Source organism: Thioalkalivibrio sp. ALJ12 (assembly GCF_000378305.1).
Classification (GTDB): domain Bacteria; phylum Pseudomonadota; class Gammaproteobacteria; order Ectothiorhodospirales; family Ectothiorhodospiraceae; genus Thioalkalivibrio.
On record NZ_KB899538.1, the window covers coordinates 1,241,275 to 1,298,262 of the forward strand.

Consider the following 56,988-nt stretch of genomic DNA (forward strand, 5'->3'; position numbering starts at 1 on the left):
GCCAACGTCAATGCCGGGCTGCTGTACCTGCTGGCGCTGACCTCGCTCGGCGTATACGGGATCATCATCGCCGGCTGGGCCTCGAACTCGAAGTATGCGCTGCTGGGGTCGCTGCGTTCGGCCGCGCAGCTGGTCTCCTACGAAATCGCGATGGGTTTTGCCCTGGTCGGCGTGCTGATGGCTGCCGGCACGCTGAACGTGGGCGGCATCATCGAGGCGCAGTCGGGCAGCATGTACCACTGGTTCCTGCTGCCGCTGCTGCCGCTGTTCTTTGTGTATTTCATCTCCGGGATTGCCGAGACCAACCGCGCGCCGTTCGACGTGGCCGAGGGCGAATCCGAGATCGTCGCGGGTTTCCACGTCGAGTACTCGGGCATGGCGTTCGCCGTGTTCTTCCTGGCCGAATACGCGAACATGATCCTGATCTCGGCCCTGACCGCGATCCTGTTCCTCGGCGGCTGGCTGTCGCCCTTCCAGGGCATCCTGCCGCAAGCGGCCTTTGACCTGCCGGTCATCGGTGCGCTGCTGGATCATGGCATCCACTGGTTCTTGTTCAAGACGGCGGTGTTCCTGTTCGCCTTCTTGTGGTTCCGTGCCACTTTCCCGCGCTATCGCTATGACCAGATCATGCGTCTTGGCTGGAAGGTGCTGATCCCGGTGACCATCCTCTGGCTGTTTGTCGAGGGCGTGCTGGTCGCGTTCAACGTCGGCCCGTGGTTCGCCTGAGGAGTTCGTGATGAAAGCGTTCCGCCGATACCTGAAGAGTTTTCTGTTCTTTGAACTGCTGCTGGGGTTGCGCCTGACCGGGCGTTACCTGCTGAGCCGCAAGTTCACCGTGCAGTACCCGGACGAGAAGACCCCGATGTCGCCGCGTTTCCGCGGGCTGCATGCGCTGCGCCGCTACCCGAACGGCGAGGAGCGCTGCATTGCCTGCAAACTGTGCGAGGCGGTCTGCCCGGCGCTGGCGATTACGATCGACTCCGAGGAGCGCGCGGACGGCACGCGCCGCACGACGCGCTACGACATCGACCTGTTCAAGTGCATCTTCTGCGGCTTCTGCGAAGAGGCCTGTCCGGTGGATTCCATCGTCGAGACGCACATCTTCGAGTACCACTTCGAGAACCGGGGCGAGCAGATCATGACCAAGGACAAGCTCCTGGCCATTGGTGACCGCTTCGAGAAAGAGATCGCCGAGGCCCGTGCGATCGACGCCCCGTACCGGTAACGCAGGGACCGCCCCATGACCTTCGAGTTGATCCTTTTCTATCTCTTCGGCGCGATCCTGCTGGGCGGCGCACTGGCGATGATCAGTGTGCGCAACCCGGTGCACGCGGCCCTGTTCCTGGTGCTGTGCTTTGTCGCCGCGGCCGCGATCTGGCTGCTGGCGGAGGCGGAGTTCCTCGGCATCGTGCTGGTGCTCGTCTACGTTGGCGCGGTGATGGTGCTGTTCCTGTTCGTGGTGATGATGCTCGACATCAACCTGGCCAAGCTGCGCGAGGGCTTCACCGAATACCTGCCGGTGGGCATCGTGGTCGCGGTCGCGATGGCCACCGTGTTGGTGGCCGTGATTACCCGCTACATCACGATGGATGTGCCGGAGCGCGCAGGGCCGGAATACGCCAACACCGAGGCCCTGGGCGCGATCCTCTACACCGAATACGTCTATCCGTTCGAGATTGCGGCGGTGATCCTGCTGGTGGCGATCATCGCGGCGATCTCGCTGACCATGCGCAAGCGTCCGGACAACAAGTCGATCGATCCAGGCCAGCAGATGGCGGTCTCCCGCGAGGGTCGGGTCCGCATGGTCTCCATGGCCTCCGAGAAGAAGAAGTCCCCGCGTCGTGCTGCCCAGAGCAGCGATGCGGATGGACAGCAGGACGACTCGTCGAAATAGGCAATCCGAGTAACTAGGCATTCCGGCCAGAGGTCGGGACCCGGACACCGGGGGCGGATGCCGCCCCCGAAAGAACTCAGGGCTAGAACATGATTACGCTAGAGCACTACCTGGTGCTGGCCGCGCTGTTGTTTTCGATCAGTGTGGCCGGGATCTTCCTGAACCGGAAAAACGTGATCGTTCTGTTGATGTGCATCGAGCTGATGCTGCTCGCGGTGAACATCAACTTCATTGCCTTCTCGTTCTTCCTGCAGGACCTCGCGGGCCAGGTGTTCGTGTTCTTCATCCTGACCGTCGCCGCGGCCGAGGCGGCCATCGGCCTCGCCATCCTGGTGTTGCTGTTCCGGAATCGCGGAACCATCAACGTCCAGGACCTGGACGCAATGAAGGGATAACGGGCCATGGATACGATCTATCTACTTATCGTCCTGGCGCCGCTGTTCGGCGCGATCATCGCCGGCCTGTTCGGGCGTCAGATCGGCCGCACCGGGGCGCACAGCGTCACCATCCTCGGGGTGTCGATCTCGTTCATCCTGTCGGTGGTGGTCTTCTGGGCCCACGTGTTCGGTGACGCCGGGGTCTACAACGAAACCGTCTACACCTGGATGGTCTCCGACGGCATCCAGTTCGAGGTCGGGTTCCTGGTCGACAACCTGACCGCGATGATGATGCTGGTCGTCACCTTCGTCTCGCTGATGGTGCACATCTACACCATCGGCTACATGAAGGACGATCCGGGCTACCAGCGCTTCTTCGCCTACATCTCGCTGTTCACCTTCTCGATGCTGATGCTGGTGATGGCGAACAACTTCATGCAGCTGTTCTTTGGCTGGGAGGCCGTGGGCCTGGTCTCCTACCTGCTGATCGGCTTCTGGTACAAGCGGCCGACCGCGATCTACGCGAACATGAAGGCGTTCATCGTCAACCGGGTGGGGGACTTCGGGTTCCTGATCGGGATCGCCGCGCTGGTGTTCTACACCGGCAGCCTGAACTACGCCGATGTGTTCGCCGAAGGTCAGTCGATGAGCGAGGCGACCATCACCATCTGGCCGGGCTGGACCTTCGGCCTGCTGGATCTGGCGCTGATCTTCCTGTTCATCGGTGCGATGGGTAAATCCGCCCAGGTGCCGCTGCATGTCTGGCTGCCGGACTCGATGGAAGGCCCGACCCCGATCTCCGCGCTGATCCACGCGGCGACCATGGTGACCGCGGGTATTTTCATGGTGGCGCGCATGTCGCCGCTGTACGAGTTCTCCGTCCCGGCGCTGTCGTTCATCCTGATCATCGGGGCGATCACCGCGTTCTTCATGGGCCTGATCGGGCTCGTCCAGAACGACATCAAGCGGGTGGTGGCGTATTCGACGCTGTCGCAGCTGGGCTACATGACCGTGGCGCTGGGCGCCTCCGCCTACGCCGCCGGCCTGTTCCACCTGATGACGCATGCCTTCTTCAAGGCGCTGCTGTTCCTGGCCGCGGGCTCGGTGATCATCGCGATGCACCACCTGCAGGACATGCGCGCGATGGGTGGGCTGCGCCGGCACATGCCGATCACCTACGTGACCGCGCTGATCGGCTCGCTGGCGCTGATCGGGTTCCCGTTCTTCTCCGGGTTCTTCTCCAAGGACGCGATCATCGAGGCGGTCGGCTACTCGCAGATCCCGGGGGCGACGTTTGCCTACTGGCTGGTGCTGGCCGGGGTGTTCGTGACCGCGTTGTACACCTTCCGCATGTTCTTCATGGTGTTCCATGGCGAGGAGCGCTATGACCAGGCGCACAAGTACATGCCCGACCATGGCGATGACCACGACGACGAACACGGCGATGATCATCACCACGGCCCGCTGCAGCCGAAGGAATCGCCGTGGGTAGTCACTCTGCCGCTGGTCCTGCTGGCGATCCCGTCGGTGGTGGCCGGCTACTTCATCGGCCCGATGCTGTTCGGCGACTTCTTTGCCGACAGCCTGTTCGTGCTGCCGGAGCAGGACGTGCTGGCGACCAAGGGCGAGACCTACACCGGCGTGATCGGCTTTGTGCTGCATGGGCTGATGCTGCCCGCGTTCTGGCTCGCGATGGCGGGTCTGGGCACGGCCTGGTACCTGTACATGAAGCGGCCCGAACTGCCGGGCGTGATCGCCGAACGGCTGAAGCTGGGCGTGCGCATCCTCGAGGACAAGTACGGCTTCGACCGCTTCAATGACTGGTTCTTCGCCGGCGGCAGCGTCCGCCTGGGGCGTGCGCTGTGGCGCTACGGTGATGCTCTGATCATCGACGGGCTGCTGGTCAATGGTACCGCGCGCTCGGTCGGCTGGATTTCGGCGCGCATCCGCCACATGCAGTCCGGCTTCCTCTACCACTACGCGTTCGTGATGATCATCGGCCTGCTGGTCCTGATGTTCGCCTTCGTGATCTGAGCGGCTTCGACACCCATGCGCTCGAAGCCCATCGCTGTTTCAAGGAACGACCATGTTTGCTGACTGGCCTATCTTGAGTCTGTTGATCTGGCTGCCGATTCTCGGCGGCTTCCTGGTGCTTGCCGCCGGGCGCGACGCGCCCCATGTGGCGCGGCGGCTCGGGCTCGCGGTGGCCGTGGCGACCTTTGTGGCCAGTTTGCCGCTGTGGTTCACGTTCGAGCGTGGCACCGCGGAGATGCAGTTCCAGGAACTGGCCTCGTGGATCCCGGCGTTCAACGTGAACTACCACCTCGGGGTGGACGGCATCTCCATGCCGTTGATTCTGCTGACCACACTGATCACCGTGATCGTGATCGTTGCGGCCTGGGAGTCGGTGAAGGACCGGATCGCCTACTACATGTCGGCCATGCTGGTGATGGAAGGCCTGATGATCGGCATGTTCGCGGCGATGGATGCGGTGTTGTTCTACGTGTTCTTCGAGGCGATGCTGATCCCGATGTTCCTGGTGATCGGGATCTGGGGCGGGCCGCGGCGCGTCTATGCGACCATCAAGTTCTTCCTCTATACCTTCCTGGGCTCGGTGTTCATGCTGGTTGCGCTGATCTGGATGTACATCCAGTCCGGCAGCTTCCTGATCCAGGACTTCCATGCCCTGCAGATCGGCATGACCGCGCAGATACTGATCTTCCTCGCGTTCTTTATGGCGTTCGCGGTGAAGATCCCGATGTTCCCGGTGCATACCTGGCTGCCGGATGCGCATGTGGAAGCGCCCACCGGCGGCTCGGTGATCCTGGCGGCGATCATGCTGAAGATTGGGGGCTACGGCTTCCTGCGCTTCTCGTTGCCGATCACGCCGGATGCCTCGGCGGTGCTGGATACGCTGATGATCGTGCTGTCGCTGATCGCGATCGTCTACATCGGCCTGGTGGCGCTGATTCAGAGCGACATGAAGAAGCTGATCGCCTATTCGTCGATCGCGCACATGGGCTTTGTGACCCTGGGCTTCTTCCTCGCCTTCTACATCTACCGCAACACCGGTGACTGGGAAGGGGCCTCGCTGGGTATTGCCGGCGGCATGGTGCAGATGATCTCGCACGGCTTTATCTCCGCGGCGATGTTCCTCGCGGTGGGCGTTCTGTACGACCGTCTGCACAGCCGACAGATCTCGGACTACGGCGGTGTGGTGAACACCATGCCCTGGTTCGCCGCGTTCTTCGTGCTGTTCGCGATGGCCAATACCGGCCTGCCGGGTACGTCCGGGTTCGTGGGCGAGTTCATGGTCATCCTGGCCGCGTTCAAGGCGGACTTCTGGATTGCCTTCCTCGCTGCGACCACGCTGATCCTGGCCGCCGGCTATACCCTGTGGCTGGTCAAGCGCGTGATCTTTGGCGCGGTGGCCAACGACAACGTGGCCGGTCTCTCCGACATGAACCGCCGCGAGTTCTTCCTGATGGGCGTGCTGGCCTTCTTCACCCTGCTGCTGGGTGTGTGGCCGGCGCCGCTGCTGGATGTGATGAACGCGACCATCGACCACCTCGTGGCGCATATCGCGCACTCGAAGCTCTGAACGGACGCCTGACATGACTTTCGAGATCCCCAACTTCCTCCCCGCCGTGCCCGAGATGTTCGTGCTCGGGATGGCGTGCCTGATCCTGGTGATCGACGCGTTCCTGCCGGATTCGCGGCGCGACATCACCTACGGCCTGGTGCAGGCGACCCTGGTCGCGGCTGCCGGCCTGACCCTGTGGATGATGGGTCCGGAGACGGTGCTGACCTTCTCGGATACCTTCGTGAAGGACCCGATGGCGGACGTCCTGAAAGTCGCGGTCTACGTGACCAGCTTCCTGGTGTTCCTGTATGCGCGTCCGTACCTGATGGAGCGCGGGATCCACAAGGGTGAGTTCTACATCCTGGGCCTGTTCGCGGTGCTCGGGATGATGATCATGATCTCCGGGCACAACCTGCTGACGCTGTACCTGGGGCTGGAGCTACTGTCGCTGTCGTCCTATGCACTGGTCGCGTTCTGGCGCGACAACACCCGCGCGACCGAGGCGGCGATGAAGTACTTCGTGCTGGGCGCGCTGGCCTCCGGTCTGCTGCTCTACGGCATGTCGATGATCTACGGCATGACCGGCTCGCTGGATATCGCGGTCATTGCCGCTGAGCTGACGGCGGCGGACGAGAGCCTGAACATCCCGCTGGTCTTCGGTCTGGTGTTCCTGGTGGTCGCGATCGCGTTCAAGCTGGGGGCGGTGCCGTTCCACATGTGGGTGCCGGATGTCTACGACGGTGCCCCGACCGCGGTGACGCTGTTCATCGCCACGGCGCCGAAGATCGCCGCGTTCGCCTTCCTGATGCGCCTGCTGGTGGAGGGTATGGGCCCGATGCATGCCGACTGGCAGGGCATGTTCGTGATCCTGGCCGTGCTGTCGCTGGCGGTGGGCAACGTGATCGCGATCGCGCAGACCAGCATCAAGCGCATGCTGGCCTACTCGACCATCGCCCATGTCGGCTTCGTGTTCATGGGCATCCTGGCCGGGACTGACAGCGGCTACGCCTCGGCGATGTTCTATGTGATCGTCTATGCGATCACCGCGGCCGGTGGCTTCGGCATGATCGTGTTCCTGTCGCGCAAGGGCTATGAGGCGGACCAGATCGATGACTTCAAGGGCCTGGCCAAGCGCAACCCGTGGTTCGCGTTCATCATGCTGCTGCTGCTGTTTTCGATGGCCGGGGTGCCGCCGACAGTCGGCTTCTACGCCAAGCTGGCGGTGATCCAGGCCGCGGTGGGCGCGGATCTGGTCTGGCTGGCGATTGTCGCCGTGATCTTCTCGATCATTGGGGCCTTCTACTACCTGCGCGTGGTCAAGATGATGTTCTTCGACGACCCCCGCGAAGACGCGCAAGAGCCGGTGCAGCCCTCGGGGGCGCTGGCCACCGCGCTCAGCATTAACGGATTGGCGGTACTGCTTCTTGGAATTTTTCCGGGGCTGCTGTTGTCTGTCACCCACTACGCAATCATGGGCTAAGTCGTGACACAGTGGATTCCATTTGAAGTTCTGGTCTGGGGTTTTGTCGTCGTTGCCTTTATTTCGGCAAACCTGCCCTGGCTGACCGAACGCATCGGCCTGATGGTCCTGCCGGCCAGTGGTGTGAAGGGCCCCTGGACCCGTATCTTCGAATGGGTCGGGCTTTATCTGCTGGTGGGACTGATCGGCAAGGGCCTGGAGTTTCAGGCGACTGGAGGCATCCACACGCAGGGTTGGGAGTTCTACGTGATCACCCTGTCGTTGTTCGCGGTGTTCGCGCTGCCCGGATACATCTGGCGCTACGATCTCCGGCAGCATCTGCGGACTCGCGCGCACCGTTCGCGGTAAGGGGTACGGCCGGGTGCGAGGGGGCTTGGAATCAGGAAAAATCTCGCTCTTTTCCTTGCAGCCCCCAACCCGCTTTGTTATAGTTTCGCGTCTCGGATGCGGGGTGGAGCAGTCTGGCAGCTCGTCGGGCTCATAACCCGAAGGTCGCAGGTTCAAATCCTGCCCCCGCTACCATTTTTCAGAGAGGCCCCATATGGGGCCTTTTTGTTAGGCAGGTCCGTTGTGGCGGTCTTGCCGGGCTGCGCTCCCGCGCGCCAAGCAGTCAGTCTGACTGGCTGCGCTCATCGCTGAGGTGTTCGAGGGGCGTTTATCGCCCTTTTTTTGTTTCCGGGCCCTGGAAAGGGCCGGTTCGTGAATCGTTCCGAGTGGAGTCAGGTGGCGGAAAAGCCCGAACAATTGAAGGCGCTGCTGGCCCCGGTGGTCGAGGGGCAGGGGTTTGTGTTCTGGGGATTGGAGTACCACCCCGGTTCCAAGCCCGTGATGCTGCGCATCTACATCGACAGCCCCGAGGGGGTCACGGTGGATGACTGCGCGCTGGTGAGCGACCAGGCCGGTGCCGTGCTCGAGGTGGAACAGGCGCTGCGCGGCAACTACACCCTGGAGGTCTCCAGTCCGGGTATCGAGCGGCCGCTGTTCACGCCCGACCAGTACCGGGGATATATCGGACACCCGGTGAAGGTGCGGTTGAGTTGGCCGGAGCACGGGCGGCGGAATTACCGCGGCACGCTGATCGGCGTGGACGAGGAAATGATCGAAGTCGAGGTCGACGGCACGGGCTACGAACTGCCGTTGAACGCTATCCACAATGCGCGGGTCCTGGAACAGCTGTAGACCGGCGCGCGGTTTTTGTTGAATCGGCGGGTAACCGCCGAGGTGCGGAGAGACAAGAGATGAACAAGGAGATCCTGCTGGTCGCGGATGCCGTGGCGAACGAGAAGGGTGTCGACAAAGACATTATTTTCGATGCCCTGGAATCGGCATTGGCCATGGCGACCCGCAAGTATCACGGTGGCAAAATGGACGTGCGCGTGAGCATCGACCGTGAGGAAGGTGACTACGACGCGTTCCGTCGCTGGACCGTGGTCGATGACGAGGACCCCGAGTTCGAATCACCGGAGTACCAGATCCTCCTTTCGTATGCGCAGCAGAAGAACCCCGATGCGCAGGTCGGTGACGTGATCGAGGAGCCGGTGGAGGCCGTGGATTTCGGCCGTATCGCCGCGCAGACCGCGAAGCAGGTGATCGTGCAAAAGGTGCGCGAGGCCGAGCGCGCCAAGGTGGTCGAGGAGTACCAGGACCGCGTGGGTACGCTGGTAATGGGTATCGTCAAGCGCACCGACCGCAACGGCACTTACGTCGATCTCGGCAACAACGCCGAGGCCCTGATCCCGCGCGAACACATGATTCCGCGCGAGACCGTGCGCACCAATGACCGCCTGCGCGGCTATCTCAAGGAGATCCGTCCCGACGCGCGCGGGCCGCAGTTGATCCTGAGCCGGAGCGCGCCGGAGTTCCTGATCGAGCTGTTCAAGCTTGAGGTGCCGGAGGTTGGGCAGGAGATCATCGACATCATGGGCGCGGCGCGTGACCCGGGCCAGCGTGCGAAGATCGCCGTGCGCTCCAACGACCCGCGTCTGGATCCGGTCGGCGCCTGCGTCGGCATGCGCGGTTCGCGTGTGCAGTCGGTGTCCAACGAGTTGGCCGGCGAGCGCATCGACATCATCGTCTGGGACGAGAATCCGGCTCAGTTCGTGATCAACGCGATGTCCCCGGCCGAGGTCCTGTCGATCGTGGTGGACGAGGACAAGCAGTCGATGGACATTGCGGTCGAAGAAGACAAACTCTCCCTGGCCATCGGCCGTGGCGGACAGAATATCCGCCTGGCCTCCCAGCTGACTGGCTGGGAGCTGAACGTAATGACCGAGGAGCAGGCGGCCGAGAAGAGCGAGGCCGAGGCCCAGCAGCTAGTGACCTTCTTTATGGAGGCGCTGGATGTGGATGAGGAAGTGGCCGGCATCCTGGTGCAGGAGGGCTTCAGCACGCTGGACGAGGTGGCGTATGTCGACGAGGCCGAACTGCTGGCGATCGAGGAGTTCGACGAGGACATCGTGGGCGAGCTGCGCAGCCGCGCCAGCGACGCCCTGCTGACCCGAGCGATCGCGGGCGGCGAGAACTACCAGCCCGCGCAGGACCTGCTGAACATGGACGGCATGACCCAGGGCGTGGCCAACAAGCTGGCCTCGCATGGTGTCTGCACCATGGAGGACCTCGCGGAGCAGGCAGCCGACGACGTGGTCGAAATGACCGGATTGAGCACGGAAGAGGCGTCCGAGCTGATTATGACGGCGCGCGCCCCGTGGTTTGAAACCGGGGAATAACCCCGGACGAAGAATCGCGAAGCCCGTGTGACAGGCCGTCGGCTGGCCTGAAAAGAATATGGAATGGAGGTAAGGCGCCATGGCGCAAATGACAGTGCAGCAATTCGCGGAATCGGTTGGGAAGCCGGTAGACCGCCTCATGGAGCAGCTCAAGGAGGCGGGCGTCGAGGTGGATGGCCCGGAAGCGGCCATCACCGATGCCGAGAAGCGCAAGCTGCTCGATCACCTCCGGCAGTCGCACGGGGAGAGTGAGGGTGGCCGCGTGACGCTCAAACGGCGCGCCCAGGCCCAGACCCTGAAGGTGAGCTCCGGGCCCGGACGCTCCAAGACGGTCAATGTTGAGGTGCGAAAGAAGCGCACGATCAAGCGCAAGCCAGCCGAGGAGCCCGTCGAGGCCCCGACCGAAGCCCCGGTCGAGGTCGAAGCTGTGCCGACCCCGGAGCCGACCGCCGAACCGACCCCGACTCCGAAGGAAGTCCCGGCTGAGCCGGTGGCCGAGGAGCCCAAGCCGGAGGAAGTCGAGGTCGAGGAGCCCGCCGCCCCTGAAGTCGAGGCTGCTGCGGAAGAACCGGTTGAGGCTGAGGCCAGCGAAGAGGCCGAAGCACCGGAACCCGAGGCTGAGCCCGAACCCGAACCCGAGCCGACCCCGGCTAAGCCGAAGCGCCCGCTGAGCCGGACCGAACAGCTTGCCTTGCAGGTCGAGGCCGAACGCGATGCCCAGCGCAAGGCGCTGGAGGCGCGCAAGCAGGAAGAGGTCGAGCGTGGCGAACGCCAGAAGCGCCGCCAGAAGGAACTGGAGGCTCAGGAGGCCAAGCGCGAGAAAGAAGAACAGGCACGCCTCGAGCGCGAGGCGGCCCAGCGTCAGGCCACCGCCGAGGCCGAAGCCGGCAAGACCGCGGCCGGCGCCGGCAAGGGTCGCAAGACGCGCAAGGACGACCGCAAAGAGCTGCATGTCGCTGGGGATCGTCGTGGTCGGCGCAAGAAGGGCGAGGGCCGCAAGGCGCAGTCCGCCGCCGCGCAGGCCGTTGCGAGCAAGCATGGTTTTGCCAAGCCGACCGCGCCGGTTGTCCGCGAGGTCGAGGTGCCGGAGACGATCACGGTCTCCGAACTGGCCCAGGCGATGGCGATCAAGGCGCCACAGCTGATCAAGGCCCTGATGGGTATGGGCGTGATGGCGACCATCAACCAGTCCATTGACCAGGACACTGCGATGCTGGTGGTCGAGGAGATGGGCCACACGCCGGTCGCGGCGAAGGAGACCTCGGTCGAGGACGAGATCGACACCGGTCTGGAGCAGACGGCGGAGGCCAAGGCGCGCCCGCCGGTCGTCACCGTGATGGGTCACGTCGACCACGGCAAGACGTCTTTGCTGGACTACATCCGGAAGGAGAAGGTCGCCTCGGGCGAGGCTGGGGGTATTACCCAGCACATCGGTGCCTACCACGTGGACAATGGCCACGACGGCGTGACCTTCCTGGATACCCCGGGGCATGCCGCGTTTACCGCGATGCGTGCCCGTGGCGCGCAATCCACCGACATCGTGATCCTGGTAGTGGCAGCGGATGACGGCGTAATGCCGCAGACGCTCGAGGCGATCCAGCACGCGAAGGCGGCGGGCGTCCCGATCGTGGTCGCGGTGAACAAGATCGACAAGCCGGAGGCCGAACCCGAGCGCGTGATGAACGATCTCGCCCAGCACGAAGTGATCCCCGAGGCCTGGGGTGGCGATACGCAGTTCATCAACGTCTCGGCGCATACCGGCGAGGGCATCGACCAGCTGCTGGAGGCCCTGGGCCTGCAGGCCGAGGTGATGGAACTGAAGGCCCCGGCCGAGGGCCCTGCGCGGGGCGTGGTGATCGAGTCGCGCCTGGACAAGGGGCGTGGCCCGGTGGCGACCATCCTGGTCCAGTCCGGCAAGCTGAAGCATGGCGATATCCTGCTCTCGGGCAAGGAATACGGTCGCGTGCGGGCAATGTTCGACGACACCGGAAAGTCGGTGAAGGAGATCGGTCCGTCCATGCCGGTCGAGGTCCTGGGTCTGTCCGGTGTGCCGGAGGCCGGGGACGAGGTTCTGGTGGTTGCGGACGACAAGACCGCCCGCGAGGTCGCCGAGCACCGCGACGCCAAACAGCGCGAACGCAAGCTGGCCGCGCAGCAGGCAGCCAAGCTGGAGAACATCTTCAACCAGATGCAGGAAGGCGAGATCGCGACCGTGAACATCCTGATCAAGGCGGATGTTCAGGGCTCGGCCGAGGCCCTGCGAGAGTCGCTGATCAAGCTGTCCACCGACGAGGTGCGCGTGAAGGTGGTCTCCGCCGGTGTCGGCGGGATCTCCGAGTCCGACCTCAACCTGGCGATGGCCTCCGAGGCGATCGTGATCGCGTTCAACGTGCGTGCCGATGCGGGCGCCAAGCGCCTGGCCGCCGAGAACGAGATCGACGTGCGTTATTACTCGGTGATCTACGAGGCGATCGACGACGTGAAGCAGGCGCTGTCGGGTCTGCTGTCGGCCGAGATCCGCGAAGAGGTCGTGGGCCTCGCCGAGGTGCGCGATGTGTTCAAGGCCTCCGGCTTTGGCCAGGTCGCCGGCTGTCTCGTGGTCGAGGGTGCGGTCAAGCGGGGCAACCCGATCCGCGTGCTGCGCGACAACGTGGTGATCTACGAAGGCGAACTCGAGAGCCTGCGTCGCTTCAAGGATGACGTGAACGAGGTCAAGGCCGGTACCGAGTGCGGTATCGCGGTGAAGAACTACAACGACGTGAAGGCCGGTGACCAGATCGAGGTCTTCCAGCGCGTCGAGGTGGCTCGGAGCCTCTGATGCCCGGGAATCGCGACTTCCATCGTTCCGATCGGGTCGGTGACCAGATCCAGCGCGAGCTGGCGGAACTGATCCGTCTGGAGGTCAAGGACCCGCGCGTGGGGATGATTACGCTGGCGGATGTCGAGGTCTCGCGGGATCTCGCCCATGCCAAGGTGTTCTTTACCCAGCTGGGTGGCGAGGAGAAAGGCCGCGAGGCACAGCAGGGACTGAATCACGCGGCAGGATTCCTGCGCCGTGCGCTCGGTCAGCGGATGCGGCTGCGTAGCGTGCCCCAGTTGCGGTTTGTCTACGACGACACGCCGGAGCGCGGGGCTCGTATGTCTTCTCTGATCGATCAGGCCCTGGCCGAGGATCGCGCGCATCATGCCGATTCGGATGGGGGCGACAGCGGTGACAATGGTGGGTCCGAGGACCCGAAGGACCCGGGCCGCGAGGCCTGATCCCGGCCGGTTTCCTTGATGGCGCGCGCACGTCGCGAGGTCGACGGTATTCTGCTGCTGGACAAGCCCCGCGGGCCGAGTTCTACCCAGATCCTGGGGCGCGTGAAGTACCTGTTGCAGGCCAAGAAGGCCGGTCATACCGGGGCGTTGGACCCGCGTGCGACCGGCCTTTTGCCGTTGTGTTTCGGTCAGGCGACCAAGGTCTCGGGCTGGCTGCTGGACGCCGACAAGCACTACATCGCGGAGGCGCAGCTGGGGGTCGAGACCGATAGTGCGGATCTCGATGGCGCGGTCATCCGCGAGGCGCCGGTGCCGGCCATCGAGCCGGAGCAGCTGCGGGCGCTGGAGCGGCGGTTCAGCGGGGCGCAGGAGCAGGTGCCGCCGATGGTCTCGGCCCTCAAGCACGATGGCAAGCGGCTCTATGAGCTGGCGCGCCGGGGCGTGGAGGTCGAGCGCCCGCCGCGGCCCGTGAAGATCCATGCCCTGTCGATCGAAGCCATCGCGCCCGAGCGGCTGCGCATCGATGTGCGCTGCAGCAAGGGCACCTATGTACGCTCCCTGGTGGCCGACATCGGGCATGCGCTGGGTTGCGGGGCGGCGGTCGACAGCCTGCGGCGCATCGGGCACGGCCCATTCGAGGCCGCCGCGATGGTAACGATGGAGCAGGTGGAGGCCGCATTCGAAGCGGGTGGTGCGGCCGCGATCGAGGCTATGCTGCAGGCCCCGGAAACGGCGCTAGGGCACTGGCCCTCGGTTTCCCTCAATGCACAGGCCAGCGCGGCCATGCGCCATGGCCACGCAGCGGGTGCCGAGGCGATCGAGTCCCAGACCCCGGGTGCAGAAGGCGCGCCGGCCGAGGCCGAAACTGGCTGGCCGCTGGTGCGGGTGTATGACGCCGAGGGCGGCTTTCTGGCGGTGGGGTCGCGCGAACCGGACGGCCGGGTGCGGCCCCGCCGCCTGTTTGTCGCGGCGTCCTGACGACGCCGCGGTTCTTTCTATTCAAGGCCGGTACGTCGTGCTAACATTGCGCGCCTATCGCCAGCGCCACTGGTCGATTAACGGTCAAGTAATCTCAGGAGTCAGGTTTTCATGTCGCTCACTACCGAAGAAAAATCGGCCATCGTCGAGAAGCACAAGCGCGATGCCAACGACACCGGTTCGCCGGAAGTCCAGGTCGCGCTGCTCACGGCCCGCATCCAGCATCTGATGGGGCATTTTGAAAAGCACAAGCAGGACCACCACTCGCGTCGCGGGCTGCTGAAGATGGTCAGCCAGCGGCGCAAGCTGCTGACCTATCTCAAGCGTAATGACCAGGACCGCTATCAGGCCCTGGTTCAGGAGCTTGGCCTGCGCCGCTAAGGCAGGCACAACGGGCCCGCGCCACTGGTGCGGGCCCGTTCAGTTTCAGGGGCGGCCGCGCAGGGGCGCTGGTCGGCCCATCGCAAGCAAGACCGATGCACGCATTACGGGAAACGGGATATAACGTGGCACACAAGAAGTCGTTCCAGTACGGAAACCATACCGTCACCTTCGAGACCGGTGACATCGCCCGCCAGGCCAGTGGCGCCGTCCTCGTCAACATGGCCGAGACCGTGGTCCTGGTGACCGCCGTCGCGCGCAAGGAGGCCGAGCCAGGTCGCGACTTCTTCCCGCTGACCGTGAATTATCAGGAACGGACCTACGCCGCCGGCAAGATCCCGGGTGGTTTCTTCAAGCGCGAAGGGCGTCCGAACGAAAAGGAAACGCTGACCTCGCGCCTGATTGATCGTCCGATCCGCCCGTTGTTCCCCGAGGGTTTCAAGAACGAGACCCAGATCGTGGCCACGGTCATGTCGATCAACCCCGAAGTCGATCCCGATATCCCCGCCCTGCTGGGCGCCTCCGCCGCGCTGGCGCTGTCCGGTGTCCCGTTCGCGGGACCGATCGGGGCCGCGCGCGTCGGCTATCGTGCCGGTGAGTACCTGCTGAACCCGACCTACAGCGCCCTGGAAGACTCCGATCTCGACCTGGTCGTGGCGGGCACGGAGCATGCCGTGTTGATGGTCGAATCGGAGGCCAGCGAGCTCTCCGAGGAGGCGATGCTGGGCGCGGTGATGTTCGGCCACGAGCAGATGCAGGCCGCGATCCAGGCGATCAAGGAACTGGCGGCCGAGGCCGGGAAGCCGGCCTGGGACTGGCAGGCACCGCCGTCCGAGGCGTCGCTGGAAGACCGCGTCAAGGAGGCCGTGGGCAACGACCTCGTCGAGGCCTATCAGATCGCCGAGAAGCAGGCGCGTACCCAGCGCATTAGCGAGCTGCGCAGCCAGGCCGTCGACGCGATCGCCAGTGAAGACGAGTCCGGGCCGAGCGCGGAAGACGTGAAGACGGCATTCCACGATCTCGAGTACCGCCTGGTGCGCGACCGCATTCTGGATGGCAATCCGCGTATCGACGGACGCGACAACAAGACCGTACGCCCGATCGGCGTCCAGACCAGCGTGCTTCCGCGTACGCACGGCTCGGCGGTGTTTACCCGCGGCGAGACTCAGGCGCTGGTCGTGGCCACGCTGGGCACGGATCGCGACGCCCAGGTGATCGATGCGATCGAGGGCGAGCGCCGTGACCGCTTCATGCTGCACTACAACTTCCCGCCCTATTGCACCGGCGAGACCGGTTTCGTTGGCTCGCCCAAGCGCCGCGAGATCGGGCATGGGCGCCTGGCCAAGCGTGGGGTGGCGGCCGTAATGCCGAAGGTCGAAGAGTTCCCCTATGTGGTGCGCGTGGTCTCCGAGATCACCGAGTCCAATGGGTCCAGCTCCATGGCGTCCGTTTGTGGTACCTCGCTGGCACTGATGGATGCGGGCGTGCCGCTGAAGGCCCCGGTCGCGGGGATCGCGATGGGCCTGATCAAGGAAGGCGAGCGCTTCGCCGTGCTGTCGGACATCTTGGGCGACGAGGATCACCTCGGCGACATGGACTTCAAGGTGGCCGGTACCACCAATGGTGTGACCGCGCTGCAGATGGACATCAAGATCGACGGGATTACCCGCGAGATCATGGAGCAGGCGCTGGCGCAGGCGCGCGAGGGCCGGATGCATATCCTCGGCTGCATGAACGAGGTGCTGCCGAGCCACCGCGAGGAGATGTCTTCGCACGCGCCGCGCTTCATCACCATGAAGATCAACCCGGACAAGATCCGCGACGTGATCGGCAAGGGCGGGGCGACGATTCGTGCCCTGACCGAGGAGACCGGTGCGACGATCGACATCCAGGACGATGGCACGGTCAAGGTCGCCTCCACTGACCAGGCCGCCGGCCTCGAGGCCAAGCGCCGTATCGAGGAGCTGACCGCCGACATCGAGGTCGGCCGTCAGTACACCGGCAAGGTCGCGAAGATCATGGACTTCGGGGCGTTTGTCTCCATCCTGCCGGGCCGTGATGGCCTGGTGCACATCTCGCAGATCTCCGACGAGCGGGTGGAGAACGTGGCGGACTTCCTGTCCGAGGGCGACTCGGTCACCGTGAAGGTGCTGGAAGTAGACAAGCAGGGGCGCATCCGCCTGAGCATGAAAGCGGTCGAGTCCGAGGCCTGATCTGGGCTCCGTCACGCAACGGGCACCCTTGGGTGCCCGGCCATCGGTATTCGGGACGTAACGGCATGGATCTGGTCAGTATCCGCAAGAGCTACAAGCGCTACGCCCGCCACTACGACGCCACCTTCGGGCGGGTGTTCGCAACCGGTCGCGAACGCGCCCAGGAGACCCTGGCGCCGCTGTCCGGCAAGCGCATACTCGAGGTGGGTGTGGGTACCGGACTCTCGCTGCCGGACTATCCGGACGACTGCGAGATCGTCGGGATCGACGTCTCGCGCGAGATGCTGAATGTCGCACGGGGCCGCCTGAATGGTGGGCTCCCCGCGGTCTCCGGCCTGTGCGAGATGGACGCCGAGCAGCTTGCGTTCGCCGACAGCAGCTTTGATGCGGTGGTCGCGATGTATGTCGCCACCGTGGTGCCCAACCCGGATCGGCTGTTTGCCGAGATGTGGCGCGTTTGCCGTCCGGGCGGGCAGATCCTGGTGATCAACCACTTCGCATCTAGGCAGTGGCTGCTGCGCGGGTTCGAGCGCTGTCTGCGCCCGTTGTCGCGCGCGGTCGGCTTCCGACCGGACATGGAGTTCGAGGACTTCGTGAACGTGACCGGTCAGGAACCGGCGATGGTGGCCCCCGCCAGCCTGTTCGGATATTGGAAGCAGGTGGAGTTCCGCAAGCCCGCGCACGCCTGATGCTGGCGGCGGGCTCGGCCTGCGTGCATGCGGGCGCGAGTTTGCCTACACTACGCGCCGCACGCTGTTCCTGCCTGGAGCCCGCCGTCTGGCGGGTTCTCGCGTTTGCGCCGCAGGATAGCCCCCGTTTATTCAACCTTAGTCAGGAGAGCCAACATGGCCGCAGAACGTACCCTGTCCATTATCAAGCCGGATGCCGTTTCCAAGAATGTGATCGGCGAAATCTACAGCCGTTTCGAAAAAGCCGGCCTGCAAGTCGTAGCCGCGCGCATGATGCAGCTGAGCCGCGAGCAGGCCGAGGGCTTCTACGATGTGCACAAGGAGCGCCCGTTTTTCAACGATCTGGTGGAGTTCATGATCTCCGGTCCGGTGATGGTGCAGGTCCTCGAGGGCGAGGGCGCGATCGCAAAAAACCGTGAAATCATGGGTGCGACCAACCCGAAGGACGCGGCCCCGGGCACGATCCGTGCGGACTTCGCGACCTCCATCGACGAGAACGCCGTCCACGGCTCGGACGCCGCGGAAACCGCCGCGCGCGAGATCGAGTTCTTCTTCGGCAACGACGGCGTCTGTCCGCGCACCCGCTAAGCGCCGGTCGGGAAAGGGCGCGGTCCCCGTCGCGGCGGCGCCTTTTCTCCCTGCTACGGGGGCCCTCGCGGGTCCCGCCGGGCCCCGTAGGCAGGCATCCCCCTTGCGCAGTACACTAGGGGGTGTTTTTAACTGGTCGCGAGCATGGCAGCGGAAACCTCTACACCTCTGAATCTGCTGGGTTACAGCCGCAGTCAGCTCACCGAGCTGCTGGCGCAGTGGGGTGAGCCGCGTTTTCGTGCCACTCAGCTCGTCAAGTGGATGCATCAGCGCGGGGTCACCGACTTTGACGCGATGACGGATGTTTCGCGCAATCTGCGCGAGCGCTTGGCGCGCGAAACCGAGATCGCCCTGCCCGAGATCGCGCTGGAGAAGGCCTCCGGTGACGGCACCGTGAAATGGGTGCTGCGTCTGGCGGATGGCAACGCGATCGAGACCGTCTTCATTCCCGAATCCGGACGCGGCACTCTGTGCATCTCTTCGCAGGTCGGCTGCGCGCTGGACTGTACCTTCTGTTCGACCGCTCAGCAGGGCTTCAACCGCAACCTGACGGCCGCCGAGATCATCGGCCAGGTCTGGCTGGCGATGCAGCGCCTGCCGGCACCGGAGGGCCGCCAACGCGCGGTGAGCAATGTGGTGTTGATGGGCATGGGCGAGCCACTGGCCAACTACGATGCCGTTGTGGCGGCCTGTCAGTTGATGACCGACGACAACGCCTATGGCCTCAGCCGTCGGCGGGTGACGCTGTCGACCTCCGGGCTGGTGCCGGCGCTGGACCGCCTCAGCGAGGACACCGATGTCGCCCTGGCGGTCAGCCTGCATGCCCCGAACGACGAGCTGCGCGACCGCCTGGTCCCGATCAATCGCAAGTACCCGATCGCGCGCCTGATGGAGAGCTGCCGGCGCTATGTCGAGGCGACGGGCGCGCACAGTGGCGTGACCTTCGAATACGTGCTGCTGGCCGGCGTGAATGACCGCCCCGAACATGCCAATCAGCTGGCCGGCGTGCTGCGGGGCATCCCGGGCAAGATCAATCTGATCCCGTTCAATCCGTTTCCCGGTGCGCCTTTCGACCGTCCTGCGGAAGCGGATATCGAGCGTTTCGAGCGTCAGCTGCAGAAGGCGGGTTATGTCACCACGGTGCGACGCACGCGTGGCGATGACATCGATGCTGCCTGCGGACAGCTGGTGGGGCAGGTGGAAGACCGTACCAACCGGGGGATGCGCATGATTCGTCTGCACGCCGAACTGCCTGAGCGCCCGCGGAGGGCCTCTTGATGGGGCTTCGCTGGGGGCGCCCGGCCGTCGTGGTACTGCTGGGGCTGGCCCTCGGAGGATGCGCGGCGATGGCCGAGCGCGAGGTAACCGGAGAACGCGCAGAGGCCGCGGAGGTCAACGCCGAGCTGGGTATCGGGTATCTGCGCGAGGGGGAGGTCGACCAGGCCGAGCGCAATCTGAAGCGGGCGCTGGAGTTCGATCCGAACCATCCGCTCGCCAATCTGGGCATGGCCAATGTCTACGAACGCCGGGGTGCGCATGAGCGCGCGGAAGAGCACTACCGTCGGGCACTGCGTCGAGACGATGGCAACCCCTACGTGCAGACCAGCCTTGGGGCCCTGTTGTGCCGGCGCGAGGCCTTTGACGAGGCGCAGGAGCTGTTTGCCAAGGCGATCGACAATCCGGATTACGACCAGCGCGAGATTGCGCTGATGAACTCCGGGGTGTGCTTCGCCGATGCCGGGCAGACGGAACGCGCCGAGGAGAAGCTGCGCGAGGCGCTGCGGATCAACCCGCAGTACCCGCGTGCCCTCCTGGAGATGGCAAGCCTGACCTACGAAGACGACCGCCCGATGCAGACAAGGGCATTCCTGCAACGCCTGGAAGGGCTGGGTGTGGAAAGTTCCGAGACGCTGTTCCTCTGCTATCGGGCGGAACTGGCGCTCGGTAACCGGCGTGCGGCGAACGACTGCGCGGAACGCCTGCGGCGTCAGTACCCGGACAGCATGGAGCTGGTCCGCCTGGAAGACATGGAGCGCAATGGTGGCTGAGCCGCGTGATGACAAGGAGCCGGGTCTGGGCCGGGTCGAGGAAGTCGACGATTCCGTTTCCGAGATGGAACCGTTACGAACCACGGACGATGACCCCCATGCGGCCCCGGAGTTTCCCGCTGCAAGTGGGCTGACGACTCGGGATCAGCCCCCGCCTCCCGACCCCGAGGGTGGGGAGGGCGAGCCCGGCAATAGCCTGCGCCGCGCGCGCGAGGCCGCCGGTCTGGATACCGCCACGCTGGCACACCGGATCCACCTCGGTCGCGGGACGCTGGAAGACCTGGAGGCGAACCGGTTTGACCACATGGCCCCGGCCTATGTACGGGGCTATCTGCGGGCCTGTGCGCGCGAGTTGGGGGTGAACGCCGATCCCTGGCTGCGCGCCTTCGAGGGCCATGGCCTGACCGAGCCGGAGCTGCGGGCGGTGGCTACGGCCTCGGCCCGGAGCAAGAGGCGGCGGCGTTCCAGTGCGCCGTACTGGCTGACCTTTCTGCTCCTGCTGGCGCTACTGGGTCTGGGGGTTTACGCGTGGTCCGAGCGCGGCGGCGGTACGCCGTCATTCCCGTCTCTGGGATGGCTGGAAGACGATCGCAGTGTCCCGTCCGAGGATGCCGCCGCCCGCGCGCCGGATGATGAATTGAGTGCGCCGCCGTCGTTGATCGAGGAAGCGGAACCCGAGCCCGAGGCGCCGAGGGCTGCGGAGACGGATCCCGAGGTCAGTGAGGCTGGTGCAGAACAGGACCCGGAACCCGCGATGGACACGCTGGCCGAGCCGGTGCCCGCAGAGGACACGGCGACCGACGAGACCTCCACTGAAGAGGCGGCCGAATCCTCGACGTCCGGCCCGGTGTCGGAAATGACGTTACTGACCGGTGGTGCCGCCGTGGCCCAGGGCCAGGACGAGGATGCGGCCGCACCGAATGGTGGAGAGGCCGATCGCGACGGCCTGTACCGACTGGTGCTGGAGGTCAGCGAGACTTCCTGGCTTGAGATTCGCAATGCGGACGACGAGGTCGTGTTTACCGGTGTGCTGAGCAGCGGCGACCGTGAGGAACTGGAACTCACGCTTCCCGGGCGTGTGGTCCTGGGGAATGCCCGGGGCGTCGAACTGACCCTGGATGGCGAGCCCTTTGACTTCGAGCCCCATGTCCGGGGAGACCGCACCGCACGCTTCGACCTCGAACCCTGATCTTTCGACGCCGGCTACGCGCCCTGGGCAGGCCGGTCCCGAGTCCACAAAGGCAACATGAAAGCGATCAAATCCATTCGCGGGATGCACGACATCCTGCCCGAGTCGATCCACGTCTGGCAGCAACTGGAAGACGGCCTGCGTGGCCTTCTGGATGGCTATGGCTATCAGGAGATCCGGATGCCGGTGGTCGAGGCGACGGAGCTCTTCAAGCGCTCGATCGGTGATGTCACGGACATCGTCGAAAAGGAGATGTATACCTTCGAGGACCGCAATGGCGACAGCCTGAGCCTGCGGCCCGAGGGCACCGCTTCCTGCGTGCGCGCCGGGATCCAGCACGGCCTGCTGCACAACCAGGTTCAGCGCCTTTGGTATTTGGGCCCGATGTTCCGGCACGAGCGCCCGCAAAAGGGTCGCTACCGGCAGTTTCACCAGGTGGGTGTCGAGGTGTTCGGGCTGCAGGGCCCGGATGTGGACGCCGAGATGATTGCCATGACCGCCCGGCTCTGGAAGCTGCTGGGCCTAGAAAATGTGCGCCTCGAGCTGAACACGTTGGGGACGCCGGCAAGCCGCGCCCAGTACCGGGACCAGCTGATCGCCTACTTTGAGCAGCATCGGGATTCGCTGGACGAGGAGGCGCTGCGGCGGCTGCACGACAACCCCATGCGCATCCTCGACAGCAAGCACCCGGAGACGCGCGCCGTGGTGGCGAACGCGCCGAGCCTGATGGATCACCTGGATCCCGAGTCGCGCACGCATTTCGACAGCCTGTGCGCGCACCTGGATGCATTGGGTATCGAGTACGTCCATAACCCGCGGCTGGTGCGCGGTCTGGACTACTATACGCACACCGTGTTCGAGTGGATTACCGACGACCTCGGGGCGCAAGGCACGGTCTGCGCCGGCGGGCGCTATGACGGCCTGGTGGAACAGCTGGGGGGGCGTGGCACCCCGGCCATTGGCATGGCCATGGGGCTGGAGCGCCTGGTCGCGCTGCTGGAGGCCCGGGAAGATGCACCGCAGCCGCCGGGGCCGGATGCCTACCTGGTCGTGGGCGGTGACGAGCTGGTGGGGCCCGCGCTGGAGCTGGCCGAGCGGCTGCGCAGCGAACTGCCCGGGCTGCGGCTGGTCCAGCACTGCGGGGGCGGCAGCTTCAAGTCGCAGATGAAACGGGCGGATCGGCTGGGCGCCCATTTTGCCCTGGTGCTCGGAACTGACGAACACGCCGCGGGCACCGTGACGGTGAAGCCGTTAAGATCGCCCGGAGCCGAACAAACTGCCGTACCGCGCGAGGAACTCGCGCGCCATCTGGAACAGGCCCTGCACGCGTCCGCCGCCTGACGAACGTCAAGGCGCGTACCGCAACCGAAGGATCAAGAGGACGATGAGCTACCTCACCGACGAAGAAAAAGCCGAACGCATCAAACAATGGTGGTCGGATAATGCCATCGCCATCATTGCCGGTCTGGTGCTGGGCATTGGCGGCCTGATCGGCTGGAACTGGTGGAGTGGCCACCAGGACGAGCGCGCGGCCGGCGCCTCCGACATGTATATCGCTATGCAGGGCGCGGCGCAGACCGGCAACAACGCCCGTGCGATGGAGCTGGCCGACCAGCTGATCGAGCAGGGCCGGGGTACGCCGTATCGCTCGCTGGCCTGGATCTTCCGCGCAGACCTGGCGGTCTCCGAGGGCGACCACGAGGCGGCCATAGAGGCCTTGCGCTCGGCGCGTGATGCTGCGCCGGATCGGGGTTACCGCGAACTGCTCACCCTGCGCATGGCGCGGCAGATGATTCTGGCGGAGCAGTATGACGATGCCGAATCGGCCCTTGGCGACGTGCGCCGCGATGCGTTTCGCGGCCTGCGCCTGGAACTGGAAGGCGACCTCGCGCGGGCGCGCGGGGATCGCGACCTGGCCCGCGAGCGCTATCGCGAAGCGCTTGACCATGGCCATACACCCGAATACCTGAGCCTGAAGTACGAAGAGCTCTCGGCCTAAAGGAACTGACCTCCCATGTCCGTGTCTGCCCCGACGAAGACCGCCGTGCGCCTGCTGATTGCCGGTGCGCTCATGCTGTCGCTGAGTGCCTGTGGCCTGTGGCAACGCGATACCACGGAGCCCCCGGCCGATCTGCCCGAATTCGAGGCGGAGGCGCAGCCGGAGCAGCTGTGGTCGCGCTCGGTCGGGAGCGGCGGTGAGCGCTTCCTCTGGCAGGTCTATCCGGGGGTGGTCGACGACATGCTGGTGATGGTCGATGCCGATGGCCGCGTCTCCGGGCTGAATCCGGAAACCGGGAGCCAGCGCTGGCGCGTACGCCTGGACGACGCCCGGGTGTCGGCGGGTGTTGGTGTGGGCGACGAGATCGCGGTGGTCGGCACTCTGGATGGCGAGGCTATCGCGGTGGATCTGCAGGGTGATGGCGAGCGTTGGCGCTCGCGTCTGTCCAGCGAGGTCGTGGCGATTTCGGACGTCGCCTCGGGTGTTGTGATTGCGCGCACCAACGATGGTCGCGTGCATGCCCTGGATGCGGCCTCCGGCGCCACGCAGTGGACCGCGCTGCGGACCACGCCCTCGCTGAGCCTGCGCGGTGCGCATCGGCCCCAGATGACGGCCGGGCGCGTACTTACCGGCTTCGATAACGGGCGTGTGGTAATGCTCGGGCGGGAGCGCGGCAACGTACTGTGGGAGACGACGCTCGGCATCCCGACCGGCCGCTCGGAGGTGGAGCGCATGGTCGATGTCGACGGTTACATGCCGATCTATCAGGGTGCGGCGATCGCATCCGGCTATCAGGGGCGTCTGGCCGCCATCGACCTGAATTCCGGCGAAATCTTCTGGGCCCGCGACTTCTCGTCCTATCAGGGTGGGGATGTGACGAACGAGGCGAACGTCCTCGCGGTCACCGATGCCGAGAGCCACCTGTGGGGGCTTGATCCGCGCAATGGCGCCGATCTCTGGCAGAGCGAGCAGCTGCGCCTGCGCGGCGTCACGGCCCCGGTCGTGGTGGGTGATTACGCCATCGTCGGCGACTACGAAGGCTACCTGCACTGGTTCCACCTCGAGGACGGCCGCATCGTGGCCCGTCTGCGGGCGAGCTCCGGCGCGGTCGTGACCCGCCCTGTGCTGGTGGACGACATCCTCTACGTGGTGACCGACAACGGTCGGCTCACCGCGGTCAATCCGCGTCTGGACTCCGGGGAATGAGCGTCGCTGGCACGTACCCCCGGATCCAGCTGTTGCGGTAGCGTTGCCTGATGATCCCTGTCATTGCCCTGGTCGGCCGACCCAATGTCGGCAAGTCGACCCTGTTCAATCAGCTCACGCGCTCGCGTGATGCGCTGGTGGCCGATGTCGCCGGCCTGACCCGCGATCGCCAGTACGGCATCGGCAAGGTGGGCGACTTCCCCTACCTGGTGGTGGATACCGGTGGTCTGTCGGGCGAGGGTGCCGAGATGGACCGGGCGATGGCCGAGCAGACCCAGCGGGCCGTCGCGGAGGCGGACCATGTCCTGTTCCTGGTGGATGCGCGCGATGGCCTGACGCCGCAGGACCAGGCGATCGCCGACCAGTTGCGTTCGGCCGGGGTCAAGGCCCGGGTCGTGGTGAACAAGACCGACGGCCTGGATGCCGACGCCGTGAGCGCCGAGTTCTATACCCTGGGCATGGGCGAGATCACGTCGATTGCCGCAGCCCATGGTCGTGGCATCAAGGGCCTGATGCAGAAGGTCCGGCGGGCCGTGGCCGCCGAGCGGCGCGAGGCCGAAGCAGCCGAGGGTGCAGCGGAGGAGGCCGCGGAGGACGGACTGGACGAGGCCTCGCAGCAGGCCGCGTTGGACGACTGGCCGGGCATCCGCGTGGCCATTGTCGGGCGCCCGAATGTCGGCAAATCCACGCTGGTCAATCGCATCCTCGGCGACGAGCGCGTGGTGGCCACGGATGTCGCCGGTACCACTCGTGATTCCATCTTTGTCCCGTTCTCGCGCGATGGGCAGGATTACACCCTGATCGATACGGCGGGGGTGCGGCGCCGGGCGCGTGTACACGAGGTCATCGAGAAGTTCAGCGTGATCAAGACGCTGCAGGCGATCGAGGCCGCGCATGTCGTGATCCTGGTGATGGATGCCCAGGCCGGGCTTTCGGAGCAGGATGCTCACCTGCTGGGCCTGGTGATCGACTCCGGACGCGCGCTGGTACTCGCGGTGAACAAGTGGGACGGCATGGCGCCGGAGGAACGCGAGCGCGTGCGCGACGACCTGGATCGGCGCCTCGGCTTCGTCAATTTTGCCCGGCTGCGGCTGATCTCCGCCCTGCATGGCACCAATGTGGGGCACCTGCTCGAAGATGTGCAGGAGGCCCATACCAGTGCGTTCGCCAAGGTCTCGACCCCCGAGCTGACCCGCTTGCTGGAGAGTGCCGTCGCCGAGCATGCTCCACCGCTGGTCAGCGGTCGCCGCATCAAGCTGCGCTACGCCCATCAGGGCGGGCAGAATCCCCCGGTCATCGTGATCCATGGCAACCAGACCGATGCCCTGCCGGGCAGCTACAAGCGCTTCCTGGAGAACTTCTTCCGCAAGCATCTGGGGCTGGTGGGTACACCGCTGCGCATGGAGTTTCGCTCGGGCCGCAACCCGTATGCCGGTCGCCGCAATACCCTCACGCCGCGCCAGCAGCGCAAACGAAAGCGCATGATGCGCCATGTCCGCCGCTGATCAGAGCCGGGCATCACTGGAGGGGCCGAGTGCCCCTGCGCTGTCCGCGTTCGGCCGAGCGGTCGAGCCCTTCCGGGTGATGGATATCCTGGCGCGCGCCCAGGCGGCCGAGCGTGCCGGGCGCGATATCATCCACCTGGAGGTGGGTGAACCGGACTTTCCCACGCCCCCCGCGGTGCTGCGCGCCGGGGAGCTTGCGCTGGCGGCCGGGGATACCCGCTATACCCCGGCGCATGGTACCCGCGAGCTGCGCGAGGCCATCGCGGCCGACTACCGCCGTCGCCATCAGGCCGAGATCGACCCCGAGCGCGTCGTGATCACGGCGGGGGCCTCTGCCGCGATCCTGCTGGCGCTGGCCGCCGGAGTGAACCCCGGTGAGGAAGTGCTGCTCCCCGACCCGGGCTATGCCTGTAACCGTCAGTTTGTCGCGGCGCGCGGGGCGGTCCCGGTCGGGCTGCCGGTGGCCGCCAAGCACGCCTTCCAGCCGACTGCCGAGGCAGTAGCGCAGGCCTGGGGCGAGCGAACCCGGGCCATCCTGCTCGGTTCACCCGCGAATCCCACCGGTACCCGGTTGTCCGCCGATCGTCTGGCCGCCATCGTGGACGTCGTGCGCGCGCGGGGCGGTCTGGTAATCGTGGACGAGATCTATGGCCAGATCCTGTTCGACGAGCCGCAGCGCAGTGCCGCGGCCTTCCACCCCGATGTCATCGTGATCAACAGCTTTTCCAAGTACTTCGCGATGACCGGCTGGCGGCTGGGGTGGATGGTGGTCCCACAGATGTGGATCGACCCGGTTCGCAGGATCGCCCAGAACCTGTTCGTGGCCCCGGCCAGCATGGCGCAGACGGCCGCGGTCGAGGCCTTCGCCCCCGAGACCGAGGAGATCCTGCAACGCCAGGTGCGCGAACTGCAGACGCGGCGTGAGGTGCTGCTGGAGGCCCTGCCGGCGCTGGGCCTCGAGGTTCAGGCCCGCCCCGATGGGGCGTTCTACATCTACGCCGACTGCACGGCACACGGGGACGACTCCGAGGCGCTTTGCGCGCGCATCCTCGACGAGGCAGGCGTGGCCCTCACGCCCGGCACGGACTTCAGTCCCAGCGCTGGCCAGCGCTACCTGCGCATCGCCTACACCCAGCGCGAGTCACGCCTGCGCGAAGCACTGGACCGCCTCGCGTCGCTCCTCGCCTGACACTCACCTGTTTGAGGCTGGGCCTGGTTCGGCACCCGGTGTTTACGGTGGCTTCGTCTTGCCGCCTGCCAAGCGCTGTTTCGCCAGCGCACCCCGAGTTACTTCTTTGCTCGTGCAAAGAAGTACCCAAGAAACACGCCCGGGATTCGCCCGGGAACCTTGCTCCGGACGCGCCAGGCCGGCGGCGCTGAAACTCGCTATGCCTTTGGCTCCGCTCAGACAGTCAGCGCCTTCTCCCGGCCTGTCACGCCCTCCACAAGGGGCTCATATCGGGAGGGAAGGTCAAAACAGGCGGTGTTCCCGCACCTGTCCTAAGCCCCGAGCTGTAGGGTGCGTTGAGCGCAGCGAAACGCACCGTTCCGACGCCGGAGAAACCCTGATGCGATTCGCTGCGCTCATCACATCCTACGATGGGGCCTGGCGCCCGCTCGCGGGCGCGGCACGCCAGGGCCGAAGGCCGCGCGTGCCCAGGATGTCGGAACACCTTGCCTCCAACCATTGGCACGAACGTCAGGACAGCCGTTGTTTTGACCTTATCCCCCCGTATGAAGCCCCTTGCGGAAGGGTGCTCGGGCCGGAAGAGAGGCGCTGACTGTCTGAGCGGAGCGTAGCGCAGCGAGTTTCAGCGCCGCCGGCCCGAGGGCCCTGGAGCAAGGTTCCCGGGCGGAATCCGGGTGCCCTTCTTTGGGTACTTTCTTGGGCAAGCAAGAAAGTACCTCGCGGCGCGCTCGCGAGTGAGCGCTTGGCAGGTGGCGGACCGAAGGCACGTAAACACCGGATAACGAACCAGGCCCAGCCTCAGGGCGCGGGGCAACAAGCTTCGCCGTCTGATCAGGAATATAGCGTTAAGACTTGGTGGAGGCGGTGGCGGGGTCGGCCTCGTAGGAGGCCCCCACCGGCGGCGTCAGGAGCAGCGCATAGCGGCGCAAGACCCAGATGCCCCGCTCGAACAGGCTAGTCGCGCCGAACACCGCTTCGCGTACGCTGCCGTCGAGATCACTGGAGGCGAGTAGGCGGCGACGGATGGAATCCATCAGCTCTGAGCGATCATGGGTCAGGGACTGCAGCAGGGCGATGTCGTCGGCATCCCCGCTGCGCGCCGCGTCGGTCAGCGTCAGCAGCATCATGTGCAGGGTCTCGACCAGGTTGTGGGTCAGGGCGCGGGCTTCGGCGGAGGCGTCGGCATTGAGCGAGCGCTCGATCTCCGTGGCGAGGTCGTTCAGCGTATCTTCCAGCTGCAGCAGCAGCTGATTGCGGTTCTTCAGCACGATCGCATGATCGAGGGTGGCCCCGCTCAGGGCACCGGAAAGGATCTCGTCGAGAAATTGCTCGATTGCCTCGGTGACCTGCAGGTTGCCGCGGTGCAGGGCCAGGCGCTCGTGGTGGGCACCGTCGCTGTCATCGCGCACGCTTTCGAGGTAGTCGGGCAGTCGCTTGAGCAGGCGCAACTGTTCCTTTTCCACCAGCACCAGCGCGGACCCGGCGTCGTTCTGTGCCCCGGCGTAGATGAAATGCGGCTTGCCCAGGGCCTCTTCCTCGGTTGGCGGTGCGGTGCGCTCCAGGAAGCGCGCGACGGGGCCGTGCACCGGGTGCATCGCCAGGTCGCAGACGACCTGGTAGAGGATGTAGGCCAGCGCGATCTGCAGGCTGATGCCGATCGCGAGCGCTTCCAGGCCCGAGGCGATCAGCGGGACGCCGCCGTAGAACTCGATCCAGAACAGCGGCAGCAGGAGGATCAGACCCAGTCCCTTCAGGATGAACTGATAAAGCGCCAGCTGGCGGCCCAGTCCCTTGTGCGAGGCGGCGAGGATCAGGGTCGACACACCGGTGCCGAAGCTCGCCCCGTAGACGACCATCAGGCCGTATTCGAGATCGATCACGCCGCTGGCGGCCAGGGCCATCGTCACGATGGTGATACTGGAGGCCGAATGCGCGATCACCGCAAACACCAGGCCGGTGGCGAATGCGATCAGCAAGGACTGCGCCGACAGCGACATCAGGCCGGTCATCCAGGTCAGCTCGCTGAGCGGTTTGGCGCCTTCCTTGATGAACATCAGCCCGAGGAACAGCAGGCCAATGCCGAGCATGGCTCGGATCAGGTGGCGCAGGCGTGCGGACTGGTCGCGGTCGAAGTAGAACAGCAGCCCCGTAACGCCGACCAGGATGAAGACCATCAGGGTCAGGTCGAGCGCGGCGATCAGGACCAGCAGCGAGGTGCCCAGGTTGGCGTAGTTGATCACCGGCTGGGCACGGCGGGCGTCGAGTACGCCGGCGGTGACCAGCGAGATCAGCACAAAGATGACCGCGTGGATGCTTTGTGTAATCGCCCCGCCGACTAGGCCGAGGAACGCGGCCGCCCGGTTGGAGCCCGTGGCGCGCCCGACCAGTGCCCGCAGGCGCTGGTCCGCGAGCTGGCGCAGGTGCTCGCTGATCAGGCGAATGCCGACGAAGAACAGGCCGAGCCCGGCAAACAGCGTCGCCGCGATCTCGAAGGTGATCATCCACTCGCCATTCATCCGCGCATTCTAACGGGGCTTCCCCCCGGGTGCGCCCGTGGACGTGAAGTCGCCGTTACAGTGTGAGGTTAGCGCATCGCCGCATGGGCAGGGTGGTCGCGCGGCGCGTCCGGGCGTTGCGCGTCAGTTCATTGGCAGATGGCTGCTGAACGTGGAGAGCTGCCAGAACAGGGTCAGCAGGGCGATCGGTGCGATATAGCGCAGGGTCAGGCGCCACACATGGAAGGCGGCTGTGGGCCGTCCCATTTCGTCGCGGGTGATCGCGACCGGCAGGATCCATCCGGCAAACAGTGCGATCAGCAGGCCGCTGACCGGCAGCAGGATGTTGATGGCCGTGTGTTCCAGCAGGTGGTAGAGCGTCGGCAGTTCGCGCCCCAGCACGACCAGGTCGATCTGGGTCCAGCCGGCCCCCGTGAAAGAGAATATCGTGATCAGGCTGAAACCCCAGACGGTCAGCGCGCTGCCCAGGGCGGCCTGCAGGTTGGAGATGCCGAAGTGGTCGTGCAGCAGGTGCACGAATACCTGGACGTTCGCGATCATGGTGCTGAAGGCCGCCAGGCTTAGCGTTACGAAGAACAGCGTCGTGAGCAGGACCCCTGCCGGGATCGCGGACAGGGCCAGCGGCAGGGCCTCGAACATCAGGCCGGGCCCGGCGGCGGGATCGAGGCCATAGCCAAAGACCACCGGGAAGATCGCGACCCCTGCGATCAGTGCGATCACGGTGTCGGCGATCGCAACCCCGATGGCCGTGCCGGCGATGGAGGTTTTCCTGGGAAGATAGGCGCCAAACATCATCAGCACGCCGGCTGCCAGGGTCATGGTAAAGAACGCGTGCCCGACCGCGATCAGCAGGCTGTGTCGGTCGAGGGCGGAGAAGTCCGGGCGGAACATGAAGTCCAGAGCGGTTTCGGCGTCGCCGACCCAGAGACCGCCAACCATGGCGGCCAGCAGCAGCCCGAACAGCAGCGGCATCACCAGTGCTACACCGCGTTCCAGCCCGTTGCGTAGCCCCAGGGCCACAATCGCGAAGGTCGCCGCAAGGACCAGTGTAGTCCACAGCAGCATCCCCGGAAGCGATGTCTGAACGCCTTCGAAGATCGCGATGACCTCGGGCGCGTCTACCCCGGCGAAGGCCCCGCTGGCGGCCCGTGGCACATAGGAGAAGACCCAGCCGGTGACCACGGCGTAGAAGGTCATGATCACGAACAGGGCGATGATCCCGACCCAGCCAACCATCTGCCAGGCGTCGCGGACGCGCGCCTCGCGGGCGACGGCCAGTGCCGCGTACCCCGGAGAACGGCGCCCGCGCCGTCCGATCATGACCTCGGCCATCATGATCGGGATTCCGATCAGGGCAATGGTCAGCAGGTACACGGCCAGAAAGGCGCCGCCGCCGTTCTGGCCGAGGATGTAGGGAAACTTCCAGATGTTGCCGAGCCCGACCGCCGAGGCGGTGGCGGCCAGCACGAACGCATAGCCATGCGTCCAGCGCTGCCGGGTGGCGACGATGTCCATCAGCGGTGGACTGAAGGTCGGGTCAGGTAATCACATCGGGTTGGTCGCGCCCGGTCAGGCCCGGCAGGTCACCCAGCCGCACGGCAGCCTCGATCAGCGGACGCAGCAGCTCCTGCGGCTCGCGGTCCAGGTGCTCCGGGTGGGTCTCGTACTGCTCGATGTAGATGCGCAGGGTCGCTCCTTCAGTGCCAGTCCCGGAGAGACGGAACACGATGCGCGCGCCGCCCTCGAACAGGACCCGCAGGCCCTGGTGCTCGGTCACGCTGCCATCCACCGGGTCGCGGTAGGCGAAGTCGTCCGCCTCCGTGACACGCATGCCGGCGAGCGACTGCCCCGGGAGGCTCGAGAGCTGTTCGCCGATGCGCGCCATCACCTGTTCGGCGCGGGCGGTGTCCAGCCCTTCGTAGTCATGCCGCGTGTAGTAGTGGCGACCGTAGTCGCGCCAGTGATCGCGCACGATCTCTTCCACCGACTGGCGGCGGGCGGCCAGCAGGTTCAGCCAGAACAGCACGGCCCACAGGCCATCCTTCTCGCGCACATGATCGGAGCTGGTGCCAAAGCTCTCCTCGCCGCACAGGCGGATGCGGCCGTCGTCCAGCAGGTTGCCGAAGAATTTCCAGCCGGTGGGTGTCTCGAAGCAGGGGATGCCGAGCGCCTCGGCGACCACGTCCACCGCCTGGCTAGTCGGCATGCTGCGCGCCACACCCTTCAGCCCGTTGGAGAACGCGGGGATCAGGTGGGCGTTGGCCGCCATGATGGCCAGGCTGTCGGACGGCGTGACGAAGAAATTCGGGCCCAGGATCAGATTGCGGTCGCCGTCGCCGTCGGAGGCCGCGCCAAAGTCCGGCGGGTTGCGCCCGTACAGGGCCTCGCACAGCTCGCGGGTATGGGCCAGGTTCGGGTCCGGGTGGCGTCCGCCGAAATCGGCCAGTGGTTCCGCACGCAGCAGGGTTTCGGCGGGGGCGCCCAGGCGGTTGATCAGGATTTCCTCGGCGTAGGGCCCCGTGACCGCATGCATCGCGTCGAAGCGCATGCGGAAAAAGTCCGAGCGCAGCAGTTCGCCGATGCGTTCGAGGTCGAACAGTGTCTCCATGTGGTCGGCGTAGGCACCCACGGGGTCGACGACCTCGATCGACATCTCGCCGAGATGGGTGGTGTGCAGATGATCGATATCGACGTGCGGCGTGCCGCTGGCGATGCGGTAATGGGTGAGCGACTTGCTGTGCTCGAAGATGGCATCGGTGACGCCGGGCGGTGCGGGCCCGCCGTTGGCCGTGTTCAGCTTGACACCGAAGTCTCCCTCCGGCCCTCCGGCGTTATGGGAGGCCGAGAGGATGATGGCGCCGGTGGCACCGCGCGAGCGGATCAGGTGGCTGGCGGCCGGGGTCGACAGGAGTCCGGCATAGCCGATCGCGACCTTCTTGACGTCGTTGGCCGCGGCCATGCGCAGGATGGTCTGGATCGCCTCGCGGTTGTGGAAGCGGCCATCCCCGCCGAGGATTAGCTCCCCTTCGCACAGGCTCGGGTGTGCCTCGAAGATGCTCTGGATGAAGTTTTCCAGATAGTGAGGCTGCCGGAACTGCCGTACCCGCTTGCGCAGGCCCGAGGTGCCGGGCTTCTGGTCGTTGAATGGCCGGGTCGTGACGACACTGATATCCATGAAGTCGTGAGTCCTTTTGGGTTGCACGCCGGGGATTCTCTTCTGGTTTGACGGTACCAAAAAGGGCTCGGGGTGTCCCGTGCCGGGCGAAGGGTTTGCGCATGGTTTTCGACACCCGCTGCGTGCCGCGCGCCTCGGAAGCGATGGATTCGGCTTGTATCGAGGCGGAAAGTCGATCGTGCAGAACCGGACATTATTCCTTGCGGGTACATTGGCCTGTGGTTGCCCGGGGGCTGTTAGACTGCGCGGCATGTTGCTGGATACCCGCACCCCCGCCCACCTCGAGCCGCGCCCGGTGACCTTCGCGGCGCTGATGGAGATGTACGAGGAGAACTACCTGTCCATACGGCGTCTGTGCCCCGAGTTGCACTGTCAGCCGGTGCACTCGGTCTCGCGGGTCGAGGGGGCGCTGGATCTGCATCTGGAGGTGCTGGAGCGCACGCGGTACACGACCACGCTGCGACTGACCTATGCCTTTGCCGGGCGCGATGAACCGCGCCTGCAGCCGGATGCCCGGGTGCGCCTGTTCCACGATGCGCGGCAGGCCGAGGTGCTGGGGCGTCACTGCCGGCGCAGCGGCGAGGACCTGGTGATCGACACGATCGCGGGGCACCCGGGGCTGGGCTGCCGCTGGCGGCATAACCGCTTTCTGTTCAAGTGGCTGCGCTACTGCTTGCGCCAGGGCCACCGCTTCTACCCGGACGCCACGCCCGCGCCGCTGGCGACGGACTAGTGCCCTGCCGGAGCAGGCTTGCCGGTCAGGTCAGAAGTTTTCGGTGGAGGTAAACAGGCCCACACGCAGGTCATGGGCCTCGTAGATCGGCCGGCCATCGACCTCGACGATGCCGTCGCCAATGCCGAGCACCAGCTTGCGCGAGATCACCCGCTTCATGTCGATGCGGTAGGTGACCTTCTTCGCGGTGGGCAGGACCTGACCGGTGAACTTCACTTCGCCCACACCCAGGGCGCGGCCGCGGCCGGGGTTGCCCAGCCAGGCCAGATAAAAGCCGACCAGCTGCCACATCGCGTCCAGCCCCAGGCAGCCGGGCATCACGGGATCACCAGGGAAGTGACAGGCGAAGAACCACAGGTCTGGATTGATATCCAGCTCGGCGATCATCTGGCCCTTGCCATGTTCGCCGCCATCGCTGTTGATCTCCAGGACGCGATCCATCATCAGCATGTTGGGGACCGGCAACTGGGCGTTGCCCGGGCCAAACATGTCGCCGTAGCCGCAGGCCAGGAGTTCGTCGCGATCGTACTGATTTTTCTGCATGGGGGGCGTCGCTCGGGGAAAAGCCCGGTATTGGACCGAAACCCGCGCCTAAAAGCAATTGTGCCGGGCGAGGGCGCTGGCCGCCGGGCGGCGCCAGAGACGCAAGAATCAGGCGTCGGACGGGTAGCGCAGCAGCTCGGCCAGGGTGTAGAAGCGCGACCCGCGCAGGTAGCCGGCCTGGATGTCGGCCACCAGGGCACCGGGGCGGCCCTCGGCGTCGCGCTCGGCGATCCAGGACGCGGGCAGGGTGTCTAGGATGTGCGTGCAGGCCAGTCGACCATCTTCCAGGTGGCTGGCATGCACCTCGCCCGTACCTCGATGACGGAACGCGGGCAGCCAGCCGGCGGTGAAGCCGGCATCCAGCCAGCCGGGTTGTTCCATGCGTTCTGGGCCGGCGATGGGAAGCAGGTCGGTCTGCAGCATTGGGATTCTCCGGAGATTTACCCTCCCTATCGGCGCGCTTGTCGCAAACTTGAGCCAGGGGGCGCGCACCGGATGGTTGGATCGGCCATAATCGCGGCGGGGAGAACCGGCGACAGGTGAGTGCCGGTTGCAAGCAGGGTAGGTGTGGGGCCCGGCGTGTCCGGGCGACAGGCAGGACCGACGAGGGGGTGGCGTGGCGATCACAATCCTGATGGTGACTCTGGCGATCGTGGTCGCCATCGTGCTGCTGGACTGGGCGCGGAATCCGGTGCGCACGGTGCTGCTTGCGATCACGGGCGGGCTGGTCCACCTGGTATGTGCGCTGCGCCGGCATCTCGTACATGTGCGGGATGCCGTGACCGGTTGGCATCGCCGGTATCTGGCACGGCTGGAGGCCGATCGTATCCACGGGGCGGTGGAGGCCCTGGAACGTCGGTATGCCCACCTGGTGGGGCATGACCTGGCGCAGATGCCGCAGCTTCGCCAGGAGTCCACCGAAACCTTGCGCGCCCTGCGCGAGGCCTACGAACGGGACGAGACCCGCCTGCTCGAGGAACCCGCCTGGGTAAGCCGTCTCGAGGCACTGGCCAGCACCCCCGTCAGTGATACCCCGCAGAGTCAGCGTCTCGCGCAGGATCTCCAGGAGACGATCCTGCGTATCGCGCGGCTGGGCATGGAGGAACACCGGCAGCTGGCGCAGGGCATGCTGGCCGCCCGGCGGCGGCTGGAGAGCCCGGTGGATCAGCTGGTCGGCCGTCTGGAGGGTCTGCAAAGGCGTCTGGGCGACCTGCAGCGTCAGGGGGGCCGCCTGGACCACGCCCTGACGCGCTGCGAGCAGACCGAGCCTTCGATCCGCCATCAGATGCCTTCGTATATCCAGGCCGTCAGCCAGGGTTTGCTGGGCCTGCTGGGGCTTGCGCTGACGGTGCTGGCGGTCACGGTGTACCACCAGCTCTTCGGGCCGCCGTTTGACGGGCAGTTCCCGGGTGCCGAGGACGCGGGGCCCGGGACGCTCTCGGATCGGATCATTGCGCTGCTGCTGGGGATTGCGCTGGTAAGCGGGTGGCTGCTGGCCGAGAGCCGCGGGGCGGTCCGGCTGCTGCCGCAGGCGGTGATGGAGCGCGACAACTGGGCCCGAATGGGCCTGGTGGTCACGGCATTGCTGGTGCTGGCCGCCGTGGTGGTGCTGTCGGGCCTGGCCGGTTATCACCTGGAGTGGGTCCGCTATCGCAACGATTTGCTGGAGACCCTGATGGCCGGGGAGGTCGCGCCACCGCCCACGCTGTACTGGACCGAGCAGATGGTTGGTGCGGCGGTCGGGCTGGTGGTGCCGCTGGTGGTGGCGCTTGCGCCGCTGTGGCTGGTCTCCCTCCTGCAGGCGATACGGGTGCTGGTCGGAGGGCTTCTTGGCATCCTGCTGGCGCTGCTGACGGGTGTGCTGCACCTGCTTGCCGTGATTGCATTGCAGCTGCGCAGGCTGCTGCCGGCCCTGTTCGAGCTGGTCACATTCCCGGCGCGCGCGGTGCGCGAACGGCTCGCGGACCGTTCGACGTCGGCCCGGGATGCGGATGCCGGAGTGTGACGCGGATCACCCCGCAGGCGGTGCGTTGCCGCGAGCCACGAATGCCACTGTAGAATGCGCCCCCGGCCATGCAGGCGACGTTGACTCCATGGTCGGATCAGGCAACCAGGCGAGAGGCAGGACATGGGCATGCAGATGCAGCGGGTGATGCGCGGACTTACGGTATCCGGGATTCTGATCCTGGGCGGCTTGACCGCGACGGCGGTGATGGCCGAGACCACGCGTTTCGTCAGCGACGAGCTGGAGGTCGGGGTGCGGAATGGCACCGGGCCGAACAGCCGCATTATCAGTTCAGTGCGCTCGGGTCAGGAGGTCACGGTGCTCGAGGAGAGCGGCGATGGCCATACCCGTATTCGCCTGCCCAGCGGCACCGAGGCCTGGATCCTGACCCGTTACCTGCAGGACGAGCCGCATTCCCGTGAGCGCCTGGAAGAGGTCGAGGCCGAGCTGGCCGAGATTCGCTCGGGTGCGGACGACCAGGAAGGCCGGATTGCCGAACTGCTGGATACCCGCCGCGAACTCGAAGCCGAGCGCGATGGCCTGGAGACGCAGGTGGCGGACATGGAGTCCGAGCTCGAGGAGCTGCGCGACGTCGCGGAACGGCCGCAGGAGATCCAGCGCGAAAACCGGCGCCTGGAAAGCGAGCTGGTAGAGGCCCGTGATTCCGCGGACGAGTATCGCCGCCAGGTGGAGGTGATGCAGGCCGACAGCCAGCGGCGGTGGTTCATGACGGGTGCGGCGGTGACGGTTGGCAGCCTGATTCTTGGCATTATCCTGACGCGCATCCCATTGCGCCGCCGCCGCAGCGACTGGTACTGATCCCCCCTTCCGTCTCCGGGGTTGCCCGGGGACGCGCGCCGAAACGTGCCCCCATACGCGTTTCTTGCGTGCCGGCGATCGAGCCATTAGGCTTTCGCAGCTGTTTTGAAGCCGTCGCCGGTGGTCCTTGGTGGCGGACGCAACTCCAGGAGCGTGATTCCGGGCAGGTCGTACGGGGTCACGCGGATAACGCCCGACGCAAAAGGACTCAGCTGGCCGGATGCTCTACGCAATTCTGTCAACATTCCTGGTGGCCGCGATCGCACCCGCGGTCCATCGTGTCACCGGTCGCGCCAGCGGCTGGGTGCTGGGGCTCCTCCCGGCCGCGCTGTTCCTCTATTTCCTGAGTTTCCTCCCTGCGGTCTCCGCCGGCGAGTCCATCGTGCTCAGCTGGCCCTGGCTGCCGGGGCTGGATATCCACCTGTCGTTCCTGGTGGACGGCCTGTCGCTGCTGTTCGCGCTGCTGATCTCGGGTATCGGGTTCTTCATCGTCACCTATGCCGGGCGCTATCTCGAGGGGCACCGCGACCTCGGGCGCTTCTACGTGATTATCCTGGCCTTCATGGGCTCCATGCTGGGGCTGGTGCTGGCGGACAACCTCATTGCGATGTTCGTGTTCTGGGAGCTGACCAGCATCACGTCCTATCTGCTGATCGGCTATAACCACGAGAACGCGGACGCCCGGAAGTACGCACTGCAGGGCCTGATTGTCACGGTCGGTGGCGGCCTGGCGCTGCTCGCCGGGATCATCATGCTGGCGATGGCCGGCGGCTCCTACGAGCTCTCCGAGATCCTGGCCAACGGCGATGTCGTCCGCGAACACGCGCTGTACCTGCCTTTACTGATTCTGATACTGATCGGGGCCTTTACCAAGTCGGCCCAGGTCCCGTTCCACTTCTGGCTGCCGCGTGCGATGGCCGCGCCGACGCCGGTCTCCGCCTATCTGCACTCCGCCACCATGGTGAAGGCCGGGGTGTACCTGATGGCGCGCCTGAATCCTTCGCTGGGTGGCACCGATATCTGGTTCACCACGCTCGCGCTGTTCGGCGCGATCACCATGTTCACGGGCGTCTTCCTGGCCTTCCGCAGCACGGGCGTGAAGCAGGTCCTGGCCTATTCCACCGTGATGGCGCTGGGCACGCTGACCATGCTGATTGGTATCGGCACCGAGACCGCGCTGATGGCCGCGATGGCCTTCCTGCTGGCGCATTCTCTGTACAAGGGCGCGCTGTTCATGGTCGCCGGCATCCTCGACCACGAGGCCGGGGCCAAGGACTTCCTGCAAACCGGGGGGCTGCGCACCGCGCTGCCGATCACGGCCGCCTTCGCGATTCTTGCAGCGTTGTCGCTGGGTGGGGTTATTCCGCTGTTCGGCTTTGTTGCCAAGGAGCTGATGCTGGAGTCGGTGCTCGAGGCACCGGGTCTGGTGGGTATCCTGACGCTGCTGGCGGTACTGACCGCGATCCTCGGGGTGGCGGTCGCCGCGATCGTCGGCATCCGGCCGTGGTTCGGGGCTCGGGTGGAAACACCCAAGACCCCGCACCACGAGGCACCGCCGGCGATGCTGGCCGGCCCGGTCGTGCTGGCGAGCCTGGGACTGATCTTTGGCCTTGGGCCGGGGCTGGCGGACGACGGGCTGGTCAACGCCGCGGCGGCGAGCGTGCAGGGCGCGCCGGTGGATGGTTACCTGGCGCTGTGGCACGGCATTAACTGGCCGCTGGCGATCTCCGCGTTCAGCCTGGTCGCGGGTGGTCTGCTCTACTGGCGCTGGGAGCAGGCGCGTCGGGCCCTGGCCTGGGTCGATCGGGCCGCTGAATACGGCCCGGAGAAGGGCTACTTCAAGATGATGGATGGCCTGGTCTGGATCTCCGAATGGCAGACCCGGGTCCTGCAGAACGGCTATCTGCGCTACTACGTGATCGTGATCGTCGCGATGACCGCGGGCCTGGTCGGAGTGACCGCGCAGCTGTTCAACGTGAGTGTCGGCACGGCGCACTTCGAGCGCCTGCAGATCCACGAGATGGCCATTATCGCCATCCTGGTGGCGTCGATGCTGTTCGCGGTGCTGACGCGCTCGCGTCTGGGCGCCGTGGCAGCGCTGGGCTCTCTGGGCTTTACGGTCGCCCTGGTGTACGTGCTGTACAGCGCGGCCGATGTGGGGATCACCCAGGTGCTGGTTGAGACCCTGACGGTAATCCTGCTGGTGCTGGTGCTGTTCCGCCTGCCGGGCTTCTTGAATCTGTCGTCTACCGCGCTGCGGCTGCGCGATGCCGGTATCGCGCTGGTCACCGGCGGCATGATCACGCTGCTGATGCTGAGCACAATGGATGCGCGCCTGTTCGACTCGATCTCGCAGTACTTCATCGAGGAGTCGGAGCCCTCGGGCTATGGCCGTAACATCGTGAACGTGGTGCTGGTGGACTTCCGGGCACTGGATACGCTGGGCGAGATCTTCGTGCTGGCCCTGGCCGCGATCGGGGTGTACGCGATGATTCGCTTCCGTGCGGAGGACCACCGCCGATGAACATGCACTCGCTGATCCTGCGCACGGCCGGGCACTTTCTGCTGCCGCTGCTGCTGCTGTTCTCCGTGTTCCTGCTGCTGCGCGGCCACGACGAGCCGGGTGGCGGGTTTATCGGTGGCCTGGTCGCGGCGGCGGCGATCGTGTTGTACCTGTTTTCCATGGACATCCGCTCCGCGCGCAAGGTGCTGCGCGTGGACCCGCGCGACCTGCTGGGTGCCGGCATGGTGCTGGCGGTCGTGAGCGCACTGCCCGCCGCCTTCCTGGGGCAGGCGTTCTTCACGGCCCAGTGGTGGGAATTCACGGCCCCGGTCTTCGGCGAGATCAAGCTCTCTACCGTGCTGATCTTCGATATCGGCGTTTATCTCGTCGTGATCGGGTCGGTGCTGACGATCATGCTCAACCTGGCGGAGGCAGAAGACTGATGGAAGTCGTCATGGCCTTCGTGGTCGGCGGTATGTACGCCGCGGCCATCTACATGATGCTCCGGCGCTCGATCGTCAAGCTGGTGATCGGCCTGGTGCTGCTGTCGAACGCGGCCAACCTGCTGATCTTTACGCTGGCCGGCATGCTGCCGGGCGCGCCGCCGCTGATCCCGCCGGGTGCCACGGTTCCTGAAGGGCTGTCGGCCGATCCGCTGGCGCAAGCCGTGGTGCTGACCGCGATCGTGATCGGCTTCGGCGTACTGGCATTCGCCGTAGTGTTGATACATCGCGCCTACGAGGTGGTGAAGGTCGATGATCTGGACCAGATGAAGGACACGGATCGATGAATATGTCCGTTGCCCTTCCGGTCATCATCCCGCTGCTCGCCGGCGCGCTGTCGGTGATGTTCTGGCGCTCGCATTTCGCGCAGCGTGCGCTGGGCGTGCTCGGCACCGGCGCCATGCTGGCGGCCACCGTCTGGCTGCTGTTGGAGACCTGGGAGAACGGCCATGTCGTGATGGAGATGGGCTCCTGGCCGGCGCCGTTCGGGATCGTGCTGGTCTCCGACATGCTGGCGGCGATCATGGTGATGCTGACTGGCATCATCGGCTTTGCGACCGCGATCTATTCGCTCTCGGGCATCGGCAAGATGTCGGAGAAGTTCGGCTACTACCCGTTGCTGCATCTGCTGCTGGCGGGCGTGAACGGCGCGTTCCTGACCGGCGACATCTTCAACCTCTATGTCTGGTTCGAGGTGATGCTGGTCGCGTCGTTTGCGCTGCTGATCCTGGGTGGCGAGCGCTCGCAGATGGAAGGGGCGATCAAGTACGTCACCCTGAACCTGCTGTCGTCGATGATCTTCCTGACTGCGATCGGCCTGACCTACGGCCTGACCGGCACGCTGAACATGGCGGATATCGGCGACAAGCTCTCCACGGTGGAGGACACCGGGCTGATCACCGTGATCGCGATGCTGTATCTGGTCGCGTTCGGGGTGAAGGCGGCGGCGTTCCCGTTCTTCTTCTGGCTGCCGGCCTCTTATCACACGCCGAAGGTCGCGGTCTCCGCGCTGTTCGCGGGCCTGCTGACCAAGGTTGGGGTGTACGCGCTGTACCGCGTGTTCACACTGATCTTCAACCAGGATGTGGACTACACCCACGAGATCCTCCTGTGGGTGGCCGCGGCCACGATGCTGACCGGCGTGCTTGGGGCGGCCGCCCACTACGAGTTCCGGCGCATTCTGTCGTTCCACATCATCAGCCAGATCGGTTACATGATCATGGGTCTGGCACTGTTCACACCGCTGGCACTGGTCGGTGGGGTGTTCTACATCATGCACCACATCATCGTGAAGGCGAATCTGTTCCTGATCAGCGGGATCACCTTCGTGATGAAGGGGACCCATGAGCTCAAACTGATGGGCGGGGTCTACCGGACGAACCCGATGCTGGGCGTGCTGTTCTTGATCCCGGCGCTGTCACTGGCGGGTCTGCCGCCACTGTCCGGGTTCTTCGCCAAGTTCATCATCATCCGCGCTGGTATCGAGGCCGAGGCCTACTGGGCGGTGGGCGTGGCTCTGCTGGTGGGTCTGCTGACGTTGTATTCGATGATCAAGATCTGGGCCGAGGTGTTCTGGAAGGCGCAGCCGGAGGGCGTCGAGGGCGAGCTCCGTGATGTCAGTTCGGGCCCGATGATCTGGATGTGGGTGCCGGTGATCATGCTGGCGCTGATGACCGTGGCCATTGGCCTGTACGGCGAGCCGATCTACCAGATGGCGGCGATGTCCGCCGAGCAGCTCCTGGATCCGTCGCAGTATATTGAGGCCGTGCTGGGAGAATCACGGCAATGATCGCGCTGACCTGGAATATCGCGCTGGCCCTGATCTGGGTGTTCCTGACCGGGAACTTCACAGGGGGCAATCTGCTGATCGGGTTCTTCCTCGGCTATGTCCTGCTGGCGTTCGCGCTGCGTGACAAGCCGGCCTTCGCGAGCTACGCGCGACGGGTGCCCAAGTTCATCGCCTTCATTGGGTTCTTCCTGTGGGAGCTGTTCCTGTCGAACCTGAAGGTCGCCTACGATGTGATGACGCCGACGCACCACATGGTGCCGGGCGTGATTGCCTTTCCGCTGGATGCGCAGACCGATGGCGAGATCACGATCGTCGCGAACCTGATCTCGCTGACACCGGGCACCCTGAGCCTGGACGTCTCGACCGACCGGAAGGTGCTCTACATCCATGTAATGTACCTGGAAGACCGCGATGCGGTGATTCGGTCGATCAAGTATCTGGAACACCGGGCCCTGGAGGTCCTGCGCTAGGCGCGGGGGACACAGATGTTCGAAATCGCCATCATCGTGGCCAATGTACTGCTCAGCATCTCCCTGGTGCTGGGGTTCTGGCGTCTCTATCTCGGGCCGACGCTGCCCGATCGCGTGGTGGCGCTGGAACTGATCGCGTCCCTGACCATTGGCTTTATCGCGGTGTACGTGATCTCCAGTGGCCGGACCCCGTTTATCGACGTGGCGATGGTGCTGGCTCTGACCGCCTTCCTCGCCGCGGTCGGATTTGCCCGCTATCTCGAGAAAGGGGGGCACCGCGAAGATGATTGAGCTACTGACGGCGCTGTTCCTGGTGTCCGGGGCCGCTTTCATGGTGGTGGCCGCGCTGGGGCTTGTCCGCATGCCGGATTTGCCGATGCGCCTGCACGCCACCACCAAGGCGGGTGTGCTTGGGGCCGGCCTGATGATGGTGGGGGTCGCCGTCTATTTCGGCGACGGGGGCGTGACCACCCGCGCCGTGGCAGTGATTGGTTTTCTGCTGCTGACGGCCCCGGTGGCCGCGCATGCGATCGGCCGTGCAGGGTATTTTGTCGGGGTGCCGTTGTGGGAACACACACGCTCCGACGAACTCAAGGGTCGCTACGACAACAAGACCCACACCCTTGCCTCGCCCCCGGAGATGAACGAGTCTTCCTCGGACGACGAACCCCGACGCTAAGTCCGACCTGGCTGGCATCATGGTCGGTCAGCCATAAAAAAGCCGGGACGCAAGGTCCCGGCAATGGGCACAGTCGCAGGAGAGAAATACGACTGGAGGTCACTCAGCCATCAGTGCAGGTTCAGGCCGCCTGATGGGTTTCCTTCGCCTCGCGAGCGGCCTTGGCCTCTTCCGGCGAATAGGCCGCGCCAGACCAGAGCATTTCGTAGGCAATCTCTTCGTTACCGTTTTCGCACAGCTCCAGGACCTCCTGGAACAGCGGCTGGAAGGTCTCGCTGCGATGCGAGGCTTCGTGTTCTTCGAAGCTGCGCCAGAAGGTGATGATCAGCGCCTCCTTGTCCTTCATCGGGCTCTCCACGGCCTGGCCGATGGTCGAGCCCTCGTTGGAGACGGCGCCGGAATTCAGCGCGACAAAGCCGCCGACGAAGCCGGTGTCCGAGTGATAGGTCTTTACGTTCTCGCACAGCATGGCGACGCGCTCCTGCAGGTCGTCGATGCTGTACTCCGGCTTCAGGATCACGCGGTTGATGGTGACGACGCCGTCGGCCGGGAAGTTGTGGATCAGCTGGCTCATGGTTGTCCTCCTTTCGGGAACGGGTACCCCTCGGTTGGGGCACGGCTTGTTGGTTAGTTTGTTACCAACTGCTGATGAATAGTTCCTGAGTAATCTAGTCAAGAAAAAATTCGGTGCAACAAACCCGCGTTCCTGTTCAGGCCTTGCGCGTCAGGGCAGGGCGGTCTACCTTGCCGACTTCCCCATCAGGAATGCGTTCATGGCTGATCGCGAACTGAAAGATTTGCTCTATGACCAGGTCGCCCGGATCGGCAAGGCGGCGTCCAGCCCGAAGCGGCTGGAACTGATCGAGATCCTGGTGCAGGGGGAGAAGAGCGTCGATCAGCTCGCGGCGGATGCCCAGATCAGCGTCAAGCTGGCCAGTGCCCACCTGAAGGACCTCCGCCAGGCCTGCCTGGTGGAGTCCCGGCGCGATGGACGGCGTATCTTCTACCGGCTGGCAGACCCACGTGTGGCCGATTTCTGGGTCGTGCTGCGCGAGCTGGCCGAGAGCCGCTTGCTGGAGTTGCAGGGCGCTGTGCGCGACATGGCGGCCAGTGCCGGCGACATGGTGCCGCTAGGTGGCCAGGAGTTGCTGGAGCAGGCACGCAAGGGTGAGTTGATCGTGCTGGACGTTCGTCCGGACACCGAGTACGCCACTGCGCACCTGCCGCACGCCCGGTCCATTCCTTTGCGCGAGCTAAAGCAGCGCCTGGACGAGTTGGCGCCGGATGTCCCGGTCGTTGCCTACTGCCGGGGCCCGTACTGTCTGATGGCGCGCGACGCCGTCGCGATCCTGGGTGAGCATGGCTTCCGCGCCGTCCGTCTGGATGACGGTGTGGCCGAGTGGCGCCACCAGGGGCTCCCTCTGGAGCAAGGCCCCGTCGATCGTTAGCCCCTGCCGTCACTGGTGGCTGCGTACTGTGTGCCGGCACATCGCGCCGATCCCGAGTTGTGAGTGCCCCGGTGGTTGCCCAAGCCCCAGAGCCTTGAAGAACGACCCATCGGGTTTTGGATTCCCTCTCGAAGAAGGGGTCTCAAAATGGACTTCCGGACGGGCCGTGCTATTCAGCCGGATCCGTCGATATTCGACCTGCCGTATTTGACATCCCCCCCTCAAGCAGAATAACTTCGTTCTAACGAACATTAGAATGAAAGATGCTCGTGGTGCGCCGATCGGCCGTCTGGCACGTACGCCGACCTTGCTAGCCGGCACCAGCCCCGCCTCCATTAGGCAAGGAAGCCGGTCCTGCCGCGACTCTCACGGCCCGGGTGCGCCACAGAGGACCCCTTATGAGCGAACCATTCAGAGCCGCGCAGGCCTATGAACACCTGACCCACGGGATTCGCGAGAACCTCGGGCAGTTTGGGCAGCAACTGATCCAGGTCTTCTTCGTGGGCCTGACGATCGGGATGATGCGCACCGTCATCCCGGCGCTGGCCGAGGACGAGTTCGGCGTGGCCGAGGGCTCGTTCATGCTGCTGACCGCGTTCGTCGTCGCGTTCGGCGTGGTCAAGGGCGTGCTCAATTTCGTTGCCGGGCGGCTGTCCGAACGCATGGGGCGCAAGACCGTTCTGATGCTCGGCTGGATGGCGGCCATCCCGATCCCGTTCATGATCCTCTACGCGCCATCCTGGAGCTGGATTGTGGCCGCGACCGTCCTGTTAGGCGTGAATCAGGGGCTCGCCTGGTCGATGACCCAGACCGCGAAGATGGACATCACCCGGGGCGACGAACGCGGCTTCACGATGGGCATGAACGAGTTCTCCGGCTATGTCGGGGTGGCCGTGGCCGGGATCGTGACCGGCTATATGGCCGCTGCCCTCGGGCCGCGCATGGGGGTGTTCGTGTTCGGCATAGTCGTGATCGCGATCGCGGTCCTGATGACTGCACTGTGGGTGCGCGAGACCCTGGACTGGGCCAAGGCCGAGGGGGCCCGGCATGCGGCCGGGCAGTCCACCGGGCCACAACCGCGCTATCCCAAATCGATCGCCGATACGCCGACCACCTGGGAGGTGTTCACGCTGATGTCCTGGCGTGACCGGCGCATGGCCGCGTTCAGCCAGGCGGGCCTGGTGGAGAAGTTCGTCGATGCCCTGGTCTGGGTGTTCTATCCGGTGTTCCTGTATCAGCAGGGGCTGAGCCTGGCCGCGATCGGCTGGGTCGTGGGGATCTACGGCTTTGTCTGGGGTGGCTCGCAGTTCGCCACTGGCAAGCTCTCCGACCATGTGGGGCGGTTGCAGCCCATCGTTTGGGGTATGTGGATCTGCGGTGCGGGCGTGGCCCTGACGCTGCTCGGCGAGGGGGTCGTCTGGTGGTCGTTCGCGGCGGCCGTAACCGGCCTTGGGATGGCGCTTCTGTATCCCAACCTGAGCGCGGCGGTCGCCGATATTGCCCATCCGAACTGGCGCGGCTCGGCGATCGGTACTTACCGCTTCTGGCGGGACCTGGGCTATGGCATCGGTGCACTGGCCCTGGGGATCGTTGCCCACATCGGGGGTTCGGTCACCTGGGGCTTCTGGTTCGTGGCCATCGCCATGTTCCTGTCCGGTGCGCTGGTACTGCTGTGGGGGGAGGAGACCCACCCGCGGCTGAATCCCGAGAAGGATTAGGCACCCGCCGCGCGCCTACCAGCGCGCCTTGTCCCACATGCCCGGGTTGGCCCAGAAGCGGGCATTCAGCCAGTCGGGCGTCAGCTTGTAGTCATACAGGCTGGTGCGGTAGACCGCATGATCCGGCACGGCGGATTCGGCGTCCGGGTCCCGGCGAAAGCCCAGCGCAAGAAACTCGTTCAGCCCCCAGCGTTCATCGTCCAGCCGATGCAGGATCAGCACCTCGTCCGCCCAGCGATCCCGCAGCCCGCCGAGCAGGTTCTGGCCGGTCGGCCTATCCAGCGCGCTGAGGGTGTCCAGCAGCAGGACCAGTGGCACGCGGGATTCGGGCGGGTGTTCGAGAAAGTCCTCCACGGTGATCTGTTCCAGCCCCGGTGGGCTGTCCGGTGGCTTGGCCCCGGCCGCGAGCAGAACAGCCCGGCCCTCGCGCAGGCGGCGCGGCAGATGTCGGCGCAGGGCATCAATGTCGATCAACGCAGGCCTCCTTGGTAATTCCCGTCGCCTGTGCCGACGGCGTGTTCGTTATACTCTAAATGACTCCCACTGCTACTGCGGACCCGTTAGAAGGAAGCCCCTCATGTCCAAGGAACTGCTGACCGAATTCCTCTCCAAGCACCCGATCTCCGCGTCCCTGACGCCTGCGGAGGTGGAAGTCCTGCTCGAATACCTGGAGGTGGTGGAGACCCACCACAAGCAGGTGATCGCGGATATCGGCGAGGTGGGCGAGTCGCTGTTTTTCGTGGTGAGCGGGACGGCCGCGTTGTATCACGACGACGGCAGCCAGGAGATCGAGGTGGGCCGCATGCAAACCGGCGAGCTGGCCGGGTCGATGTCGTTCTTTGACCGGGTGCCGCGCGGCGTGCGCATGCGTGCGCTGAGCGACAAGACGCGGCTGCTGCGCCTGTCGCGCTCGATGTACGACCGCCTGCGTGTGGAGAACCCGTATATCGCGGTGAACCTGCTGGAGTTCGCGATCATCAGCCTGGATCACCTGATCCGCCGTGTCTCGGAGGACGTGGCGACCTACGCCCACTACCTCTACTCCCCGGGCAAGAAGTAAGCCCCCCGGGACCGCCCATGCTCGCGTCCCTGCAAACCATTGCGGAACACCTGTTGTTGCCGCCGGGGCTGGGTATCGCCCTGACGGTGCTGGGCGTGCTGTTGTGGCGGGCCGACTGGCGTGGTGGCCGGCCGCTCCTGGCGCTGGGGCTGCTGGCGCTGGTGCTGCCCAGCCTGCAGGTCGTGGCACAGCCCCTGGCGGATACCCTCGAGCGCGAGGTGCGCGACAGCGTACTGGCGACCGGGCGGGCGGATGCGATCGTCATCCTGGGCGGTGGCCGCTGGGTGGGGCGCGCGGAGGACGCCGGACACGACGCCCTGAACCCCCGCACCCACGAGCGTGTGCGCGAGGGCGCGCGGCTGCATCGTGCCACCGATCTCCCCATTGTGGTCTCGGGCGGGGTACCGAGGGCCCTGCCCGGGCGGCGTTCGGAGGCCGAACTGATGGCCGCGACCCTGCAACAGGATCTCGGTGTCTCGGCACGCTGGCTCGAGAACACCTCGCGCAACACCTGCGAGAATGCCACGCATACACGCCAGCGCTTGCAGGGGCAGGGCGTGGATACCGTGCTGGTGGTGACCCAGGCGATGCATCTGCCGCGGGCCCTGGAGTGTTTCGAGCGCGCCGGGTTCGACGCCTACCCGGCGCCCGCCGGTTTCCGCGGTGCCACCGGTGACCCGCGTAGCCTGCGGGACTTCCTGCCCACGACCGAGTCTATCGAGACCTCGCGCTTTGCCCTGCGCGAGTGGCTGGCGCGGGCGGCGTTGCCCCTGCGCGAGCGTCAGCGCGGCAGTTCGGGAGACTGAGGCCCGTGCCCCGTCCGGTGCGCTGGATACTGGCGGGGCTTTGCGCGGGCGGCATCGTGGCGATGCCGTTTCCAGTGCTGGCCGAGTCCGATGTGTCTTTTGGGGCCGATCTGAACATCGAATCGCTGATGCACGAGGCCCTAAGCGCCGAGGGGCTGAGCTCCCGCATTGGCTGGCGTGACGGGCGCCTGAGCCTCGAGCTGCGTGCCGAGCGCATCGAGCTGCCGGAGCCGGTGGGCACCCTGACGGCCGCGCGGGTGGAATGTACCGAGCTGCGCCTGACCCGGCGCGAGGTGGTCTGTGACGACGCGCGTCTGTGGGGACGCTCGGGCGACCTGCGACTGGACGGGCACCCCCTGTCGCTGGCCTGGGGCCGCGACAGCGGCGATCTCCGACTGGCTGGGGACTGGCCCGGTTGGTTCGGCGGGCGCGGGAGCCTGCGCGCGGATTTCGCCCCCGAACGCGGCTGGGATGTCGATGCCCGGTTGCGAGGATTGGATCTCCAGGCGCTGGCCGCATTCGACCGCTTGCCTCTGGAACTCCCCGTCGCCGTCGACGGGGGACGGGCGGACCTCGATCTGCGGTTGCGTCCGGATGGCCGGCTCACCGCACGTCTGGGGTTGGAAGATGTTGCGTTCAGCGATCCGCTGGGCCTGCAGGCCGGCGAGGAACTGCGCGGCCAGGCGCAGTTGTCCGGGGACGGCACGCGCTGGGACCTGGATCTCGCCCTGGAGGGTGGCGTGATCTACATCGACCCGTGGTTTGTGGACCTGGACGACGAGGGGCCGGTGGAGATTTCCCTCAATGGGTTGGAGGGAGACCCCGGGCCCCTGACGTTCCGGATGGATGTCCTGGGTCTGCGCTACGGCGCTGCGCTGGAGGCTCGCGGCGAGGCGGTGGCCTACGATCCGGAGGCGGGGCTAGATGGCGTATTTCACGGGCGGGTCCATGCGCTCGCCCCAGTCTACGATTCCTTGTTGGCGCCCTGGCTGGCCGGGACGGTACTCGGCGATCTGGCCACCGGGGGGCAGATCGCAGGGCATGTGGAGCTGGCGGGCTCGCAGCCCCGGCGCGCGGATCTCGAGTGGGCGGAACTGGATGCCAGCGACCGGCGGGGGCGTTTCGGCCTGGCCGGTGCGCGCGGGGCACTTGACTGGTCGGCGGACGAGGCGGGCAGCCCCGGGACCTTCGCGTTGGATGCCGCGCATCTGTATGGGCTGCCGTTCGATGCGTTCGAGGCGCAGGTCCGGGCCCTGCCAGCCGGCATGGAGCTGCTGGCCGAAACCGAGATCCCGATCTTCGATGGCGGGTTGCGGGTCGGGGCCTTCGAGTTGCGCCAGACCGACGCAGGACCGGATGTGCGTTTCGAGGGTGGTATCCGCGCGATCAGTCTGGAGCCACTGACCGAGGTGCTGGGCTGGCCGCGATTCTCCGGGCGGTTGGCCGGCATGATCCCCCGGGTGCGCTACGAGCGGGGGGATCTGAACGTCGATGGCCGTTTGCTGGTCCAGGTGTTCAACGGCGAGGTGGTGTTGCGCGATGTGTATATCCACGACCTGCTGGGCTATGCCCCGGAGCTGGGCCTGTCGGCCGAGATCCAGCGGCTGGATCTGGATCCGTTGACGCAGGCGTTCGACTTCGGTCGCGTCCAGGGCCGTATCTCCGGGCATGTGCGCGATCTGGTGATGGTGGACTGGTCGCCGGTGCGCATGGATCTGGAGTTGATGACGCCGGAGCGTGATCGCGGGCGCCGACGGATCAGCCAGCGGGCGGTGGAGAACATCACCGAGCTGGGCGGAGGGCTGCAGGCCGCGGCTTCGTCGGTCTTCCTGCGGGTGTTCGAGAACTTCAGCTACCGCCGTCTCGGGTTTCGCTGCGAGTTGCGTGGCGAGGTCTGCACCGCCTCCGGCGTGGCCGACCGTCCGGATAGCGGCTTCGTGCTGGTGCAGGGCGGGGGCATCCCGCAGATTCAGGTGATTGGCTACAACCGCCGGGTCGACTGGCCCGAACTAATCAACCGCCTGGCGACCATCCAGGCCGGAGATGGCCCGGTGGTGCAATAAGCGGCTTGGCGTTTGGTTACCGTTCAGGGTGTTGGTGTAGATTGGGCATCATGCGGGTTGAACCGCCTCGACAAGGGAAGTACGGCATGAAGGCTTTATGGAGTGTTCCGGGATTGGCGCTGGTGTTCGCTCTGATGGCGGGCTGCGTGACCATCAATATCTATTTCCCGACGGCCGCGGCCGAGGAGGCGGCGCGCGCGATCGTGCGCGACGCGCTGCAGGTCGAGGAGGGTACCCGGGAGCCGGAAGCGTCGTCTGAAGCCGAGCCCGGTGCGATGCTGATGCCGCGCAACAACCCGGCGAACGCCAACCTGCCGGTGCTGGCCTGGGTGCTGGATCGACTGGTGAGCCCGGCCTCCGCGCAGAGCCCCGACCTGCAGATCCAGACCCCCGCGATCAACCGTATCCGCGCCTCCATGCGCGAGCGGGCGCCGCAGCTCGCGCCGCATTTTCGCAGCGGGGCAATCGGCTTTGGGCGCAACGCCGATGTGGTGATCCGTGATTTGTCCGAGGTTCCGCTGCGCGATCGCAGTACCGTGCAGCGGCTGGTGAGCGAGGAAAACTCGGACCGCGACTCGCTTTACCGCGAGATCGCGCGCGCGAACGACCGCCCGGACTGGGAAGACCGGATTCGCGAGACCTTCGCCCGGGTCTGGGTGGAAGAGGCGCCCTCCGGTTACTGGTACCAGGACCGCAACGGCCAGTGGCAGCAAAAATAGCCCGCTCATGAGCCTGCCAGGCACAGGGAGTGGTTCGTGCCGGCGCTGACGCTGGCCGAACGCATCGAGGCCCAGCGCCAGCGTCTGGTATCGCTGGTGCAGGATACCGACCTGACGCGGCTCCCGCGCTGGAAGGCCCTGCTGCTCGGGATCGTGCGGGGTGCGGGCGCGATCGTGCACGAGGCCAAGGAAGGCCAGCTCACGCTGCGCGCGATGAGTCTGGTCTATACCACGCTGCTGTCCATCGTCCCGCTGATCGCGTTGTCGTTCTCCGTACTCAAGGCCTTCGGCGCGCACAACGCAGTCGAGCCGGTGGTGCTCGGGTTTCTCGAGCCGCTGGGGGAGCAGGGGGTCGAGATCGCGAACAACGTGATCGAATTCGTCGACAACATGCGGGTCGGCGTCCTCGGTTTTGTCGGTCTGCTGTTCCTCGTCTACACCGTGATCGCGCTGGTGCAGAAGATTGAACTGGCGTTCAACACCATCTGGCGGGTCGAGAACAGTCGCAACTTCGCCCAGCGCTTCTCCAACTACCTGTCGGTGATCCTGATTGGTCCGCTCCTGGTGGTCTCCGCCCTGGGTATCACCGCGACGGTGATGTCCACCACGGCCATGCAGACTCTGGCCGGGATCGAGCCGTTCGGCACGCTGATCACTGGCGCCTCGCGCATGGTTCCGTATCTATTGATCATGGCCGCGTTCACTTTCATCTACGTGTTTGTGCCAAACACTCGAGTACGGTTGTTCCCGGCCCTGGTTGGGGCTGTTGTGGCCGGCTTGCTGTGGCAGAGCGTGGGCTGGGGGTTCGCGACCATGGTGGCCGGTTCCACTCGCTATGACGCGATCTATTCGGGCTTCGCGATCATGATCCTGTTGCTGATCTGGATCTATCTGGCCTGGCTGATCCTGCTGATCGGGGCCAATGTGGCCTTCTACGTACAGCACCCCGAGTACATGACGGTGCGCGGCCTGCGCCTGCGCCTGTCCGGCGCGGCGCGTGAACGCATGGGCCTGCATCTGATGCAGCAGGTGGGTCAGCGTTTCCTCGACGGCCGCTCGCCGCCAACACTGGACCATGTGGCGCATGACCTGTCAGTGCCGGGCAATGCCCTGGGCGAGGTCGCGCAGGCGCTCGAGTCGGCGGGCCTGCTGGTGCGGGCCGGCACCGATGCCACCTGTTATGTGCCGGGCCGTGATCTCGAGCGGATCCGGGTGGACGAGATCCTGGAGGCCCTGCGCCAGGATGCAGATGCCCGCGCCCTGCGCCGTTTGCAGGGCGACCCGGCAGTCGAGGCCACGCTGGAGGAACTGGAGACCGCACGCCGTGACCGCCTGGACGGGCGTACGCTGCGCGACCTGTTGAAAAGCGAGGGGGCCGCAGCGGCGGCCACCTGATTCCCGGCGCCGGGCTTACTGGCGCTGGGCCTCGAATTCGATGATCAGTTCGATCTCGTCACCCACGATGTCGCGCGTCAGGCCATAGGTCATGCCGAAGTCCGAGCGGTCGAAGCTGCCGCGCATCGAGGCGCCCAGCACGTAGGGCCGTCCGAACACCCCACCGAGCGGAAACGGATAGCGACCGACCTTGTTGATCTTGACGTCCAGGGTCACCGGGTGGGTCTCGCCCAGCAGCTCCAGGTCGCCGGTCAGGCGTCCGGTGTCGTCGCCGGTGGGCTCGTACTGGGTCGCCGTGAAGCGCATCTCCGGGTATTCCGCGACGTTCAGGAAGTCGTCGCTGCGCAGGTGGTCGTCGCGTTCCTCGTGGTTGGTGAACACGCTGTCGGTCTGCACGACGAAATACCCTTCGCGCAGCTCCCGCGTCTGCGGATCGAAGGTGAATTCGCCCTCGGCCTCCAGAAACATGCCCAGAACCTTGGCGTAGCCGGCGTGATCCACCAGAAAGCCGACCGCGAAGTGTTCCGGGTCGATCTCCCAGCGATCGGCCTGGGCCAGCGCGGAAACGGGGAGGGCCAGGGCCAGCAGACCGGCCAGGAGCAGGGAGCGTGGGGTGCGGGCGTGGATCATGTCGAACCTCCGGGACGATGACGGTGTAGCCAGTGGATGTCGGTGGCGAACGAGCTGGTCAGGGCCGCAAGCCCCGCCAGGGCGACGGCGATCGCCGCCATCGGGGGCAGGCTCGGGAGCAGGGCGACCAGGAGTACGCCGGTCTGTAGTACGCAGACCGTCTGGCGCCGCCGGCTCGGGGGCAGGTCCGCGCCCAGCCAGGGCCAGATGCGCTGCGCACCCAGGAACAGATAGCGCATGGCACCGATCAGCACGACCCAGGCCCCGACCGCGGTCATCCACCAGACCAGAATCGAGAGGACGAGGATGATGGCCGCGTCCAGTTCCATGTCAAAGCGGGCGCCGAAGGCCGTGCGACTGTTTGTGCGGCGGGCAACGGCACCATCCACGCCGTCCAGGATCAGGGCCGCTCCGGCCAGGCCCAGGATCCACAGCATGACAGTGGTGCCGGGGACCGCGCCCGAGGTCAGGACGAGCGCCCCCAGGGGCGTGGCGATGGCAGCACGGGCCAGCGTTACACGGTTGGCCGGGCCGGGTCCGCGGTGCGCATCGGTCAGACCGCCCTGCGGAGTGTTCAGGACCAGCATCAGCCCCAGCAGGATCCAGATCCCTGCGTGTGCGACCAGCAGGGCGGCCACGGCACCGATCTGCCAGCCCAGCAGTGCGGAGAGTACGAGCCCGCCCGCGCCGGCCAGCGCCCAGTCCCGCGCCCAGGTGCGCAGGCCCGTGCGCGCGCGTTCCGGCCAGCGGTTGGAGCTCAGCGTGGAATCCATGGCTCGAGTGTAGTCGCCTCGGGGAAACACGGTGGAAACGCCCGCGAGTTGCCGGGAATCACGACCATCGACCACACTGGCCCTATGTTTGACGATGATCGAACCGCTCCATGAGCGCTCCCTCTGCCACCGCCTTCTGGGTCACCGGGCCGGGCCAGGGCGAGCTGCGTGATGAGCCCCTGGAGGCACCCGGTGTCGACGAGGTGCGGGTGCGCAGCCACTATTCCGCGATCAGCCGCGGGACCGAGTCTCTGGTGTTTCATGGCCGCGTCCCCCCCAGCCAGTACGCCGCGATGCGCGCGCCTTTTCAGGCGGGCGAATTCCCGGCGCCGGTCAAGTACGGCTATATCAGTGTCGGCGACGTCGTCGAGGGCCCCGGGGCGGGGCAGATGGTGTTCTGCCTGCACCCGCACCAGTCCGACTATGTTGTTCCGACCCAGGCTGTAGTGCCGGTGCCGGCGGGCGTCCCGGCCGAGCGTGCCGTGCTGGCGGCCAACATGGAGACGGCGATCAACGCGGTCTGGGACAGCGCCGCCGGCCCCGGGGATCGCATCGCCGTGATCGGCGCGGGTGTGGTGGGCCTGCTCGCCGCCTGGTTGTTGCGAAGGATTCCCGGAACCGAGGTCTCCGTGATCGACCCCAACCCTGCGCGCGAAGACATCTGTGCCGCACTGGGCCTGGCCCTTCTGACCCCGGAGCAGGCCGCCTCCTTGCAGGACCTGGACCTCGTGGTGCATGCCAGTGGAAACCCGGCTGGCCTGCGCCAGGCGCTGAGCTTGGCGGGTGTCGAGGCGCGGGTGGTGGAGATGAGCTGGTACGGTGACGCAGGCGTGGATCTGCCGCTGGGGGAGGGCTTTCACGCGCGTCGCTTGACCTTGCGCAGCTCGCAGGTCGGGCGCATCCCGCCCGAGCGGTCGTCGCGCTGGGATTACCGTCGCCGGCTGGCGCTCGCACTCGCACTGCTTGATGACCCGGCACTGGACGGCCTGATTACCGGTGAGGATGCGTTTGCCAATCTCCCGGCCGTGATGCAGCGGGTGACAGGGCCAGAGGCGGACCGTACGCTGTGCCACCGAATTCGCTACTGATCCTGCTCACCCAAACGCGCAAGGAAACCGCATGTACAGCCTGAATGTCCGTGACCACTTCATGATCGCCCATAGTTTCTCCGGCGACACGTTTGGTCCGGCGCAGAACCTGCACGGCGCCACCTATGTGGTGGACGTGACCTTCCGCCGCGTGGCACTGGATGCCGATGGGCTGGTGGTGGATATCGGCCGGGCAAGCGAGGTCCTGCGGGCCATCCTGGCCGAGCTCAATTACCAGAACCTCGACGATCGTGAAGACTTCCGTGGTCAGAACACGACCACCGAATTTCTCGCTCATGCGATCCACCAGCGCGTGGCGCAGGCCATCGCCCAGGGGGAACTCGGTGAGTCGGCCCGGGGACTGGACGCCGTCGCGGTGACGCTACACGAGTCCCATGTGGCCTGGGCGAGCTACGAGGGCGCTCCCTGAGATATGCCCGAGCTTGGTTTCGTGGTCCCGGGGGCACTGGACCAGCCCACGGGCGGGTACCGCTACGACGCGCGCATGATCGCCGGGCTGCGCGAGCAGGGCTGGCGGGTCGAGCTGCGCGAGCTGGAGGGCGAGTTCCCCGGGCCTGATGCGCGCGCGGAACGGGCCCTCGAAGAGGCCCTGGCGAGCTTTCCGGATGGCATGCGGGTGCTGGTCGACGGACTGGCCGCGGGTGCGCATCCCGCCACCTTGCGGCGTCACGCAGGGCGCCTGCGGCTCGTCTACCTGATGCATCACCCGCTGGGCCTGGAGGCGGGGCTTGCGTCTGCGCGCTCCCAGGAACTCCTCGAGTCGGAACGTGCGGCCGTGGCCCTCGCCTCGCGGGCGGTCGTGACCAGTGACTACACGCGGGCGCAGGTGGCCGACTGGGGTGTGCCGTCCGAACGCCTTTGCAGCATCCCGCCTGGCGTGGAACCGGCGCCGCTGGCCCGTGGCCCGGAGGATGAGGTGCCGGTGCTGTTGTGCGTGGCCGCCTGGGTGCCCCGCAAGGGACAGCTCGAGCTGGTGCGCGCGCTGTCCGGCCTGCGCGATCGGTCCTGGCGGGCCGAGCTGGCTGGTGCCATGGATCGCGATCCGGACTACACGGCCGCTGTGCGTGCTGCCATTGCCGAGAGTGGTCTGGATGCGCGAATCTCGGCCCCGGGAGTGCTGACACACGAGGGCTTGGCGGAGCTCTATGACCAGGCCTCGATCTTCGTGCTGCCGAGCGCCTACGAGGGTTTCGGCATGGCCTTTACCGAGGCAATGATGCGCGGCCTGCCGGTCGTTGGGACCACGGGGGGCGCCATCCCCCAGACCGTGCCGGAGACTGCGGGCCTGCTGGTGCCGCCCGGGGACGTGGAGGCCTTGCGCCGGGCACTGGGGAGTCTGCTGTGCGACGCCGAACAGCGTCGGGGCATGGGCCGCGCGGGTCGCGCGCATGCCGAGTCTCTACCGGGCTGGACGGAGGGTGCCCGTCGTCTGGCTCTGTGGCTGGAGGTGGCCTGAGATGGCCGAGCGCTTTGCCGGAGACTGGCTGGCTCTGCGCGAACCGGCGGATCATGCGGCCCGGCCGGAATCCCTGCTCGGGCCCTTAAACGACGCGCTTGCGGGGTGCAAGACACCCCTGCAGGTCTTGGATCTAGGTAGCGGGGCCGGTTCCAACCTGCGCTATCTGGCACCGCGCCTGACCGGGCCGCAGAACTGGACCCTGGTGGATCACGACGCCGACTTGCTGGCGACGATCTCAGCGCCGGACGGGGCCGTTACCGTCACCCCGCAGGTGCTCGATTTCTCGGGTGCCCCACCCCCGGTCCCGCCGGATGCAGGTTTGGTGACGGCGTCCGCCCTGCTGGATCTGGTCTCGGCGAGCTGGCTCGACCGCCTGGTGATCACGCTGACCGAATGGCCGGTCCCGGCGCTGTTCGCGCTCAGCTACGATGGGCGTATCGAGTGGAGTCACCCGCATGCGGCCGACGAGCGCGTGCGTAATGCGGTGAATCGCCATCAGCGCACGGACAAGGGCTTTGGCCCGGCCCTGGGGCCCGAGGCTGCGGCTTATTGTGCTCGAGCCTTGACCGCCAACGGCCTTCGCGTGATCACCGAGACCAGTGACTGGCAGCTGGGGCAGGGCCAGGCGGCGCTTGCGGCTGCCCTGATCGGAGGCTGGGCGGAGGCGGCGGCCGAGATGGAGCCGCAGGGTCGTCCATTGTTCCAGGACTGGGCGCGTTCCCGAGTCAGGGATATCGCGGACGGGCGGGTGCATCTGAGCGTTGGGC

Annotated in this window: 55 protein-coding genes and 1 tRNA gene (2 of these 56 cut by a window edge); 47 read left to right on the forward strand and 9 right to left on the reverse strand. The window is 65.9% G+C overall.

Annotated features, from left to right (window positions below):
- The 26 genes from nuoH to F467_RS0106035 all read left to right on the forward strand — a co-directional run.
- Positions 1-726 carry the 3' portion of an NADH-quinone oxidoreductase subunit NuoH gene (gene nuoH, locus F467_RS0105910; RefSeq protein WP_018138272.1) on the forward strand. 339 nt of this gene lie to the left of the window's left edge, so 726 of the gene's 1,065 nt are visible here — the last part of the coding sequence; its start codon lies beyond the left edge, outside the window; it ends in the stop codon at positions 724-726.
- A 10-nt stretch (positions 727-736) separates the two neighbouring features.
- On the forward strand, positions 737-1,225 hold the full coding sequence (gene nuoI, locus F467_RS0105915; protein WP_018138271.1) for an NADH-quinone oxidoreductase subunit NuoI: 489 nt from the start codon (positions 737-739) through the stop codon (positions 1,223-1,225).
- Between the two features lie 15 nt (positions 1,226-1,240).
- The gene (locus F467_RS0105920) at positions 1,241-1,894 is read left to right on the forward strand and encodes an NADH-quinone oxidoreductase subunit J (protein WP_018138270.1); all 654 of its coding nucleotides are present in this window, start codon (positions 1,241-1,243) and stop codon (positions 1,892-1,894) included.
- A gap of 89 nt (positions 1,895-1,983) precedes the next feature.
- A complete protein-coding gene (nuoK, locus tag F467_RS0105925; RefSeq protein ID WP_012982131.1) occupies positions 1,984-2,289 on the forward strand; it encodes an NADH-quinone oxidoreductase subunit NuoK in 306 nt (101 codons plus the stop codon).
- 6 nt (positions 2,290-2,295) lie between these two features.
- Positions 2,296-4,305 (forward strand): NADH-quinone oxidoreductase subunit L, encoded by a 2,010-nt coding sequence (gene nuoL, locus F467_RS0105930; RefSeq protein WP_018138269.1) that lies wholly within the window; start codon positions 2,296-2,298, stop codon positions 4,303-4,305.
- 52 nt (positions 4,306-4,357) lie between these two features.
- Positions 4,358-5,872, forward strand: coding sequence for an NADH-quinone oxidoreductase subunit M (locus tag F467_RS0105935; protein ID WP_018138268.1), 1,515 nt, complete (start codon positions 4,358-4,360; stop codon positions 5,870-5,872).
- A gap of 13 nt (positions 5,873-5,885) precedes the next feature.
- Positions 5,886-7,334, forward strand: a complete 1,449-nt coding sequence (nuoN, locus tag F467_RS0105940) for an NADH-quinone oxidoreductase subunit NuoN (RefSeq protein ID WP_018138267.1) — start codon at positions 5,886-5,888, stop codon at positions 7,332-7,334.
- 3 nt (positions 7,335-7,337) lie between these two features.
- Entirely contained in the window at positions 7,338-7,682 is a 345-nt protein-coding gene (locus F467_RS0105945) for a DUF2818 family protein (RefSeq protein WP_018138266.1), read from the forward strand.
- A 97-nt stretch (positions 7,683-7,779) separates the two neighbouring features.
- Positions 7,780-7,856: transfer RNA gene (locus F467_RS0105950), tRNA-Met, on the forward strand.
- 201 nt (positions 7,857-8,057) lie between these two features.
- Entirely contained in the window at positions 8,058-8,513 is a 456-nt protein-coding gene (gene rimP / locus F467_RS0105955) for a ribosome maturation factor RimP (protein WP_026182197.1), read from the forward strand.
- A 59-nt stretch (positions 8,514-8,572) separates the two neighbouring features.
- Complete coding sequence (nusA, locus tag F467_RS0105960; protein WP_018138264.1) at positions 8,573-10,060, forward strand: transcription termination factor NusA; 1,488 nt, start codon at positions 8,573-8,575, stop codon at positions 10,058-10,060.
- 79 nt (positions 10,061-10,139) lie between these two features.
- Entirely contained in the window at positions 10,140-12,878 is a 2,739-nt protein-coding gene (infB, locus tag F467_RS0105965; RefSeq protein ID WP_018138263.1) for a translation initiation factor IF-2, read from the forward strand.
- A complete protein-coding gene (rbfA, locus tag F467_RS0105970) occupies positions 12,878-13,321 on the forward strand; it encodes a 30S ribosome-binding factor RbfA (RefSeq protein ID WP_018138262.1) in 444 nt (147 codons plus the stop codon). Before infB ends, rbfA begins: the two co-directional genes overlap by 1 nt.
- An 18-nt stretch (positions 13,322-13,339) precedes the next feature.
- Positions 13,340-14,299 (forward strand): tRNA pseudouridine(55) synthase TruB, encoded by a 960-nt coding sequence (gene truB / locus F467_RS0105975; protein WP_018138261.1) that lies wholly within the window; start codon positions 13,340-13,342, stop codon positions 14,297-14,299.
- 111 nt (positions 14,300-14,410) lie between these two features.
- A complete protein-coding gene (rpsO, locus tag F467_RS0105980) occupies positions 14,411-14,680 on the forward strand; it encodes a 30S ribosomal protein S15 (RefSeq protein WP_012982141.1) in 270 nt (89 codons plus the stop codon).
- Between the two features lie 125 nt (positions 14,681-14,805).
- Positions 14,806-16,893, forward strand: coding sequence for a polyribonucleotide nucleotidyltransferase (gene pnp, locus F467_RS0105985; protein WP_018138260.1), 2,088 nt, complete (start codon positions 14,806-14,808; stop codon positions 16,891-16,893).
- A gap of 65 nt (positions 16,894-16,958) precedes the next feature.
- A complete protein-coding gene (locus tag F467_RS0105990; RefSeq protein WP_018138259.1) occupies positions 16,959-17,582 on the forward strand; it encodes a class I SAM-dependent methyltransferase in 624 nt (207 codons plus the stop codon).
- 156 nt (positions 17,583-17,738) lie between these two features.
- A complete protein-coding gene (gene ndk, locus F467_RS0105995; RefSeq protein ID WP_018138258.1) occupies positions 17,739-18,170 on the forward strand; it encodes a nucleoside-diphosphate kinase in 432 nt (143 codons plus the stop codon).
- A gap of 144 nt (positions 18,171-18,314) precedes the next feature.
- Positions 18,315-19,448 (forward strand): bifunctional tRNA (adenosine(37)-C2)-methyltransferase TrmG/ribosomal RNA large subunit methyltransferase RlmN, encoded by a 1,134-nt coding sequence (locus F467_RS0106000; protein WP_018138257.1) that lies wholly within the window; start codon positions 18,315-18,317, stop codon positions 19,446-19,448.
- Positions 19,448-20,218 (forward strand): type IV pilus biogenesis/stability protein PilW, encoded by a 771-nt coding sequence (gene pilW / locus F467_RS0106005; protein ID WP_018138256.1) that lies wholly within the window; start codon positions 19,448-19,450, stop codon positions 20,216-20,218. Before F467_RS0106000 ends, pilW begins: the two co-directional genes overlap by 1 nt.
- Positions 20,208-21,407 carry a RodZ domain-containing protein gene (locus F467_RS0106010; protein WP_018138255.1) on the forward strand — a complete coding sequence of 400 codons (1,200 nt, stop codon included), beginning with the start codon at positions 20,208-20,210 and terminating at the stop codon, positions 21,405-21,407. Before pilW ends, F467_RS0106010 begins: the two co-directional genes overlap by 11 nt.
- Before the next feature lie 57 nt (positions 21,408-21,464).
- Complete coding sequence (hisS, locus tag F467_RS0106015; RefSeq protein WP_018138254.1) at positions 21,465-22,748, forward strand: histidine--tRNA ligase; 1,284 nt, start codon at positions 21,465-21,467, stop codon at positions 22,746-22,748.
- A gap of 43 nt (positions 22,749-22,791) precedes the next feature.
- Positions 22,792-23,406 (forward strand): tetratricopeptide repeat protein, encoded by a 615-nt coding sequence (locus F467_RS0106020; RefSeq protein WP_018138253.1) that lies wholly within the window; start codon positions 22,792-22,794, stop codon positions 23,404-23,406.
- A gap of 15 nt (positions 23,407-23,421) precedes the next feature.
- Positions 23,422-24,612, forward strand: coding sequence for an outer membrane protein assembly factor BamB (bamB, locus tag F467_RS0106025; RefSeq protein ID WP_018138252.1), 1,191 nt, complete (start codon positions 23,422-23,424; stop codon positions 24,610-24,612).
- 50 nt (positions 24,613-24,662) lie between these two features.
- Positions 24,663-26,117 carry a ribosome biogenesis GTPase Der gene (der, locus tag F467_RS0106030; protein ID WP_012982151.1) on the forward strand — a complete coding sequence of 485 codons (1,455 nt, stop codon included), beginning with the start codon at positions 24,663-24,665 and terminating at the stop codon, positions 26,115-26,117.
- A complete protein-coding gene (locus F467_RS0106035) occupies positions 26,104-27,306 on the forward strand; it encodes an aminotransferase class I/II-fold pyridoxal phosphate-dependent enzyme (RefSeq protein WP_018138251.1) in 1,203 nt (400 codons plus the stop codon). Before der ends, F467_RS0106035 begins: the two co-directional genes overlap by 14 nt.
- Before the next feature lie 845 nt (positions 27,307-28,151).
- Here the strand turns inward: F467_RS0106035 and F467_RS0106040 are convergent.
- The 3 genes from F467_RS0106040 to F467_RS0106050 all read right to left on the reverse strand — a co-directional run bounded on the left by F467_RS0106040 (position 28,152) and on the right by F467_RS0106050 (position 32,997).
- A complete protein-coding gene (locus F467_RS0106040; protein WP_018138671.1) occupies positions 28,152-29,822 on the reverse strand; it encodes a Na/Pi symporter in 1,671 nt (556 codons plus the stop codon).
- Between the two features lie 123 nt (positions 29,823-29,945).
- On the reverse strand, positions 29,946-31,337 hold the full coding sequence (locus F467_RS0106045; protein WP_018138672.1) for a sodium-dependent transporter: 1,392 nt from the start codon (positions 31,335-31,337) through the stop codon (positions 29,946-29,948).
- 22 nt (positions 31,338-31,359) lie between these two features.
- A complete protein-coding gene (locus F467_RS0106050) occupies positions 31,360-32,997 on the reverse strand; it encodes an alpha-D-glucose phosphate-specific phosphoglucomutase (RefSeq protein WP_012982155.1) in 1,638 nt (545 codons plus the stop codon).
- Positions 32,998-33,247: 250 nt separating this feature from the next.
- Here F467_RS0106050 and F467_RS0106055 point away from each other — a divergent pair, with 250 nt between their 5' ends.
- Complete coding sequence (locus F467_RS0106055) at positions 33,248-33,730, forward strand: DUF1249 domain-containing protein (protein ID WP_012982156.1); 483 nt, start codon at positions 33,248-33,250, stop codon at positions 33,728-33,730.
- 30 nt (positions 33,731-33,760) lie between these two features.
- Here the strand turns inward: F467_RS0106055 and fabA are convergent, their stop codons facing one another.
- Positions 33,761-34,273, reverse strand: coding sequence for a 3-hydroxyacyl-[acyl-carrier-protein] dehydratase FabA (fabA, locus tag F467_RS0106060; RefSeq protein WP_012982157.1), 513 nt, complete (start codon positions 34,271-34,273; stop codon positions 33,761-33,763).
- Positions 34,274-34,381: 108 nt separating this feature from the next.
- A complete protein-coding gene (locus F467_RS0106065; RefSeq protein WP_012982158.1) occupies positions 34,382-34,696 on the reverse strand; it encodes a hypothetical protein in 315 nt (104 codons plus the stop codon).
- Positions 34,697-34,889: 193 nt separating this feature from the next.
- On the opposite strand from F467_RS0106065, the gene F467_RS0106070 reads away from it, so the two are divergent.
- The 9 genes from F467_RS0106070 (at position 34,890) to mnhG (ending at position 43,041) form a co-directional block, all read left to right on the forward strand.
- Positions 34,890-36,278: a hypothetical protein gene (locus F467_RS0106070; RefSeq protein WP_012982159.1), complete on the forward strand. Its 1,389-nt coding sequence runs from the start codon at positions 34,890-34,892 to the stop codon at positions 36,276-36,278.
- Between the two features lie 129 nt (positions 36,279-36,407).
- Positions 36,408-37,097 carry a TIGR04211 family SH3 domain-containing protein gene (locus tag F467_RS0106075; protein ID WP_018138673.1) on the forward strand — a complete coding sequence of 230 codons (690 nt, stop codon included), beginning with the start codon at positions 36,408-36,410 and terminating at the stop codon, positions 37,095-37,097.
- Positions 37,098-37,317: 220 nt separating this feature from the next.
- Positions 37,318-39,621 carry a putative monovalent cation/H+ antiporter subunit A gene (locus tag F467_RS0106080; RefSeq protein ID WP_018138674.1) on the forward strand — a complete coding sequence of 768 codons (2,304 nt, stop codon included), beginning with the start codon at positions 37,318-37,320 and terminating at the stop codon, positions 39,619-39,621.
- Positions 39,618-40,043: a Na+/H+ antiporter subunit B gene (locus F467_RS0106085; protein WP_012982162.1), complete on the forward strand. Its 426-nt coding sequence runs from the start codon at positions 39,618-39,620 to the stop codon at positions 40,041-40,043. The genes F467_RS0106080 and F467_RS0106085 overlap by 4 nt, the downstream gene beginning before the upstream one ends.
- Positions 40,043-40,390 (forward strand): Na+/H+ antiporter subunit C, encoded by a 348-nt coding sequence (locus tag F467_RS0106090; protein WP_012982163.1) that lies wholly within the window; start codon positions 40,043-40,045, stop codon positions 40,388-40,390. Before F467_RS0106085 ends, F467_RS0106090 begins: the two co-directional genes overlap by 1 nt.
- A complete protein-coding gene (locus F467_RS0106095) occupies positions 40,387-41,892 on the forward strand; it encodes a Na+/H+ antiporter subunit D (protein ID WP_018138676.1) in 1,506 nt (501 codons plus the stop codon). The genes F467_RS0106090 and F467_RS0106095 overlap by 4 nt, the downstream gene beginning before the upstream one ends.
- On the forward strand, positions 41,889-42,362 hold the full coding sequence (locus F467_RS0106100; RefSeq protein ID WP_012982165.1) for a Na+/H+ antiporter subunit E: 474 nt from the start codon (positions 41,889-41,891) through the stop codon (positions 42,360-42,362). The genes F467_RS0106095 and F467_RS0106100 overlap by 4 nt, the downstream gene beginning before the upstream one ends.
- Before the next feature lie 15 nt (positions 42,363-42,377).
- Positions 42,378-42,653 (forward strand): cation:proton antiporter, encoded by a 276-nt coding sequence (locus F467_RS0106105; protein ID WP_018138677.1) that lies wholly within the window; start codon positions 42,378-42,380, stop codon positions 42,651-42,653.
- On the forward strand, positions 42,646-43,041 hold the full coding sequence (gene mnhG / locus F467_RS0106110) for a monovalent cation/H(+) antiporter subunit G (RefSeq protein ID WP_018138678.1): 396 nt from the start codon (positions 42,646-42,648) through the stop codon (positions 43,039-43,041). The genes F467_RS0106105 and mnhG overlap by 8 nt, the downstream gene beginning before the upstream one ends.
- Positions 43,042-43,162: 121 nt before the next feature.
- Here mnhG and F467_RS0106115 read toward each other — a convergent pair whose 3' ends face one another.
- Complete coding sequence (locus F467_RS0106115; protein ID WP_017925939.1) at positions 43,163-43,615, reverse strand: hypothetical protein; 453 nt, start codon at positions 43,613-43,615, stop codon at positions 43,163-43,165.
- Positions 43,616-43,814: 199 nt separating this feature from the next.
- Between F467_RS0106115 and F467_RS0106120 the strand changes: the two genes are divergently transcribed.
- Positions 43,815-44,489, forward strand: coding sequence for a metalloregulator ArsR/SmtB family transcription factor (locus F467_RS0106120; RefSeq protein ID WP_018138679.1), 675 nt, complete (start codon positions 43,815-43,817; stop codon positions 44,487-44,489).
- Positions 44,490-44,887: 398 nt separating this feature from the next.
- Entirely contained in the window at positions 44,888-46,207 is a 1,320-nt protein-coding gene (locus F467_RS0106125) for an MFS transporter (RefSeq protein ID WP_018138680.1), read from the forward strand.
- A 15-nt stretch (positions 46,208-46,222) separates the two neighbouring features.
- Here the strand turns inward: F467_RS0106125 and F467_RS0106130 are convergent, their stop codons facing one another.
- The gene (locus F467_RS0106130) at positions 46,223-46,681 is read right to left on the reverse strand and encodes a DUF6231 family protein (protein ID WP_018138681.1); all 459 of its coding nucleotides are present in this window, start codon (positions 46,679-46,681) and stop codon (positions 46,223-46,225) included.
- A gap of 103 nt (positions 46,682-46,784) precedes the next feature.
- Here F467_RS0106130 and F467_RS0106135 point away from each other — a divergent pair, with 103 nt between their 5' ends.
- The 5 genes from F467_RS0106135 (at position 46,785) to F467_RS0106155 (ending at position 52,250) form a co-directional block, all read left to right on the forward strand.
- Positions 46,785-47,267, forward strand: a complete 483-nt coding sequence (locus tag F467_RS0106135; RefSeq protein ID WP_012982173.1) for a Crp/Fnr family transcriptional regulator — start codon at positions 46,785-46,787, stop codon at positions 47,265-47,267.
- A gap of 17 nt (positions 47,268-47,284) precedes the next feature.
- Complete coding sequence (locus F467_RS0106140) at positions 47,285-48,073, forward strand: YdcF family protein (RefSeq protein WP_018138682.1); 789 nt, start codon at positions 47,285-47,287, stop codon at positions 48,071-48,073.
- 62 nt (positions 48,074-48,135) lie between these two features.
- Positions 48,136-50,136, forward strand: coding sequence for a hypothetical protein (locus F467_RS0106145; RefSeq protein ID WP_018138683.1), 2,001 nt, complete (start codon positions 48,136-48,138; stop codon positions 50,134-50,136).
- 86 nt (positions 50,137-50,222) lie between these two features.
- Positions 50,223-50,855, forward strand: coding sequence for a YdbL family protein (locus tag F467_RS0106150; protein ID WP_038038620.1), 633 nt, complete (start codon positions 50,223-50,225; stop codon positions 50,853-50,855).
- A gap of 36 nt (positions 50,856-50,891) precedes the next feature.
- Complete coding sequence (locus F467_RS0106155) at positions 50,892-52,250, forward strand: YhjD/YihY/BrkB family envelope integrity protein (protein ID WP_018138685.1); 1,359 nt, start codon at positions 50,892-50,894, stop codon at positions 52,248-52,250.
- Positions 52,251-52,265: 15 nt separating this feature from the next.
- Here the strand turns inward: F467_RS0106155 and F467_RS0106160 are convergent, their stop codons facing one another.
- Complete coding sequence (locus tag F467_RS0106160) at positions 52,266-52,880, reverse strand: YceI family protein (RefSeq protein ID WP_018138686.1); 615 nt, start codon at positions 52,878-52,880, stop codon at positions 52,266-52,268.
- Complete coding sequence (locus F467_RS0106165) at positions 52,877-53,653, reverse strand: CDP-alcohol phosphatidyltransferase family protein (protein ID WP_018138687.1); 777 nt, start codon at positions 53,651-53,653, stop codon at positions 52,877-52,879. Before F467_RS0106165 ends, F467_RS0106160 begins: the two co-directional genes overlap by 4 nt.
- Before the next feature lie 110 nt (positions 53,654-53,763).
- Between F467_RS0106165 and F467_RS0106170 the strand changes: the two genes are divergently transcribed.
- The 4 genes in view from F467_RS0106170 to F467_RS0106185 are tightly spaced (at most 31 nt apart) and all read left to right on the forward strand, a layout consistent with a single transcriptional unit that may run on beyond the window.
- Positions 53,764-54,741, forward strand: coding sequence for a zinc-binding alcohol dehydrogenase (locus F467_RS0106170; RefSeq protein ID WP_018138688.1), 978 nt, complete (start codon positions 53,764-53,766; stop codon positions 54,739-54,741).
- Between the two features lie 31 nt (positions 54,742-54,772).
- A complete protein-coding gene (locus F467_RS0106175; RefSeq protein WP_018138689.1) occupies positions 54,773-55,171 on the forward strand; it encodes a 6-carboxytetrahydropterin synthase in 399 nt (132 codons plus the stop codon).
- Between the two features lie 3 nt (positions 55,172-55,174).
- Entirely contained in the window at positions 55,175-56,218 is a 1,044-nt protein-coding gene (locus F467_RS0106180) for a glycosyltransferase family 4 protein (RefSeq protein ID WP_018138690.1), read from the forward strand.
- 1 nt (position 56,219) lies between these two features.
- A protein-coding gene (locus F467_RS0106185) for a hypothetical protein (protein WP_018138691.1) crosses the window boundary here: on the forward strand, positions 56,220-56,988 show its 5' portion. It continues 32 nt past the right edge of the window; the window shows 769 of its 801 coding nt (coding positions 1-769); its start codon is at positions 56,220-56,222; its stop codon lies beyond the right edge, outside the window.

Coding starts and splice junctions, on each gene's coding strand:
- nusA (WP_018138264.1), top strand. CDS start 8,573: ATGAACAAGGAGATCCTGCTGGTCGCGGATGCCGTGGCGAACGAGAAG.
- F467_RS0106085 (WP_012982162.1), top strand. CDS start 39,618: ATGAACATGCACTCGCTGATCCTGCGCACGGCCGGGCACTTTCTGCTG.
- mnhG (WP_018138678.1), top strand. CDS start 42,646: ATGATTGAGCTACTGACGGCGCTGTTCCTGGTGTCCGGGGCCGCTTTC.
- F467_RS0106120 (WP_018138679.1), top strand. CDS start 43,815: ATGGCTGATCGCGAACTGAAAGATTTGCTCTATGACCAGGTCGCCCGG.
- F467_RS0105920 (WP_018138270.1), top strand. CDS start 1,241: ATGACCTTCGAGTTGATCCTTTTCTATCTCTTCGGCGCGATCCTGCTG.
- bamB (WP_018138252.1), top strand. CDS start 23,422: ATGTCCGTGTCTGCCCCGACGAAGACCGCCGTGCGCCTGCTGATTGCC.
- F467_RS0106020 (WP_018138253.1), top strand. CDS start 22,792: ATGAGCTACCTCACCGACGAAGAAAAAGCCGAACGCATCAAACAATGG.
- nuoN (WP_018138267.1), top strand. CDS start 5,886: ATGACTTTCGAGATCCCCAACTTCCTCCCCGCCGTGCCCGAGATGTTC.
- F467_RS0106115 (WP_017925939.1), bottom strand. CDS start 43,615: ATGAGCCAGCTGATCCACAACTTCCCGGCCGACGGCGTCGTCACCATC.
- F467_RS0106135 (WP_012982173.1), top strand. CDS start 46,785: ATGTCCAAGGAACTGCTGACCGAATTCCTCTCCAAGCACCCGATCTCC.
- F467_RS0106140 (WP_018138682.1), top strand. CDS start 47,285: ATGCTCGCGTCCCTGCAAACCATTGCGGAACACCTGTTGTTGCCGCCG.
- F467_RS0106105 (WP_018138677.1), top strand. CDS start 42,378: ATGTTCGAAATCGCCATCATCGTGGCCAATGTACTGCTCAGCATCTCC.
- F467_RS0106170 (WP_018138688.1), top strand. CDS start 53,764: ATGAGCGCTCCCTCTGCCACCGCCTTCTGGGTCACCGGGCCGGGCCAG.
- F467_RS0106160 (WP_018138686.1), bottom strand. CDS start 52,880: ATGATCCACGCCCGCACCCCACGCTCCCTGCTCCTGGCCGGTCTGCTG.
- truB (WP_018138261.1), top strand. CDS start 13,340: ATGGCGCGCGCACGTCGCGAGGTCGACGGTATTCTGCTGCTGGACAAG.
- F467_RS0106035 (WP_018138251.1), top strand. CDS start 26,104: ATGTCCGCCGCTGATCAGAGCCGGGCATCACTGGAGGGGCCGAGTGCC.
- pilW (WP_018138256.1), top strand. CDS start 19,448: ATGGGGCTTCGCTGGGGGCGCCCGGCCGTCGTGGTACTGCTGGGGCTG.
- nuoI (WP_018138271.1), top strand. CDS start 737: ATGAAAGCGTTCCGCCGATACCTGAAGAGTTTTCTGTTCTTTGAACTG.
- ndk (WP_018138258.1), top strand. CDS start 17,739: ATGGCCGCAGAACGTACCCTGTCCATTATCAAGCCGGATGCCGTTTCC.
- F467_RS0106100 (WP_012982165.1), top strand. CDS start 41,889: ATGATCGCGCTGACCTGGAATATCGCGCTGGCCCTGATCTGGGTGTTC.
- fabA (WP_012982157.1), bottom strand. CDS start 34,273: ATGCAGAAAAATCAGTACGATCGCGACGAACTCCTGGCCTGCGGCTAC.
- rbfA (WP_018138262.1), top strand. CDS start 12,878: ATGCCCGGGAATCGCGACTTCCATCGTTCCGATCGGGTCGGTGACCAG.
- F467_RS0106125 (WP_018138680.1), top strand. CDS start 44,888: ATGAGCGAACCATTCAGAGCCGCGCAGGCCTATGAACACCTGACCCAC.
- F467_RS0106055 (WP_012982156.1), top strand. CDS start 33,248: ATGTTGCTGGATACCCGCACCCCCGCCCACCTCGAGCCGCGCCCGGTG.
- F467_RS0105935 (WP_018138268.1), top strand. CDS start 4,358: ATGTTTGCTGACTGGCCTATCTTGAGTCTGTTGATCTGGCTGCCGATT.
- nuoL (WP_018138269.1), top strand. CDS start 2,296: ATGGATACGATCTATCTACTTATCGTCCTGGCGCCGCTGTTCGGCGCG.
- F467_RS0106065 (WP_012982158.1), bottom strand. CDS start 34,696: ATGCTGCAGACCGACCTGCTTCCCATCGCCGGCCCAGAACGCATGGAA.
- F467_RS0106180 (WP_018138690.1), top strand. CDS start 55,175: ATGCCCGAGCTTGGTTTCGTGGTCCCGGGGGCACTGGACCAGCCCACG.
- F467_RS0106095 (WP_018138676.1), top strand. CDS start 40,387: ATGAATATGTCCGTTGCCCTTCCGGTCATCATCCCGCTGCTCGCCGGC.
- F467_RS0106040 (WP_018138671.1), bottom strand. CDS start 29,822: ATGAATGGCGAGTGGATGATCACCTTCGAGATCGCGGCGACGCTGTTT.
- infB (WP_018138263.1), top strand. CDS start 10,140: ATGGCGCAAATGACAGTGCAGCAATTCGCGGAATCGGTTGGGAAGCCG.
- nuoK (WP_012982131.1), top strand. CDS start 1,984: ATGATTACGCTAGAGCACTACCTGGTGCTGGCCGCGCTGTTGTTTTCG.
- F467_RS0106165 (WP_018138687.1), bottom strand. CDS start 53,653: ATGGATTCCACGCTGAGCTCCAACCGCTGGCCGGAACGCGCGCGCACG.
- F467_RS0106080 (WP_018138674.1), top strand. CDS start 37,318: ATGCTCTACGCAATTCTGTCAACATTCCTGGTGGCCGCGATCGCACCC.
- F467_RS0106175 (WP_018138689.1), top strand. CDS start 54,773: ATGTACAGCCTGAATGTCCGTGACCACTTCATGATCGCCCATAGTTTC.
- F467_RS0106045 (WP_018138672.1), bottom strand. CDS start 31,337: ATGGACATCGTCGCCACCCGGCAGCGCTGGACGCATGGCTATGCGTTC.
- F467_RS0106150 (WP_038038620.1), top strand. CDS start 50,223: ATGAAGGCTTTATGGAGTGTTCCGGGATTGGCGCTGGTGTTCGCTCTG.
- hisS (WP_018138254.1), top strand. CDS start 21,465: ATGAAAGCGATCAAATCCATTCGCGGGATGCACGACATCCTGCCCGAG.
- F467_RS0106010 (WP_018138255.1), top strand. CDS start 20,208: ATGGTGGCTGAGCCGCGTGATGACAAGGAGCCGGGTCTGGGCCGGGTC.
- rpsO (WP_012982141.1), top strand. CDS start 14,411: ATGTCGCTCACTACCGAAGAAAAATCGGCCATCGTCGAGAAGCACAAG.
- der (WP_012982151.1), top strand. CDS start 24,663: ATGATCCCTGTCATTGCCCTGGTCGGCCGACCCAATGTCGGCAAGTCG.
- F467_RS0106000 (WP_018138257.1), top strand. CDS start 18,315: ATGGCAGCGGAAACCTCTACACCTCTGAATCTGCTGGGTTACAGCCGC.
- F467_RS0106075 (WP_018138673.1), top strand. CDS start 36,408: ATGCAGATGCAGCGGGTGATGCGCGGACTTACGGTATCCGGGATTCTG.
- F467_RS0106090 (WP_012982163.1), top strand. CDS start 40,043: ATGGAAGTCGTCATGGCCTTCGTGGTCGGCGGTATGTACGCCGCGGCC.
- F467_RS0105990 (WP_018138259.1), top strand. CDS start 16,959: ATGGATCTGGTCAGTATCCGCAAGAGCTACAAGCGCTACGCCCGCCAC.
- F467_RS0106050 (WP_012982155.1), bottom strand. CDS start 32,997: ATGGATATCAGTGTCGTCACGACCCGGCCATTCAACGACCAGAAGCCC.
- F467_RS0106145 (WP_018138683.1), top strand. CDS start 48,136: ATGCCGTTTCCAGTGCTGGCCGAGTCCGATGTGTCTTTTGGGGCCGAT.